Source organism: Mycobacterium palustre, assembly GCF_002101785.1.
Taxonomy (GTDB): Bacteria; Actinomycetota; Actinomycetes; order Mycobacteriales; family Mycobacteriaceae; genus Mycobacterium; species Mycobacterium palustre.
The window spans coordinates 56,812-97,873 of the sequence record NZ_LQPJ01000043.1; the positions used below are offsets into that span (position 1 = coordinate 56,812).

At 70.2% G+C, this 41,062-nt stretch carries 38 protein-coding genes, 1 tRNA gene, 1 other RNA gene and 1 pseudogene (1 of these 41 cut by a window edge); 18 read left to right on the forward strand and 23 right to left on the reverse strand.

Annotated features, from left to right (window positions below):
• Positions 1-1,452 (forward strand): annotated as a pseudogene (locus AWC19_RS03550) (glutamate-cysteine ligase family protein); its annotated part reaches 12 nt to the left of the window's first position; the annotation flags it as partial.
• A gap of 24 nt (positions 1,453-1,476) precedes the next feature.
• Positions 1,477-2,154: a class I SAM-dependent methyltransferase gene (locus AWC19_RS29815; protein ID WP_169718074.1), complete on the forward strand. Its 678-nt coding sequence runs from the start codon at positions 1,477-1,479 to the stop codon at positions 2,152-2,154.
• A 12-nt stretch (positions 2,155-2,166) separates the two neighbouring features.
• On the opposite strand, the gene AWC19_RS03555 is transcribed toward AWC19_RS29815, so the two are convergent.
• The 13 genes from AWC19_RS03555 to AWC19_RS03615 all read right to left on the reverse strand — a co-directional run bounded on the left by AWC19_RS03555 (position 2,167) and on the right by AWC19_RS03615 (position 15,518).
• A complete protein-coding gene (locus tag AWC19_RS03555; protein WP_142280949.1) occupies positions 2,167-3,567 on the reverse strand; it encodes a PE family protein in 1,401 nt (466 codons plus the stop codon).
• A gap of 253 nt (positions 3,568-3,820) precedes the next feature.
• A complete protein-coding gene (gene egtE, locus AWC19_RS03560) occupies positions 3,821-4,963 on the reverse strand; it encodes an ergothioneine biosynthesis PLP-dependent enzyme EgtE (RefSeq protein ID WP_085076710.1) in 1,143 nt (380 codons plus the stop codon).
• Positions 4,960-5,925: an L-histidine N(alpha)-methyltransferase gene (egtD, locus tag AWC19_RS03565; protein ID WP_085076711.1), complete on the reverse strand. Its 966-nt coding sequence runs from the start codon at positions 5,923-5,925 to the stop codon at positions 4,960-4,962. Before egtD ends, egtE begins: the two co-directional genes overlap by 4 nt.
• Positions 5,922-6,635 (reverse strand): ergothioneine biosynthesis protein EgtC, encoded by a 714-nt coding sequence (gene egtC, locus AWC19_RS03570; RefSeq protein ID WP_085076748.1) that lies wholly within the window; start codon positions 6,633-6,635, stop codon positions 5,922-5,924. Before egtC ends, egtD begins: the two co-directional genes overlap by 4 nt.
• Positions 6,635-7,915 (reverse strand): ergothioneine biosynthesis protein EgtB, encoded by a 1,281-nt coding sequence (gene egtB / locus AWC19_RS03575; protein ID WP_142280950.1) that lies wholly within the window; start codon positions 7,913-7,915, stop codon positions 6,635-6,637. Before egtB ends, egtC begins: the two co-directional genes overlap by 1 nt.
• Complete coding sequence (egtA, locus tag AWC19_RS03580; protein WP_085076713.1) at positions 7,912-9,183, reverse strand: ergothioneine biosynthesis glutamate--cysteine ligase EgtA; 1,272 nt, start codon at positions 9,181-9,183, stop codon at positions 7,912-7,914. The genes egtB and egtA overlap by 4 nt, the downstream gene beginning before the upstream one ends.
• Positions 9,184-9,327: 144 nt before the next feature.
• Positions 9,328-9,963, reverse strand: coding sequence for a sensor domain-containing protein (locus tag AWC19_RS03585; RefSeq protein WP_142280955.1), 636 nt, complete (start codon positions 9,961-9,963; stop codon positions 9,328-9,330).
• A 102-nt stretch (positions 9,964-10,065) separates the two neighbouring features.
• Positions 10,066-10,476, reverse strand: coding sequence for a hypothetical protein (locus AWC19_RS03590; protein WP_085076749.1), 411 nt, complete (start codon positions 10,474-10,476; stop codon positions 10,066-10,068).
• Between the two features lie 140 nt (positions 10,477-10,616).
• The gene (locus tag AWC19_RS03595) at positions 10,617-11,018 is read right to left on the reverse strand and encodes a hypothetical protein (RefSeq protein ID WP_085076715.1); all 402 of its coding nucleotides are present in this window, start codon (positions 11,016-11,018) and stop codon (positions 10,617-10,619) included.
• Between the two features lie 117 nt (positions 11,019-11,135).
• Complete coding sequence (locus AWC19_RS03600) at positions 11,136-12,278, reverse strand: DUF4185 domain-containing protein (protein WP_085076716.1); 1,143 nt, start codon at positions 12,276-12,278, stop codon at positions 11,136-11,138.
• Positions 12,275-13,321 (reverse strand): aspartate-semialdehyde dehydrogenase, encoded by a 1,047-nt coding sequence (locus AWC19_RS03605; protein WP_085076717.1) that lies wholly within the window; start codon positions 13,319-13,321, stop codon positions 12,275-12,277. Before AWC19_RS03605 ends, AWC19_RS03600 begins: the two co-directional genes overlap by 4 nt.
• Positions 13,322-14,587, reverse strand: coding sequence for an aspartate kinase (locus tag AWC19_RS03610; protein WP_085076718.1), 1,266 nt, complete (start codon positions 14,585-14,587; stop codon positions 13,322-13,324).
• An 88-nt stretch (positions 14,588-14,675) separates the two neighbouring features.
• Positions 14,676-15,518, reverse strand: a complete 843-nt coding sequence (locus tag AWC19_RS03615) for a C1 family peptidase (RefSeq protein WP_211284831.1) — start codon at positions 15,516-15,518, stop codon at positions 14,676-14,678.
• 193 nt (positions 15,519-15,711) lie between these two features.
• On the opposite strand from AWC19_RS03615, the gene AWC19_RS03620 reads away from it, so the two are divergent.
• Positions 15,712-16,872: a glycoside hydrolase family 183 protein gene (locus tag AWC19_RS03620; protein WP_085076719.1), complete on the forward strand. Its 1,161-nt coding sequence runs from the start codon at positions 15,712-15,714 to the stop codon at positions 16,870-16,872.
• Positions 16,873-17,035: 163 nt separating this feature from the next.
• Positions 17,036-18,904 (forward strand): 2-isopropylmalate synthase, encoded by a 1,869-nt coding sequence (leuA, locus tag AWC19_RS03625; RefSeq protein WP_085076720.1) that lies wholly within the window; start codon positions 17,036-17,038, stop codon positions 18,902-18,904.
• A 63-nt stretch (positions 18,905-18,967) separates the two neighbouring features.
• Here the strand turns inward: leuA and AWC19_RS03630 are convergent, their stop codons facing one another.
• On the reverse strand, positions 18,968-19,960 hold the full coding sequence (locus tag AWC19_RS03630) for a DEDDh family exonuclease (RefSeq protein WP_085076721.1): 993 nt from the start codon (positions 19,958-19,960) through the stop codon (positions 18,968-18,970).
• Positions 19,961-20,033: 73 nt separating this feature from the next.
• Here AWC19_RS03630 and AWC19_RS03635 point away from each other — a divergent pair, with 73 nt between their 5' ends.
• Both AWC19_RS03635 and AWC19_RS03640 read left to right on the forward strand, forming a co-directional pair.
• The gene (locus AWC19_RS03635; protein ID WP_085076722.1) at positions 20,034-21,263 is read left to right on the forward strand and encodes a Mur ligase family protein; all 1,230 of its coding nucleotides are present in this window, start codon (positions 20,034-20,036) and stop codon (positions 21,261-21,263) included.
• The gene (locus AWC19_RS03640; RefSeq protein ID WP_085076723.1) at positions 21,256-21,963 is read left to right on the forward strand and encodes a type 1 glutamine amidotransferase; all 708 of its coding nucleotides are present in this window, start codon (positions 21,256-21,258) and stop codon (positions 21,961-21,963) included. Before AWC19_RS03635 ends, AWC19_RS03640 begins: the two co-directional genes overlap by 8 nt.
• 185 nt (positions 21,964-22,148) lie before the next feature.
• On the opposite strand, the gene recR is transcribed toward AWC19_RS03640, so the two are convergent.
• Both recR and AWC19_RS03650 read right to left on the reverse strand, forming a co-directional pair.
• A complete protein-coding gene (recR, locus tag AWC19_RS03645) occupies positions 22,149-22,760 on the reverse strand; it encodes a recombination mediator RecR (RefSeq protein WP_085076724.1) in 612 nt (203 codons plus the stop codon).
• 13 nt (positions 22,761-22,773) lie between these two features.
• Positions 22,774-23,133, reverse strand: a complete 360-nt coding sequence (locus AWC19_RS03650) for a YbaB/EbfC family nucleoid-associated protein (protein ID WP_085076725.1) — start codon at positions 23,131-23,133, stop codon at positions 22,774-22,776.
• Positions 23,134-23,231: 98 nt separating this feature from the next.
• On the opposite strand from AWC19_RS03650, the gene AWC19_RS03655 reads away from it, so the two are divergent.
• Positions 23,232-24,005, forward strand: a complete 774-nt coding sequence (locus AWC19_RS03655) for an Rv3717 family N-acetylmuramoyl-L-alanine amidase (protein ID WP_085076726.1) — start codon at positions 23,232-23,234, stop codon at positions 24,003-24,005.
• On the opposite strand, the gene AWC19_RS03660 is transcribed toward AWC19_RS03655, so the two are convergent.
• Positions 24,002-24,439 carry an SRPBCC family protein gene (locus AWC19_RS03660; protein ID WP_085076727.1) on the reverse strand — a complete coding sequence of 146 codons (438 nt, stop codon included), beginning with the start codon at positions 24,437-24,439 and terminating at the stop codon, positions 24,002-24,004. The genes AWC19_RS03655 and AWC19_RS03660 overlap by 4 nt on opposite strands.
• Positions 24,440-24,528: 89 nt before the next feature.
• Between AWC19_RS03660 and AWC19_RS03665 the strand changes: the two genes are divergently transcribed.
• On the forward strand, positions 24,529-25,920 hold the full coding sequence (locus AWC19_RS03665; RefSeq protein ID WP_245848682.1) for an FAD-binding oxidoreductase: 1,392 nt from the start codon (positions 24,529-24,531) through the stop codon (positions 25,918-25,920).
• A complete protein-coding gene (locus tag AWC19_RS03670; RefSeq protein ID WP_211284832.1) occupies positions 25,917-27,236 on the forward strand; it encodes a class I SAM-dependent methyltransferase in 1,320 nt (439 codons plus the stop codon). Before AWC19_RS03665 ends, AWC19_RS03670 begins: the two co-directional genes overlap by 4 nt.
• 49 nt (positions 27,237-27,285) lie before the next feature.
• Here AWC19_RS03670 and AWC19_RS03675 read toward each other — a convergent pair whose 3' ends face one another.
• The 3 genes from AWC19_RS03675 to ffs form a co-directional block, all read right to left on the reverse strand.
• On the reverse strand, positions 27,286-29,085 hold the full coding sequence (locus tag AWC19_RS03675) for a DNA polymerase III subunits gamma/tau (protein ID WP_085076729.1): 1,800 nt from the start codon (positions 29,083-29,085) through the stop codon (positions 27,286-27,288).
• An 87-nt stretch (positions 29,086-29,172) separates the two neighbouring features.
• Entirely contained in the window at positions 29,173-30,465 is a 1,293-nt protein-coding gene (locus AWC19_RS03680) for an aspartate aminotransferase type Ic (protein ID WP_085076730.1), read from the reverse strand.
• 199 nt (positions 30,466-30,664) lie between these two features.
• Positions 30,665-30,761, reverse strand: an RNA gene (ffs, locus tag AWC19_RS03685) — signal recognition particle sRNA small type.
• Between the two features lie 65 nt (positions 30,762-30,826).
• On the opposite strand from ffs, the gene AWC19_RS03690 reads away from it, so the two are divergent.
• A tRNA-Ser gene (locus tag AWC19_RS03690) sits at positions 30,827-30,915 on the forward strand.
• Between the two features lie 114 nt (positions 30,916-31,029).
• Positions 31,030-31,902, forward strand: a complete 873-nt coding sequence (lucA, locus tag AWC19_RS03695; protein ID WP_085076731.1) for a lipid uptake coordinator LucA — start codon at positions 31,030-31,032, stop codon at positions 31,900-31,902.
• A gap of 7 nt (positions 31,903-31,909) precedes the next feature.
• On the opposite strand, the gene AWC19_RS03700 is transcribed toward lucA, so the two are convergent.
• Positions 31,910-32,650 carry an enoyl-CoA hydratase/isomerase family protein gene (locus tag AWC19_RS03700; protein WP_085076732.1) on the reverse strand — a complete coding sequence of 247 codons (741 nt, stop codon included), beginning with the start codon at positions 32,648-32,650 and terminating at the stop codon, positions 31,910-31,912.
• The gene (locus tag AWC19_RS03705) at positions 32,647-33,021 is read right to left on the reverse strand and encodes a hypothetical protein (RefSeq protein WP_085076733.1); all 375 of its coding nucleotides are present in this window, start codon (positions 33,019-33,021) and stop codon (positions 32,647-32,649) included. The genes AWC19_RS03700 and AWC19_RS03705 overlap by 4 nt, the downstream gene beginning before the upstream one ends.
• 119 nt (positions 33,022-33,140) lie before the next feature.
• Here AWC19_RS03705 and AWC19_RS03710 point away from each other — a divergent pair, with 119 nt between their 5' ends.
• From AWC19_RS03710 to AWC19_RS03720, 3 genes are all read left to right on the forward strand, one after another.
• Positions 33,141-33,629, forward strand: coding sequence for a lipoprotein LpqH (locus tag AWC19_RS03710; protein ID WP_276043065.1), 489 nt, complete (start codon positions 33,141-33,143; stop codon positions 33,627-33,629).
• Positions 33,630-33,730: 101 nt separating this feature from the next.
• Positions 33,731-35,473 (forward strand): hypothetical protein, encoded by a 1,743-nt coding sequence (locus AWC19_RS03715; protein WP_085076735.1) that lies wholly within the window; start codon positions 33,731-33,733, stop codon positions 35,471-35,473.
• A complete protein-coding gene (locus AWC19_RS03720) occupies positions 35,470-36,825 on the forward strand; it encodes a CHAT domain-containing protein (RefSeq protein ID WP_085076736.1) in 1,356 nt (451 codons plus the stop codon). The genes AWC19_RS03715 and AWC19_RS03720 overlap by 4 nt, the downstream gene beginning before the upstream one ends.
• Before the next feature lie 3 nt (positions 36,826-36,828).
• On the opposite strand, the gene AWC19_RS03725 is transcribed toward AWC19_RS03720, so the two are convergent.
• A complete protein-coding gene (locus AWC19_RS03725) occupies positions 36,829-37,179 on the reverse strand; it encodes a hypothetical protein (RefSeq protein WP_085076737.1) in 351 nt (116 codons plus the stop codon).
• A gap of 44 nt (positions 37,180-37,223) precedes the next feature.
• Between AWC19_RS03725 and AWC19_RS03730 the strand changes: the two genes are divergently transcribed.
• From AWC19_RS03730 to AWC19_RS29820, 4 genes are read left to right on the forward strand one after another with little or no spacing between them, the layout of a single operon-like run.
• On the forward strand, positions 37,224-38,543 hold the full coding sequence (locus AWC19_RS03730; protein ID WP_085076738.1) for a hypothetical protein: 1,320 nt from the start codon (positions 37,224-37,226) through the stop codon (positions 38,541-38,543).
• The gene (locus tag AWC19_RS03735; protein WP_085076739.1) at positions 38,540-39,682 is read left to right on the forward strand and encodes a hypothetical protein; all 1,143 of its coding nucleotides are present in this window, start codon (positions 38,540-38,542) and stop codon (positions 39,680-39,682) included. The genes AWC19_RS03730 and AWC19_RS03735 overlap by 4 nt, the downstream gene beginning before the upstream one ends.
• Before the next feature lie 58 nt (positions 39,683-39,740).
• Positions 39,741-40,796, forward strand: coding sequence for an NAD(P)H-dependent amine dehydrogenase family protein (locus AWC19_RS03740; RefSeq protein ID WP_085076740.1), 1,056 nt, complete (start codon positions 39,741-39,743; stop codon positions 40,794-40,796).
• A 41-nt stretch (positions 40,797-40,837) separates the two neighbouring features.
• The gene (locus tag AWC19_RS29820) at positions 40,838-40,984 is read left to right on the forward strand and encodes a CsbD family protein (protein WP_245848684.1); all 147 of its coding nucleotides are present in this window, start codon (positions 40,838-40,840) and stop codon (positions 40,982-40,984) included.
• The last annotated feature ends 78 nt before the right edge of the window (positions 40,985-41,062 follow it).

Genomic DNA, 41,062 nt, shown 5'->3' on the forward strand with positions numbered 1-41,062 from the left:
GTCAAGCGCGCCGCGTATGACCGCGCACATCGGTCGGAGTACCGGCGCAAGGTGCGCCTGTGTCTGGACGTCTTCGAAACCATGCTCGCCCAGTGCCGGTTCGAATCCGACCGCCAGCTCACCGGCATGGAGATCGAGTGCAACCTCGTCGATGCCGACTATCAGCCGGCCATGTCGAATCGGCACGTGCTCGACGCCATCGCCGACCCGGCCTACCAGACCGAATTGGGCGCCTACAACATCGAATTCAACGTGCCGCCGCGGCCGTTGCCCGGCCACACCGTGCTGGACCTGGAGGCCGACGTGCGAGGCAGCCTGAACGACGCGGAGGCCAAGGCGAAGTCCAGCGGGTCCCACATCGTGATGATCGGCATCCTGCCGACGTTGATGCCCGAACACCTCGACGACGGCTGGATGAGCGAGTCGACGCGGTATGCGGCCCTCAACGACTCGATCTTTTCCGCCCGTGGCGAGGACATCCCGATCAACATCGACGGCCCCGAGCCGCTGAGCTGGCAGGCCGCCTCGATCGCACCCGAATCCGCTTGCACCAGCATGCAATTGCATCTGCAGCTGTCACCCGCCGATTTCGCGGCCAACTGGAACGCGGCGCAGGTGCTCGCGGGCCCGCAGCTGGCGCTGGCCGCCAACTCGCCCTACTTCTTTGGCCACCGGCTGTGGGCCGAAACCCGCATCGAGGTGTTCGCCCAATCCACCGATACCCGGCCCGAGGAGCTCAAGGCGCAGGGCGTGCGGCCACGGGTGTGGTTCGGCGAGCGATGGATCGACTCCGTCCTGGATCTTTTCCAGGAGAACGTCCAATACTTCCCGTCGCTGTTGCCCGAGGTTTCCGACGAGGATCCGATGGCCGAGCTGGCGGCCGGGCGCACGCCGCAGCTTGCCGAGCTGCGATTGCACAACGGCACCGTGTACCGCTGGAACCGGCCGGTGTACGACGTGGTCGACGGGCGCCCACACCTGCGGCTGGAAAACCGGGTGTTGCCCGCCGGGCCGACCGTGGTCGACATGCTGGGCAACTCGGCGTTCTACTACGGCGTGCTGCGCAGCCTGTCCGAACAGGACGATCCGCTGTGGAACCGGATGGGTTTCGGTGTCGCACAGGAGAATTTCCTCGCAGCGGCGCGCACCGGGTTAGACACCCGGCTGCACTGGCCCGGCGTGGGTGAGGTGACGGCGCGGCGGCTGGTCCTCGACACGTTGCTGCCGCTGGCCCACGAGGGGCTGCGGCGTTGGGGCGTCGACGCCGAGGTGCGCGACCGGTTCCTCGGCGTCATCGAGGGCCGCGCCAAGACGGGTCGCAACGGGGCCAGCTGGCAGGTGGCCACGGTGCGCAGGCTGGAAACCGGCGGCCTGAGCCGGCCCGCGGCGCTGGCCGAGATGCTCCGGCGGTACTGCGAACACATGCACAGCAACGAACCGGTGCATACCTGGGCCGAGAGCGGCGAGGGGGGATCCGTGTCGTCCGAAATCATGGACTGGGACAGCGGCTACCGCGAGGAGAGCGAGTTCGGGGGCCCGCCGCCGTGGAACATCGGCGAGCCGCAGCCCGAGTTGGCGGCGCTGCTCGAGGCCGGCAAGTTCCGCAGCGACGTGCTCGACGCCGGCTGCGGGTTCGCCGAGCTGTCGCTGGCGCTGGCCGAGCGCGGCCACACCGTCGTCGGCGTCGACATCACGTCGACCGCCGTCGCGGCGGCCACCAAGGCCGCGGCCGAGCGGGGCCTGAGCACGGCCACCTTCGTGCAGGCCGACATCACGTCCTTCACCGGACATGACGGGCGCTTTTCGACCGTCGTCGACAGCACGTTGTTCCATTCGCTGCCGGTGGAGGGCCGCGACGGATACCTCCACTCGGTGCACCAAGCCGCGGCCCCGGGCGCCGGCTATTTCGTGCTGGTATTCGCCAAGGGCGCCTTCCCCGCCGAGATGGAGCCGAAGCCCAACGAGGTCGACGAGGACGAGCTTCGCGCGGCCGTGAGCAAGTACTGGGAGATCGACGAGATCCGGCCCGCCTATATCCACGCCAACATCCCACCGGTCTTGAACGCGCCGTTCGAGTTTCCGCCGCACGAACGCGACGAGAAGGGCCGGATGAAGTTGCCGGCCTACCTGCTGACGGCGCACAAATCCCGCTGAGCCCCGCGCTCGTCAGATGGTGCCCACGCCCGTGAGGGCGGTACCGACGAACGCCAACTCCGCAAGCAGGGCGTTCGTATTGGATTGCAGCGCACTGACGTAGCTGGTCGCCGGAGGGATCCGGAACTGCCCGATTTGTATGGGTTCGATTGTGGTGTTCGGGATGTGGATGTGGGGCAGGTCGAATGCGCCGACTCCCACGGGCGGGATGGTCAGCGGCGGCGTGGCAAACGCGGGCCAGCTGAGCTGCGGCAGCGCGAAGTCGCCTACTGCAATCGGCGGGATGGTCAGCGGCGCCGTCGCGAAGCCGGGCCAGCTGACTTGCGGCAGGGTGAAACCGCTGACGTCGATGGGCGGAATGGTGATGGACGAGATGCTGAAGCCCGAAAGGCCGATCGACGGGAACAGGTAATCGCCCGAGCCGCTGGGATTCCCGATGGTCAGGATCGGCAATTGGAACTGGCCGATCTGGATACCGGGGAAATTGATCGTGCTGATCGAGCCCAGCGTGTTGAAGCCGAAACTCGGCGCGAAATCGAAGCCGTGGAGAACGATGTCGTAATTGGGTGCGACGATGTTGCTCGTTTCCAGGCTGAGCACCGTCACATCCCCACTACCACCCGTGATGTTGATATCCGGAAGCTGTATCCGGGGGAAGTTGAACCCCGGAATAGTCACGGTGGGCAGGCTCCAGTCGCTGAGCGCGATCCTCGGTGTCTGGAACTGCGGAATATCGACAGCCGGCAGGTTGATCGACGGCACCGATATGGCCGGGGTGGTTATCTGCGGAAGGCTGAAGCCTCCGACAGTGACGCCGGGCGGCGTCGCCCCGGCCGGGATGTCGATCGCCGGTATCGTGATCTGCGGCAAGCTGAACGGACTGAGCGTCACGTTCGGGGGCGTGGTCCCGGCCGGAATGTTTATCGACGGAATGGTCAACCGGGGCAGATCGAATGCGGAAAGGCTTATCGGATTGATGTTCACTTCCGGCACGACGATCCCGGGCGTGCCGAGGGTGACGAGGATCCCGCTCTGGCTGATCTGAAAGTTGACGATGCCGCCGTACAAGGTGAACGTTTGTACGGCCGCCGCGGGCGCGGCCGCCGCGGGCGCGCCGCCGGCCAGAACCCCCGCATTAGCGGCCTCGGCGCTGACATATGCCGCCGCACCGGCACTCAACAATCTTTCGAACTCTGCGTGGAACGCCCGCGCCTGAGCGTTGAGGGCTTGAAATTGCTGGCCCGCGCCGCCGAACAGCGAAGCGATCGCAATCGATATCTCGTCTTCAGCGGCCGCGGCTATCCCCGTGAGGGGTTCGGCGTTCGCCGCCGCGTCGGCCAGCGAGGCCCGGACGCCGGCAAGGTCCTGAGCTGCAGCCTGCACCGCATCCGGCACGGTCGTCACGAACGACATCGCCATCTCCCTTCGCGCCGCGGCAACCGGCCGCGTTATCCACTAAGAAGCAATGGCGGCTGGCCGGCCGGCATCGGAGCCGACGGCGCCCCAGTTCAGCGGCACCGACCCGTGACCCGCCTCTGGCCATCGAGGCACAAGCTACCGCACACACGCCTAATAAGAACAGCTTTTCCATACTTTTGGTCAGCATTCCCCCCGAAATTGACGGACTCGGTCTTTAGCGGGGCGCCGCACGCGAGTCGTCCGCGCACTAGCCGCCCGTCGCAGCGGTGGCCGCGATCAGGGCCTCGGCGAAGATCTCCAGATCCTCCTCGGTGGCGTCGACGTGCGGCGAGATCCGCAGCCGCGGCGCGGTCAGCTCCAGCGGCGCGCGCTGCACGCCGACAAATGTCGTCAGGATCCGCCGCTGGGCCAGCAGCCACGACCGCACCGCCTGGGGATCGGCACCGTCGACCGGGGCCAGCGTGGTGATCGCGCTCGGCTCCTCGGCCTCTTCGACCACCGCCCACCCCGGCACGTCGGCCAGCGCCGCCCGGCTGATGCGGCCGACCTCGGCCAGCCGCGCCCGCACGGCCCGCGGACCGTAGGCCAGATGCTCGCCCAGGGCCAGCGAAAAGCCCACGCGCGCAGCGACATTGGCTTCACCGAACTCCAGCTGTTGGGCCACCGTCGATGCCGCCGCCCACTCGGGGGCGGCCAGCCGGGGACGCAACCGCTCCATCAGCTCGCGGCGCACCGCCAGGCAACCCACCCCGCGGGGCCCGGCGATCCACTTGCGCGACGACGCGTAGGTGACGTCGGCGCCCACCGCGCAGTCCACCTGCCCCAGGGCTTGGGCGGCGTCCACCACCAGCGGCAGCCCCAACTCGACGCAAAGCTGCGCGACCATCGAAAGCGGTTGCACCACACCGCTGTGGCTGGCCAACGCGGTCAGATGGACCAGATCGGGCCGGTCTTCGTCCAGCATCAAGGCGGCATCGTCGAGCGCGACCCGGCCGTCGTCGAGCGTCGGCAACAGCCGGCGATCGAACCCGTGGGCGGCCATCATCGCCAGGTTGGGTCCGTACTCGCCGGGTAGGCACGCGACCCGCCGGCGTTCGGCGGGCCAGCTGCCCAACAGCAGGTCGAGCGCGTTCAGCGAGCCGGTCGTGAACACGACCTCGGCGTCGGGGGTGCCGCACAGCGCCGCGATCGCCGCGCGCCCGGCGTCGAGCACCGGGGCGGCCGCCTCCGCCGCGACGTAGCCGCCGATCTCGGCCTCGTTGCGCGCGTGGCGGTCGGCGGCGTCGATGACCGCGAGGCTTTGTCGCGAGCAGGCGGCGTTGTCCAGGTGCAGGCCGGCCACCGGCGGGCGGGCCGCCCGCCACCGGTCGGCCAGGGTGCCTTCGGTCACTTGGCGGCCAGCGACAGCCCGAAGTCGCCGGCTTCGTCGGTCCACCACCGGATCTGGCGCAGCCCGGCATCGGACAGCTCGGCGCTGACGCCGTCGGGCCGGAACTTGCACGAGACCTCGGTGAGCATTTCCTCGCCGGCGTCGAACTCGACGGTCAGGTCCAGCGCCCCGATGCGCACCCGCTGGCGGCTGCCGGCCCGAAGCCACATCTCGATGCGTTCCGCCTCGCCGTTCCACCGGGCCACGTGTTGGAAGGCGTCGACGTCGAAGTCGGCGTCGAGCTGGCGATTGATCACCGCCAGCACGTTGCGGTTGAAGCGGGCCGTCACCCCGGCGGCGTCGTCGTAGGCGCGCACCAGCCGGTTGGAGTCCTTGACCAGGTCGGTGCCCAGCAGCAGGGTGTCGCCCGGCGACATCACCGCGGCCAGCGTCGAGAGGAACTCCGCGCGCGGCCCGGGCGTGAGATTGCCGATCGTCGACCCGAGGAACACGAACAACCGCCGTCCGCCGCCGGGTATCTCGGTCAGGTGCTCCTCGAAATCCCCGCAGACCGCGTTGATTTCGACCCCGGGGTATTCCCGCTGGACGGCCGCCGCGGTCGCCGACAACACGCCGGCGTCGACATCGAACGGCACGAACCCGCGCAACGATCCGCGTTCGCGCAGCGCGTCCAGCAGCCGCCGCGTCTTTTCCGACGTGCCGGCGCCGAGCTCGACCAGGGTGTCGGCCTGGCTGGCCGACGCGATGTCGCCGGACCGGGCGCGCAGTATCTCGGCTTCGGCGCGCGTCGGGTAGTACTCCGGCAGCCGGGTGATCTGGTCGAACAGGTCGCTCCCCACCGAGTCGTAAAACCACTTGGGCGGCAAGGACTTCGGCGTCTGGCGCAGGCCGTCGGACACGTCGCGACGCAGCGCGTGATACGCCGAGTCGGCGGCGAGGTGATTGGACAGCGTCAGCGTCATCGAGATCCCTTCGGGTGAGTGAGCGGCGTGATCGTGACCCCGTGCGGGGTGACCTCGACCAGGTGGCGGTCCGGCACGTCGTCCCAGTCCGGTGAGTCGTCGTAGGGCTCGCTGGCCAGCACCACCCCGTCGTCGCGGCGCAGGATGCACAACGTGTCGCCCCAGGCGGTGCCCAGCAGGCGGGAACCGTCGGCGGCCAGGATGTTCAGCCGCGCGAGGGGGTCGGCCATGCCGACCTCGGCGATGGTGTCGCCCAGCGCGTCGAGGCCCCGGTCGAAGATGGTGGCCGCGAGAATGGCGCTGTCGCATACGGATTCGGCCGACGAGGTGGGCGCCAGCACGGCGCGACCGACGACGCCGTTGTGCGACAGCAGCCATCGTCCGTCGGTGAACGGCGCGGCCGCGCTGGCTTCGATCGGCATGCCGACGGTCGCCGACCGCACGGCGGCCACGATGCAGTGGCTGCGCAGCGCCGGCGCGACGGAGTCGAAGGACGCGTCGCCCCACAGCGGCGCCGCACTGCGCCACCGCCGCGGCACCTCGCCCCCCGAGGTGCGGTCGAAGAATCCGACGCCCCAGCCGTCGGCGTTCATCAGGCCGTGCTTCTGCCGGCGCGGCGCGTAGGACTGCACCCGCAACCCGAAGGGCGGGTCGAGCATTAACGACGAGACCGTGACGTCGGCGCCTAGCCAGCCCAGGTGGCGGCACATCAGGCGGCGTCCCACGCCAGGCGCACGCCGGAGAAGATCTGGCGGCGGATCGGGTGGTCCCAGTTGCGGAAGCTGGGCCGCAGTATGGCGGGCTCGACCGCCCAGGATCCGCCGCGCAGCACCCGGTAGTCGCCGTCGAAGAACGGCTGCGAATAGCGCTCGTAGATCATCGGGACGAAGCCCGGCCACGGTCGCAGCGGCGAGCTGGTCCACTCCCAGACGTCACCGAGCATCTGCTCTACCCCGTAGGCCGACGCGCCGGCCGGGTAGGCGCCGACGGGCGCCGGGCGCAGCGCGGCGCCGCCCAGGTTCGCGAGCGCCTCCGACGGCTCCTGGGACCCCCATGGGTAGCGGCGTCGCGTGCCGGCCGCCGGGTCCCAGGCGCACACCTTCTCCCATTCGACCTCGGTGGGCAGCCGGGCCCCGGCCCACGCGGCGTAGGCCTCGGCCTCGAAGTAGGTGACGTGCTGCACCGGCTCGTCGGCCGGAATGTCCTCGATGTAGCCGAACCGGGTACGGGTTTGACCGTCAGAGCTCCAAAACTGCGGTCCCGTCAGTCCCGCGGCCTGGCGGTGTTCCCAGCCGCGCGCGGACCACCACCGCGGGTCGCGGTAGCCGCCGTCGTCGACGAACGCCCGCCATTCGCCGTTGGTGACCGGGACCCGCCCGATCCGGAACGGCGGGACGTCGACGACGTGCGCGGGGCGTTCGTTGTCCAGCGAGTGCGGTTCGCTCGCGGCGTCCACGCCCAGCACGAATGGTCCGCCGGGGACCAGCACCGACGTTCCGGCCACGCCGGGCCGGCCGGGCGGCAGGGCGGCGGCGTCGCGCAGCAGCGGCGCGCCGGTGCGCAGGTTGAGGGCCTGCAGCATGGTTTCGTCGTGCTGGTTTTCGTGGCTGATCACCAGGCCGTAGGCGAAAGTGTCGCCGTCGTCGGGCAACGCGTCCAGGGCGTCCAGCGCCGCGTTCCGCACGGTCCGGCAGTACGACCGCGCCTGGTCGGGCGAGAGCAGCGGCAGGTCGACGCGGCTGGCGCGGGGGTGTTCGAAGGCGTCGTAAAGGCCCTCGACGGCCGGTGGCAGCAGGCCGGGCCGGGCCGGATCGCCGCCGCGCAGCAGCCAGAACTCCTCCTGCTGGCCGATGTGCGCCAGGTCCCAGACCAGCGGGCTCATCAAAGGGTCGTACTGCCGGCACAGTTCGGCGTCGTCGACTTCGACCAGGCGCAGCGTCCGCGTGCGCGCCCGCGCCAGCTCGTCGGCAATCCTGGCCCGTGAAGTCACGACCCCCCTTGCGAGTCGCGCGCCGCCTTCGCGACCGTGGCCGCGATCCCATGCTCGATCACCTGGTCGGCGAAGTCGTCGCCGGGGCATCGGCCCCGCTCGACGGTGTGGATCAGCCGCCGCATCGAGTCGGTGAGCTCGGCCGGCGCCCTGTCGGCGGCGACGGCGACGCAGACGTTGGCCGCCTCGTAGAGCCGCCGGTCGCGCAGGCCGACGCGCGCGGCGACGTCCCACGCGGTGGCCACCGGTTCGACGGCGCGGGCCGCGATGTCGGCGGCCGCCGGGTCGTCGAGCAGCGTCACCAGCGTGAACACCACCGCGGGCCAGAAGGCGTCCGGCAGGGCGTCGAGGTAGCGGATCTCCAGCCACCCCCGGGGGCGCACCGGGGGGAACAGCGTGGTCAGGTGGTATTCCAGGTCGGCGGTGGTGGGCCGTCGATCGCCGAGCAACACCCGGCCGTCCACCCAGTCGGCGAACGGCACCCATCGCGTGACCGCCACCGCGTCGTCGGGGTTGTGCACCATCATCACCGGAGCCTTGAGCGCGTAGCGCGCCCAGTCGGTGCCGGGGTCGTCGCCGCTGGCGCCCAGGATCGGGCCGCAGCGCGCCGAGTCCATCCGGCCCCACACCCGCTGCCGGCTGGACACCCAACCGGTGAACTCGCCGCCCAGCATCGGGGAGTTGGCGGCGATGGCGATCATCGTGGGACCCAGCGCGTGCGCCAGCCGCACCCGCGCCGCCCATCCGTCCTGCGGGCCGGCGTCCACGTTGACCTGGATCGACGCGGTCGACGTCATCATCGCCGCGCCCGCCTCCCCGGAGCGGCTGGCGCTGAAGAACTCCTCCATGGCGCGGTAGCGCGCGCCCGGGTTGATGCGCCTGGGCGGCCGCAGCGGGTCCGCCCCGAGGAAGACCAGGCCCAGCCCGGCGTCGGCGAACGCCGACCGCAGCACCGCCTGGTCGCGGCGCATGGCGTCGATGGCGGCGGGCACACCGTCGAGGGGCGGGCCGGACAGTTCGACCGCGCCGCCGGGTTCCACGGTGACGGCGCTGCCGCCGGGCAGCGCCGTGAGCCGCTCGAGGACGTCGGCGATTTCACCCCAGGACGGCCTGCGGTGCGGGTCGGCCGGGTCGTGGCAGTGCCCCTCGAGCTCCAGGCCGACGCAGCGCAGCGGGCCGTCGACCAGGCAGCCGTCGGCGATGTATTGGGCGGCGGCGGCGGAGTCGGCCATCTCCGCCCGGGCGGCGGTCATCGCGGCGAAGGCCATGTCACGATCCCTTCGGGCCCGGGCCGAAGTCGCGGGCCGCTCGTTGCGCAGCTGACGGAGAGGTGGCCACTACTTCATCTTGCAGATGGCACCGACATATTCCCGTCCCGCCGGACCTTCAAAGCGACGGCCGACCGGTCCACGCTACTGACCCAGCGCGTTCTGCATAGCCCCGGCCAGCACGTTGACCGCGGGACCCGCGTTGCCAGATTGGCAGACTTTTGCCTGCAACAACACGTTTTCGCGCAGCCTGGTTTGATCGAAGCAGCGCCGATCGCTGCCCGCCTCCTGCTTCGTCCAGTTCGCGTCGGTGCCGCTTGGCGGCCCGCCGTCGAACGACCACACCTGAGTGATCCCGTTGTCGAGGTGCATCGCGGTCGTCTGCCCCGCGCATCCGACGGTCCGGTCCACCACGCGATGGAAGGCCCGGCCCGCGGCGTCGTCGGTCGCGAACACCCCGACCGCCTGCTTGACGTAGTGCGTCTGGTCGCTGGCCGACGTCTGGGTGGTCGCCCCGTTGAACGACGCCAGGTCCGGGTCGTCATACACCTCGGGCAGCCCGATGTCGGCCCAGTTGTTGCACACCGGCACGTCGACCGAATAGCCCTGGAACGGCTGGGTGAACGTCGACTCCCACCCCATCGGTCCCCCGACGATGTTGCCGACCGATCCCTTGCCCAGGACCGCGTAGTTGACCACGCCCGGCTCCGACGGGTGAGCGTGCGCGGCCGGGATCGCCGACGCTCCCCCGACGGCCACCAGCGCGGCGCAGATGCACAACGCGAGCGGGTCAGACCGCCTTGAAGTCATGAACCTCGATCATGCCAAAGCGGCTGCCCGTCAGCGAACCTCGAGTGGCGCGTTGCCCACGCGGTCCAAGCGCTACGGTCGCGGGGTGCCCGGCGTGTTGGGGGCCGGCGCCGGGGCGCTGGTGGTCGGCAGCTGGCCGGCGCCACCCGGGCCGCCCGGGAGGTAGCCCGGCGGCGGCGGACCGAAGGGGCCCATCCCGGGTCCGCCGTACTGCCAGGGGCCGCCGCCCGGTCCCCACGGGCCGCCGGGCGCGTACATCATGCCGTGGTGGTGGCGGTGATAGCAGTGATGGCTGATCCCGAACACCATGGCGCCGGCGAAGAAGATCGTCGAGAGGATGAAGACGATTCCCGCGACGATCACGACCCACGCCGCGGCCAGGTAGATCCTCGGGAGCCGCAGCGCCTCCCGCGCTAGCGGGGCCGCCGGTGGGGCGGCGGCAGCGGAGGTCGGCTGGGTTGACGGTTGGGGCGTTTCGGTCATGCCTTGAATACTGCCCTCGCGGCCGACCGCGCGAACAGGTTCGCGCAGCATTTGTTGCTGTGAATTGCCCTTTCGGTTGTCAAACGACGCGCAGCCCGGCGCTCCCTGAGCGCCGGGCTGCTGGTTGTGGGTTCGGGCGCCTACGGCGTGCGCGACGGCGCGACCGACGACGGGACCTGGCCGGGTCCGGGAACACCCGGGGTCGCCGAGGCGGGACCGCCGCCCTGGACCGCCGCGGGACCGCCACCGGGGCCGCCCGGGCCGCCGAAGCCACCGCCGGGGCCGCCGAAGCGGTGCGGGTGGATGAAGGCCGCGTGGTGCTTGTGGTGGTGCATGCCGCCGTGATGGCCGGCGTGCCTGCCCAGGATGAAGCCGCTGAAGAAGATGACCGCGACGATGAACACGATCCCGGCGACGGCCGCGACCCAGGCCGCGAATTTGAAGACCCAGAGGGTCCGGATAGGCGCTGCCTCCGCGGCGGCGGCCGCCGGCGCAGCTGCGGACGAGGTCCGCACGGTTGGGGTGTCAGATGTTTCACTCATGAGACAAATGATGCGTGGGTAAACAGTGGATCCCGCTATGCGCTACATAAGTGATTGCTGTGAGCCGAATCCGGCGCTCACCTGCGCCGACATCGCTCGGCGCCGGCCGCGCGATCGCTAATCCGGCTTGAACGGGTTGACCGCGAACTGGATCACCCGGTACGGCTCGCTGGCCCGCGGGCGGGTGTTCCATTGGCTGACGAATATCCGCAGCTCGTCGAGGGTGGACCCGGGCGAGATGTAGCCGCCGTACGGTTGCGCCAGCCGGTTGTCGTACGGGGGCGGCAGGCTTTCGGCCGGGTCGGGCCACTCGTCGTGCTGCACCACCGTGGTCACCGGCGCGGTGCCCAGCGATGTCGGGTCGTCGGCGACGCGGACCTCCATGTTGCCGGTGCGGGCGTTGAAGTACGACAGCACCGTCTTGCCGTCGATCTGGCGGATGCTCATCTCACCCACCTCGTCGGGCCACAGCGGCGTCGGCGGCGTGTTCCACCCGCCCGCGGCGGACCAGCCCTGCCACCGGGACCGGTCGGTGAACGTCTGCGGCGTGGCGCGGTACAGGAGCACCGGGGCCCGTCGGGTGAAGCTGTTGGCCACGACGTAGACCCAGCCGGTCGGGGACTCGGGGGTGGGGACCGGGTCGTAGTACCCGCTGATCTGGGTCTGCGAGCCGCCCTGATACGCGGCGTCGCGCCGGGACCCCGCGACGGTCTGCCAACCGCCGCGCGCCGGCTCGGCGGTCACCAGCCGGGAGTTCTGCGGCTCCAGGTTTTTCGTGGTGGTGACCATCAGGTAGTTGCGCCGGTTGATTCGGACCACCCCGGCGGGCAACTGCGACTCCCCGGGCGGCGTGGGGTCGGCCAGCAACGGCTTTCCGACGCCGGTGACGCCGGTGTAGCGAACCCCGCCGGGGTCGTCGACCGAGGCGGTGTCGACGTGCAGCGCGACCGGCGAATACCAGCCGCCGAAGCCCACGCCCTGGCCCGCGAAGCTGTCCCCGCACACCTGCAGCAGCTCGGCGGGGAACTCGACGAACTCGCACAGGTCGGTGGCCCCGATGCCGTAGTCGCCGGTGGGGGTGCCCGTTCCGGCCGTCGGGCCGATCCGCAGCACCTGACCCGGCGCCAGCGGCTGCAGGATCGGTTCGGGGGCCGGCGCGGGCGGATCGGCGTGACCGTTCGCGGCCCAAATCTCTTGCGGCACAAGCAAAGCCAGTATGAGCAGCGAGCACCGCGTCGCGGAGCTCACCCGCGGATTCACAACTGAGCGGCCAGCAGCTCGGCGATCTGGATGGTATTCAGCGCCGCCCCCTTGCGCAGGTTGTCCCCCGAGACGAACAGCGCCAGGCCCCGCCCGTCGGGCACGCCGGGGTCCTGCCGGATCCGGCCCACCAGCGACTCGTCGACGCCGGCGGCGGCCAGCGGCGTCGGCACGTCGACCACCTTGACGCCCGGCGCGCCGTCGAGCAGCTCTCGGGCCCGCTCGGGCGAGAGCGGACGGGCGAATTCGGCGTTGATCGACAGCGAGTGCCCGGTGAACACCGGGACCCGCACGCAGGTGCCGCTGACCAGCAGGTCGGGGATGCCCAGGATCTTGCGGCTCTCGTGGCGCAGCTTCTGGTCCTCGTCGGTCTCGCCCGACCCGTCGTCGGCCAGCGACCCGGCCAGCGGCACCACGTTGAAGGCGATCGGCGCCGCGTAGGTCTTGGGCGGCGGGAAGTCGAGCGCGCTCCCGTCGTACACCAACCGCTCGGCGTCGCCGACGACCGCGCGGGCCTGCTCGGCCAGCTCGGCCACCCCGGCGAGCCCGCTGCCGGACACCGCCTGGTAGGTCGAGACCACCAGCCGCACCAGCTGAGCCTCGTCGTGCAGCACCTTGAGCACCGGCATCGCGGCCATGGTCGTGCAGTTGGGGTTGGCGATGATGCCCTTGGGCCGGCGGTGCGCGTCGCGCTCGAAGTTCACCTCGGACACCACCAGCGGCACGTCGGGGTCCTTGCGCCACGCCGACGAGTTGTCGATCACGGTCACGCCGGCGGCGGCGAACCGCGGCGCCTGCACCAGCGACATCGTCTTGCCCGCCGAGAACAGCGCGATGTCCAGGCCGGTCGGGTCGGCCGTCTCGGCGTCCTCGACTTCGATCTCCTGGCCGCGGAACTCCAGCTTGCGCCCCTGCGAGCGCGCCGACGCGAAGAACCGCACGGAGGTGGCCGGGAAGTCCCGCTCGTCGAGCAGCGCCCGCATCACCTGGCCCACCTGACCGGTGGCCCCCACTACGCCTATCGACACCCGATTAGCAGCCATCTACCGCCCCGTCCCCGCATACACCGTCGCCGTCTCCTCGCCGCCGAGCCCGAATGCCTCGTGCAACGCCACGACCGCCTTATCCAATTCGGTGTCGCGGCACAGCACCGAGATGCGGATCTCGGAGGTGGAGATCAGCTCGATGTTGACGCCCACCGCGGCCAGCGCCTCACAGAAGGTCGCGGTGACCCCGGGATGGCTGCGCATGCCCGCCCCGATCAGCGACACCTTGCCGATGTGGTCGTCGTAGAGCAGCTGGGTGAACCCGATCTCGCCCTTGAGCGAGCCGAGTTTTTCCACCGCGGTGGGCCCGCTGTCGCGCGAGCAGGTGAAGGTGATGTCGGTCTTGCCGTCCTCGACCTTGGAGACGTTCTGCAGCACCATGTCGATGTTGACGTCGGCGTCGGCGACGGCCCGGAAGACCTTGGCCGCATAACCCGGGATGTCGGGGATCCCGACGATGGTCACCTTGGCCTCGCTGCGATCGTGCGCGACTCCGGTCAGGATGGGGTCTTCCATGGGTGTGTCCTTGATCGATCCCTTGACGACGGTGCCGGTTTTGTCCGAATACGACGATCGGACGTGCACCGGAATGTTGTAGCGGCGAGCGTATTCCACGCAGCGCAGCATCAGCACCTTCGCGCCGCAGGCCGCCATCTCGAGCATCTCCTCGAACGTGACGGTGTCGAGCTTGCGGGCGTTGTGCACGATCCGCGGGTCCGCGCTGAAGATGCCGTCGACGTCGGTGTAGATCTCGCAGACGTCGGCGCCCAGCGCGGCCGCCAGCGCGACCGCGGTGGTGTCCGACCCCCCGCGGCCCAGGGTGGTGACGTCGCGGGTGTCCTGGCTGACCCCCTGGAAGCCGGCGACCAACACGACGAAGCCCTCGTCGAGCGCGGTCTGCAGCCGCCCCGGCGTGACGTTGATGATCTTCGCGTTGCCGTGGGTGCCGGTGGTGATCACGCCGGCCTGCGATCCCGTGAACGAGCGGGCCTGCGCCCCCAGCGATTCGATCGCCATGGCCACCAACGCATTGGAGATGCGTTCGCCGGCCGTCAGCAACATGTCGAGTTCGCGCGGCGGCGGGGCCGGGCACACCTGCTGGGCCAGATCCAACAGGTCGTCGGTGGTGTCGCCCATCGCCGACACCACCACGACGACGTCGTTGCCCTGCTTCTTGGTCGCGACGATGCGCTCGGCGACGCGGCGGATCCGCTCGGCGTCGGACACCGAGGATCCGCCGTATTTCTGCACGACGAGCGCCATTGTTGTTCTTCCGGTCGGGGTGTGGGTCCACAACAGAATACGTGTGACCGTGTGCCCCGCTTTCGCCGCCGACCCGTCCGCGGTGGTGCTACGACGACACCATCTGGATGGCCCAGAAGTCGCTGGCCAAATACGCGCCGTTGATCGGCGAGCGGTCCGGGCTGTCCTTGGATCCCGTCAGGTACTGGTACGGCATGTAGAAGTAGCCGTGGTCACCCCACGACGGACCCCACGAGTTGCGGACGATCAAGTGGCCCTTGGGGTTCGAGTAGCCGACGGCGAGGACGGCGTGGCCGCCGACGGTGGCCTCACCCTGCTTGGGCATCGGCAACACGCCCGTTTCGGCGACGGCCTGCGATTCGAAGCTTTCGTAGACGGTGAACCCGAACACGACCGCAAAGTTCGAGGCGATCGCGTCCTTGAGGTCCCCCAGCGTCCGGATCGCCTCGTACTGCACCGCGCGGTCCTTCTTCGCGGCCACGTAACAGCGCTTCGGCGGCTTCACCGTGAACACACCGATGTCGTAGGGCCACAACGCCTCCGCGCACACCCCCTGCTTGTTGACCACCTTGATGCCGTCCCGGATGACGGCGCCGGCGTCGCTGGACACGGTGCCTTCGAGCGCGCGTTCGTTGTAGTAGATGAACAGCCGGGAGGGAACGAAGTCGGACAGCCCCTGCCGATCGCGCTCGTACTCCATCGCCCCGGCGATCGCGTTGCCGGTGCACGACCCGAGCTGGCCCTGGTCGTAGACGGCCGGCATCGACGGGCGCAGGTCGTACTCGGCGGGCGGCAAACCCTTGAACCTGGGCATGTACATCAGGTCGCGGGCGTCGGGCAGCTGTGGGCGCCAGCCGAAGCCGCGAACGTGGTTCCAGTCCTGGGTGTGCTCGTCGCCGGTGACGCGGCTGGACTCTTGCATGACGGTCATCGCAACCTCCCGGTGTTCGCTGGTGTGCGTCGACCGTAGGGTCGCCACCCGCGGAGTGGGATGAGTAGCGGACCACCCCATTTCCGGCCGCAGGGCCCTGCGTACAGGTAGCGCACTACTCACGCCCCTTGCCGCGTCGTCGGGCATTGTTGTCGGTGAGGCGATCCGATCCCCGGCCCTAGAGGAAGCAACCATGACGAAGGCCGATCCGGCGGCGTCCCGTACCCGGGCGCGCCGCAGCAGGCGCGGAAGTCCTTGTGCGGCAACGGCTACCGCGCCCGCGGACGGCTACGTCGGCGACATCACCGGCCCCGGACTCAGCGACCGATGGGGCGTCACCGCCACCGACCTGGGCGTGTGCGCCGTGGCGCCCAACGGCAAGCTGGTGTCGGTGTTCGGCGACACCTTCTCCGGCCCGGCCGTCGGGCAGGGCGACTGGCGCGCCCCGGTCGCCCTGATCGGCAGCGGCGACGCCGGCAACCCGATCCGATACGAGAGCGCCGGGGGCGCGGATCCCGGCTACGCGCGCCAGCTGTGGCGCTACGTCCACGACTGCCCGCCCTGGGACCGGGGCGGCATCAGCACCGTGATCCCCTCCGACCTGCTGGTGATCGGCCAGACGATGTATCTGCACGCCATCGTCAACCGCGGCTTCGGGAACGTCATCTGGACCGGAATCTGGGCCTCGACAGACAGCGGCGTCCGCTGGCGCCGAATGCGTTCTGGGGCAAGGATTCCCGCGTCGTTGCACGACGGTCACGCGCAGCTGTGGTCCTGGGACTACAACCCCGACGACGGCTGGGTGTACGTCGTGTCCACCGGCTTCCAGCGCGACAAGGGCATCATCCTGCGACGCGTGCGCCCGGACGACGTCGGCCACCCGGCCAAGTACTCGGGCTGGGGCTGGGCCGACGATCGATGGGCGTGGGGCAACGCGCCGACACCGATCACCCCGCCCGGCGAGACGTGGGGTGAGCTGACGCTGCGCCGGCTGGACAGCGGCACGTGGATCCTGGGCGGCTTCCTGTCCTCGCGCTACGCGCTGGGGTATCGCACGATCGACTCACCCACCGCCAACCTCTACGACACCGAGGTCCAGACGCCGGTGGTCGGCGCCAGCTGGGAGGACCAGGACCTGGCCAACAACCGGGTCGCCCAGCTCTACGGCGGGTACGTCCTGCCGGGCTCGCGGCTGGACACCCCGGGCGGCGTCGGGCTCGTGGTGTCGCAGTGGAACACGGCGACGGGCTGGCCGTACCGGGCCATGCAGTTCCGGGTGACCCTCACGGACACGACGAAGACGTGCCGGACGTCCGAGCCCCGCCGGCCCCCCGGAACCCGGCGGCGAAAGTGAACCGGTTTTGGCGCCCGGCGCGGGCGCGGTAGAGTGCATGACGTGCAGCGGGTGCTCCTCCTCGGACGCCGCGACGGGGTCTGATCCAGACCGGCTTCCCGTCGCGGGGGTTCGCGATGCGCCGGTCTGAGGTTCCTTACTTCACAACCCCGGAGCAAATACCGTGACCAAGCCTTCCACTCCCGACGCCTACGTCTCCGCTAGGACCATCGTCAAACCCGCCGGCCCGCCCGGGCCCGAGCAGCCCCCCTGGAATCCGCAGCGCGGATCGTCGATGCCGGTCAATCGGTACCGACCGTTCGCCGAGGAGGTCGAGCCGATCCGCCTGGCCGACCGCACCTGGCCCGACCGCGTCATCGATCGCGCCCCGCTGTGGTGCGCGGTGGACCTGCGCGACGGCAACCAGGCGCTGATCGACCCGATGAGCCCGGCCCGCAAGCGCCGCATGTTCGACCTGCTGGTGCGCATGGGCTACAAGGAGATCGAGGTCGGCTTCCCGTCGGCCAGCCAGACCGACTTCGACTTCGTCCGCGAGATCATCACCGACGGCGCCATCCCCGACGACGTCACCATCCAGGTGCTCACCCAGTGCCGGCCGGAGCTGATCGAGCGCACGTTTTTGGCGTGCGAAGGCGCGCCGCGGGCCATCGTGCACTTCTACAACTCCACGTCCATCCTGCAGCGGCGGGTGGTGTTTCGCGCCGACCGGGCCGCGGTCCAGGCCATCGCCACCGACGGCGCCCGCAAGTGCGTCGAGGAGGCCGCCAAGTACCCGGGCACGCAGTGGCGCTTCGAGTACTCCCCGGAGTCCTACACGGGCACCGAGCTCGAGTACGCCAAGCAGGTGTGCGACGCCGTCGGCGAGATCATCGCGCCGACGCCGGACAACCCGATCATCTTCAACCTGCCGGCCACCGTGGAGATGGCCACGCCCAACGTCTACGCCGACTCGATCGAGTGGATGAGCCGCAACCTGGCTCGTCGCGACTCCGTCATCCTGAGCCTGCATCCGCACAACGACCGCGGAACCGCCGTCGCCGCAGCCGAATTGGGTTACCAGGCCGGCGCCGACCGCATCGAGGGCTGCCTGTTCGGCAACGGCGAGCGCACCGGCAACGTCTGCCTGGTGACGCTGGGGCTCAACCTGTTCTCCCGCGGCGTCGACCCGCAGATCGACTTCTCCAACATCGACGAGATCCGCCGCACCGTCGAATACTGCAACCAGCTGCCCGTGCACGAACGCCACCCCTACGGCGGCGACCTGGTCTACACGGCGTTCTCCGGCAGCCATCAGGACGCCATCAACAAGGGCCTCGACCAGATGAAGGTCGACGCCGACGCCGCCGACACCGACGTCGAGGACATGCTCTGGCAGGTGCCCTACCTGCCGATCGACCCCAAGGACGTCGGGCGCACCTACGAGGCGGTGATCCGGGTCAACTCGCAGTCGGGCAAGGGCGGCGTGGCCTACATCATGAAGGCCGACCACGGCCTGGCACTGCCGCGGCGGCTGCAGATCGAGTTCTCCCAGGTGATCCAGAAGATCGCGGAGGGCACCGGGGGCGAGGGCGGCGAGGTTTCCCCCAAGGAGATGTGGGACGCGTTCTCCGAGGAGTACCTGGCGCCGGTGCGGCCGCTGGAGCGCATCAGGCAGCGGGTCGAGGCGTCGGAGGAAGACGGCGGAACGACCACCATCGTCGCGACGGTCAAGATCAACGGGGTCGAAACCGAGATCAAGGGTTCCGGCAACGGCCCCCTCGCCGCCTTCGTGCACGCGCTGGGGACCGTCGGCTTCGACGTGGCCGTGCTGGACTACTCCGAGCACGCCATGAGCGCGGGTGACGACGCTCAGGCGGCGGCGTACGTGGAGGCTTCGGTGTCGATCGCGAGCGCGGCGCAGCCGGGCGAAGCGGGTCGGCACCCATCGGGGCCCGTCGGCGGGCGGACGGTGTGGGGTGTGGGCATCGCGCCGTCGATCACCACCGCCTCGCTGCGCGCCGTGGTGTCGGCGGTCAACCGCGCGTCTCGCTAGTGCCGATCGCAAGCGCGGCGCCGCGCGCCGGGCGCCGCGGGTCGGCACCATCGGCGCTCGGCCTTAGAACAGCGCGAGCTGCTGGTCGACCATGGTGGCGTCGGTGAACTCCTCCATGCTGGTGCCGCCGGCGACGGCGCGCACGCCGTCCATGAACTGGGCGTCGGACACCACCGGCACCCCCAGCTGCCGGGCCAGGTAGCCCTTGCCCTGTTCGGGGGCGGCGTCGTTGCAGACCACCAGCGAGGTCTCCCGGTCAACGGCGTCGCTGTAAGCCAGCCCGGCGTGCAGGATCCGCTCGACGAGTTCCTCGTGGGTGCGTGCCACCTCGGCCGCCAGCGCCACGCGCATGCCCTGGACGAGCGGCCGGCCCCGAACGTAGGGGCCGGGGTTCAGGTAGGGACACGGCATCCGCGATGCCAGCGCCTTCAGCGGCCGCAGCTCCTCGTGGGTGACCCGCCCGTTCGGCCACCGGCGCCGGGTCACCGGATGCACCGGCAGCCAGATGTCGCGTTGCCGCGCCCGCTCCAGCGCCGAGGCCAGCACGCCGGTCAACACCAGGGCGTCGTCGAAGGCGTCGTGCGGCCGCTCCTGGACGACGCCCCAGTGCGCCGCTAGCGTCTCGAGGCGCAGATTGTCCAGTCCCAAGTCCAGCCGGCGCGCCAGCTCGACCGTGCACATGACGTCATCGATGGGAAGCTCGGCCTCGGCTAACTCGGCCTCCGCGGCCAAAAACGCGTAGTCGAAGGCGACGTTGTGGGCCACCAGCGTGCGCCCGCGGAGCACCTCGATCAGGTCGCCGACGATGTCGGCGAACTGTGGCTGGTCTTCGAGCATGGCGGCGGTCAGGCCGTGCACATGCGTGGGGCCCGGGTCAACCCCGGGGTTGAGCAGGCTGACCACGGATTGCTCGATCCGCCCGTCGGCGTCCAGGCCCAGGGCAGCGACGCTGATGATCCGCGCCTGGCCGGGCCGGAAGCCCGAGGTCTCGACGTCGATGACGGCCCAGCCCCCGCCCGGCTCGCTGGCCGGCCGCCCCCAGGACACCCGGTTCATGCACTGAGGATGGCACGCCCGACCGACATCGCCTGGTCACCGCGCACCGTGTCGCGGCCTTTAAACTGCGCGGGTGATCACGACCCGCGCCCGCCTGGCCCTGGCCGCGGGCGCGAGCGCGCGCTGGGCCTCGCGGGTCACCGGGCGCGGGGCCGGGGCGATGATCGGCGGGCTGGTCGCGATGACGCTGGACCGCTCGGTGCTGCGCCAGCTCGGGGCCGGCCGGCGCACCGTCGTCGTCACCGGCACCAACGGCAAGTCGACGACCACCCGGATGACGGCCGCGGCGCTGGGGACGCTCGGAGCCGTCGCCACGAACGCCGAGGGCGCCAACATGGACGCCGGCCTGGTGGCCGCGCTGGCCGTCAACCGCGGCGCTCGATTGGCGGCACTCGAGGTCGACGAGATGCACGTGCCGCACGTGTCCGACGCCGTCGAGCCCGCCGTCATCGTGCTGCTCAACCTGTCGCGCGACCAGCTGGACCGGGTCGGCGAGATCAACGTGATCGAACGCACGCTGCGGGCGGGGCTGGCCCGCCATCCCGAGGCCGTCGTCGTCGCCAACTGCGACGACGTGCTGATGACCTCGGCGGCCTATGACAGCCCCCACGTCGTCTGGGTGGCCGCCGGCGGCTCCTGGGCCAACGACTCGGTCAGCTGCCCGCGCAGCGGCGAGGTCATCGTCCGCGACAACGGCCACTGGTATTCGACCGGCGCCGACTTCAAGCGGCCCAGCCCGCAGTGGTGGTTTGACGAGCACACCCTGTACGGGCCCGACGGGCTGGCCCTGCCGATGCGGCTGGCCCTGCCGGGCGCGGTGAACCGGGGCAACGCCGCGCAGGCCGTCGCCGCCGCCGTCGCGCTGGGCGCCGACCCCGCTCGGGCCGTCGCCGCCGCCTCGGCCGTCGATGAGGTCGCCGGTCGCTATCGCACCTTCCGCGTCGGCGACCACGAGGCGCGGGTCCTGCTGGCCAAGAACCCGGCCGGCTGGCAGGAGGCGCTGTCGATGGTCGACAAGCACGCCGCCGGGGTGGTCATCTCGGTCAACGGGCAGGTGCCCGACGGCGAGGACCTGTCGTGGCTGTGGGACGTGCGATTCGAGCACTTCGAGAACGCGGCGGTCGTCGCCGCCGGCGAACGCGGCACCGACCTGGCCGTGCGCCTCGGGTATGCCGGCGTCGGGCACACCCTGGTGCACGACACCGTGGCGGCCATCAAGTCCTGCCCGCCGGGGCGCGTCGAGGTTGTCGCCAACTACACCGCGTTCCTCCAGCTGCAGCGAGCGTTGGCGCGCCATGGCTGACTCGACCGTGCGGATCGGGCTGGTGTTGCCCGACGTGATGGGCACCTACGGCGACGGCGGCAACGCGCTGGTGCTGCGCCAACGGCTGCGGCTGCGCGGCATCGCCGCCGAGATCGTCGAGATCACGCTGGCCGACCCGGTGCCCGAGTCGTTGGACCTGTACACGCTGGGCGGCGCCGAGGACTACGCGCAGCGGCTGGCCACCCGCCACCTGATCCGCCACCCCGGCCTGCAGCGCGCGGCGGACCGCGGTGCGCCCGTGCTGGCGATCTGCGCGGCGGTCCAGGTCCTCGGGCACTGGTACGAGACGTCGGCGGGGGAACGCGTCGACGGCGTCGGCCTGCTGGACGCGACGACGTCCCCGCAGGAGGCGCGGTCCATCGGCGAGCTCGTCGGCAGGCCGGTGCTGGCCGGGCTGACCCAGCGGCTGACCGGCTTTGAAAACCACCGCGGCGGCACCGTCCTGGGGCCCGCGGCGTCGCCGTTGGCCACGGTCGTCAAGGGGGCGGGCAACCGGGCGGGCGACGGCTTCGACGGCGCGGTGCAGGGCAGCGTCATCGCGACCTACATGCACGGCCCCTGCCTGGCCCGCAATCCGGAGCTCGCCGACCTGCTGCTGAGCAGGGTGGTGGGCGAGCTGGCGCCCCTGGAGCTACCTGAGGTGGAGTTGCTGCGCCGGGAGCGCCTGGCGGCCAGCTGAGCTGCCGCGCCGCGCTCCAAGATCCTCCGAGGATCCGTGGCGGGCCGGCGGCGTCCACGCCAATCTTCACGCGCTGGAGCGAGAGCTCGATACTTCGTCGCCGAGACTTGCACCAGGTCCCGGTCCGCGGCGTGTCGTGTGTGCGTGGGGTCAGTGTCGCGGGGGCAGAGGCGCAGCGGGCGCCGTCACACCATCGCGCGGCGGCCGGTGAGCGCGCGGCCCAGCGTCAGCTCGTCGGCGAACTCGAGGTCGCCGCCCATCGGCAGCCCGGACGCGATCCGGGTCACGGTCAGGCCGGGGATGTCGCGCAGCATCCGGACCAGGTAGGTGGCGGTCGCCTCGCCCTCGGTGTTGGGGTCGGTCGCGATGATCACCTCGGTGATGTCGACGTCGTCGGCGCGCTCCCCGATGCGGGTCAGCAGCTCGCGGATCCGCAGCTGATCGGGCCCGACCCCGGACAGCGGATCGAGCGCGCCGCCCAGGACGTGGTAGCGGCCCCGAAACTCGCGGGTGCGCTCGACGGCCTGGACGTCCTTGGGCTCCTCGACCACGCACACCACGGACGCGTCTCGGCGGGTGTCGGCACAAATCCTGCATCGCTCGTCGTCGGAGACGTTGCCGCACACCGCGCAAAACCGCACGCCGTCGCGGACCTTCGCCAGCACCGCGGTCAGCCGGTCGATCTCCGGCGGTTCCACCGACAACAGGTGGAAGGCGATCCGCTGCGCGCTCTTGGGCCCGATGCCCGGCAGCTTGCCGAGCTCGTCGATCAGATCCTGGACCGGTCCCTCAAACATGTCGATACAGCGTTTAGAGCCCCATCTGGGGCGGCGGCGCGGCCGGCGGCGCCGGCGGTTTCGGCGGCGCGCCCATGCCGCCGGCCAGCGCGCCCAGCCGTTCCTGGGCCATCTTGGTGACCTGGCTGGAAGCGTCGCCCATGGCGCCGACGATCAGGTCCTGCAGGGTCTCGACGTCGCCGGGGTCGACGACCTTGGGGTCGATCTTGACCGCGACCACCTCGCCGCTGCCTTTGACGGTGACCTCGACCAAACCCCCGCCGGCTTGCCCGAGCACCTCAGTGTTGGCGAGCTGGTGTTGGGCTTCCAGCAGCTTTTGCTGCATCTGCTGCGCCTGGGCGAGCAGCTGGGACATGTCGCCTCCGGGTTGCATGACAATCCCCTCGAATCTTGGTCTCGAGTTGGTTTCGCCTGTGGATGTCGGGCGATTCGAAACACCCAGCGTAGACCGCGCGACGCTACCTTTGCGCCGTGGACCTACGAGTGAGCAGGCGTGTCGGAATCAAACTTCTGGTGGGGACGCTGGTCGCCGCGTCGACGGCGATCATGCCGACCGCGGCTCCGGCGGCGTGGGGGGTGCCGTCCAACATCGCCGGCATGGTCGTGTTCATCGACCCCGGCCACAACGGCTCCAACGACGCATCCATCAACCGTCAGGTGCCCACCGGGCGCGGCGGGACGAAGGACTGCCAGACCAGCGGGACCTCCACCAACAGCGGCTACATGGAACACACGTTCACCTGGGACACCGCGCTGCGGGTGCGCGCCGCGCTCAACGCGCTGGGGGTGCGGACGGCCATGTCGCGCGGCAACGACACCGCGCTGGGGCCGTGCGTCGACGCCCGCGCCGCCGCGGCCAACGCCCTGCGCCCCAACGCGATCCTGAGCATCCACGCCGACGGCGGTCCGCCGTCGGGCCGCGGTTTCCACGTCAACTACTCCGCCCCACCGCTCAACCAGGCTCAGGCCGGGCCGTCGGTGCAATACGCGCGGATCATGCGCGACCAGATGCAGGCGTCGGGCATTCCGCCGGCCAACTACATCGGCCAGGACGGCTTGTACGGGCGTTCGGACCTCGCCGGGCTGAACCTGGCGCAGTATCCGTCGGTCCTGGTCGAGTGCGGCAACATGAAGAACCCCGTGGACTCGGCGCTCATGGAGTCGGCCGAGGGCCGGCAAAAGTACGCCGACGCGATGGTGCGTGGCGTCGCGGGCTTCCTGGCCACCCAGGGCCAGGCGCGCTAGCCTTCCAGCTCCTTCTTCAGGTTCTTTAGCACCTCGCCCTGAATCCTCTTCAGCCCCAAGGGCGCAAAGGTCTTTTCGAAGAAGCCCTTGACACCGCCCGCGCCGTCCCAGGTGGTCTTGACGGTGACGCTCGAGCCCGGTCCGGCCGGGGCCACGGTCCAGTTGATGATCATCGACGAGTTCGCGTCCTTTTCGATGACGGCGTGCCCGGCGACGTCGACGTTGACCTGCACGTCGCGCACCCGGGACTTGGTCGCCTGCAGCTTCCACCTGGCGACGGTGCCCGCCCCCTGACCGCCCTGCAGCACCTGGTACTCGCTGTATTGCGGGGAGAGGATCTTCGGGCGCACGTTCTGGTAGTCGGCGACGGCGGCAAGGGTGGCCCCCGGTTCGGCGTTGATCAGGATCGTGCTGGCTGCGCTCACCTGTCCCATCAGGCGCGACCCCCTCTTGGTGTGTCGTGATGTCCTGCGCTGACGCCCGCGCGCGGGTGCACGGGGTGTGGTCGAAGACTAGGGTATATGTGGTGCCTGTCCCTGGATCTGCACTCTCGGCTCACGCAGCGGGCGTCGACCGGTTGATGGCGAGTTATCGATCCATCCCGGTTACGTCCGCCGTCCGGCTGGCCAAGCCGACTTCAAACCTGTTCCGCGCCCGCAGCAAACGCGGTGTGCGCGGGCTGGATACCTCCGGGCTGACCGGTGTGCTCGGTGTCGATCCCGACGCCCGCACCGCCGACGTGGCGGGCATGTGCACGTACGAGGATTTGGTCGCCGCCACGCTGCCGTATGGCCTCTCGCCGCTGGTGGTCCCGCAATTGAAGACCATCACGCTCGGCGGCGCGGTCAGTGGCCTGGGCATCGAGTCGGCATCGTTTCGCAACGGGCTGCCCCACGAATCGGTGCTGGAGATGGATATCCTCACCGGCGCCGGCGAATTGCTCACCGCATCCCGCAGCCAGCACCCTGACCTGTTCCGCGCCTTCCCGAATTCCTATGGGACGCTGGGATATTCGACGCGCCTGCGGATCGAGCTGGAGCCCGTCGCGCCGTTCGTGGCCTTGCGGCACATCCGGTTCCGCTCGCTGCCCGACCTGGTCGCGGCGATGGAACGCATCATCGACACCGGCGGGCAGGGCGGCACCCCGGTGGATTATTTGGACGGGGTGGTGTTCAGCGGCGACGAAAGCTACCTGTGCGTCGGCCGGCGCACCGGCACACCCGGACCGGTCAGCGATTACACCGGCAAAGACATTTACTACCAATCGATTCGGCACGATTCCACCGGCCCGGAAGCCGCCAAGGACGACCGGCTGACGATCCACGACTACTTCTGGCGCTGGGACACCGACTGGTTCTGGTGCTCACGCGCGTTCGGCGTGCAAAACCCCAAGGTCCGGCGCTGGTGGCCGCGCCGCTACCGGCGCAGCAGCTTCTACTGGAAGCTGGTGGCCCTCGACCGGCGCTTCGGCATCGCCGATCGGATCGAGAAACACAATGGCCGTCCCCCGCGGGAGCGGGTGGTGCAGGACGTCGAGGTGCCCGTCGAACGGACCGTCGAATTCCTGCAGTGGTTTTTAGAAAACGTGCCCATCACGCCGATCTGGCTGTGCCCGCTGCGGCTGCGCGACCCCAACGGCTGGCCGCTGTATCCGATGCGCCCGGACCACACTTACGTCAACGTCGGGTTCTGGTCATCGGTGCCGGCCGGCCCCACCGAAGGGGCGACCAACCGGGCCATCGAGGCGAAGGTCAGCGAGCTTGACGGGCACAAGTCGCTGTATTCCGACTCCTTCTACACCCGCGACGAGTTCGACGAGCTCTACGGCGGCGAGGCCTACAAGACGGTCAAGAAAACCTACGATCCCGATTCACGTCTCCTCGACCTTTATGCGAAGGCGGTGCAACGGCGATGACGACCACCAAAGAGCCCAACCACGCCACCCACCCTGTCGGGGGCAAGTTCACGATGGCGCAGGTCCTGGAGATCTTCGCCGCGACGGGGCGGCACCCGCTGAAGTTCACCGCGTACGACGGCAGCACCGCCGGCAGCGAGGACGCCCGGCTGGGCCTGGACCTCCGTACCCCCCGGGGCGCCACCTACCTGGCCACGGCGCCGGGCGAACTGGGCCTGGCCCGGGCCTATGTCTCCGGTGACCTGGCGACCTACGGGGTGCACCCCGGCGACCCCTACGAGCTGCTCAAGACGCTGACCGACCGGGTTCAATTCAAGCGGCCGTCGGCGCGGGTGCTGGCCAACGTAGTCCGCTCCATCGGGGTCGAATGCCTGGTACCCGTCGCGCCGCCGCCGCAGGAAGCTCCGCCGCGGTGGCGCCGGGTGGCCGCCGGCGTGGTGCACAGCAAGACCCGCGACGCGGAGGCCATTCACCACCACTACGACGTCTCCAACACCTTCTACGAATGGGTGCTGGGCCCGTCGATGACCTACACCTGCGCGGTCTACCCCCACGCCGACGCGACGCTGGAAGAGGCGCAGGACAACAAGTACCGGCTGATCTTCGAGAAGCTGCGCCTGCAGCCCGGCGACCGGCTGCTCGACGTGGGATGCGGATGGGGCGGCATGGTGCGCTACGCCGCCCGGCGCGGCGTGCACGCGATCGGCGCCACCCTGTCGGCCGAGCAGGCCAAGTGGGCGCGAAAGGCGATCGAGGACGAGGGGCTGGCGGAGCTGGCCGAGGTACGCCACTCCGACTACCGCGACGTCGGCGAGGCCGGGTTCGACGCGGTGTCGTCGATCGGGCTGACCGAGCACATCGGCGTCAAGAACTACCCCGCGTACTTCGGCTTCTTGAAGTCCAAGCTGCGCACCGGCGGGCTGCTGCTCAACCACTGCATCACCCGCCACGACAACAAGTCCACCTCCTTCGCCGGCGGCTTCACCGACCGCTACGTCTTCCCGGACGGGGAGCTGACGGGCTCGGGGCGCATCGTCACCGACATCCAGGACGTCGGTTTCGAGGTGCTGCACGAGGAGAACTTCCGGCATCACTACGCGATGACGCTGCGCGACTGGTGCCGCAACCTGGTGGCGCACTGGGACGAGGCGGTCAAAGAGGTGGGCCTGGCGACCGCGAAGGTGTGGGGCCTGTACATGGCGGCCTCGCGGGTTGCCTTCGAGCAGAACAACCTTCAGCTGCATCACGTGCTCGCGGCCAACGTCGACGCCCGCGGCGACGACGAATTGCCGCTGCGGCCGTGGTGGACGCCCTAGCCAGGGTGGCGACCCGTGGCGCCCGGCTACGCCGCGCTTACGGTCGCCACTAGCCGCCGTCGATCCGACGCGCGCCCAGCTCGTTCTGCAGCAATTCGAGCGCGGCCTCTTCGGGATCGCGCCGCGGCGCCGACGGCTCGCTGCGGCCCGCCTCGGCGAGCATGTGTTCCTCGTCGTCGTCCCGCCCGGCGGGTTCCACCGGCTCTGCGGCGGGGGCGCGGTCTTGCGCCTTGGGGGGCACGGGGTTCGCCGCGGGCGCATCGCCGACCTCACAGCGCACCCGCCAGCTCACGCCCAGCGCGTCCTTAAGGGCCTCGGCGATGACGTCGGCGTTGCGCTGTTCGCACAACCGCTTGGCCAGCGGCGCCGACGCATGCGTCAGCACCAGCGTGTCGCCCTCGATCGCGCGAACGGTCGCGCCGGCCAGCATCACCTCGGTGGTACGGCTGCGCTGGCGCACCTTGTCGCGCACCGTCGGCCACATGGTGCGCACCGCCGCGGCGTTGAGTTCCCCTGGGGCGGAGGCAGATTCGGATTCCGGTGGCGGCGGCGCCGAGGCGGGCTCGCGGGACGGCGCCGGCATCGGCTCGGCCTTGGCGGCGGGCTCTTCGGCGGTGCGGGGGGCCGCCCTTCGGGGCCGGGCGGGCGCGGCCGGGGGCTGAGGCGACGGCGCGGTCTCGGCGGCCGGGATGGACATGCCCATGCGGGTCTCGATCCGTTCGACGCGCTGCAGCAGCGCCGACTCGGCGTCGCTGGCCGAGGGCAAAAGCAGTCGCGCGCAGACCACTTCGAGCAGCAGGCGCGGCGCCGTGGCGCCGCGCATCTCACCCAGCCCGGCCTGCACCACCTCGGCGTAACGGGTCAGCGTCGCCGGGCCGATGCGGGCCGCCTGGTCGCGCATCCGGTCCAGCACGTCCTCCGGCCCGTCCACCACGCCGCGGCTCACCGCGTCCGGAACCGCCTGCAGCACAATGAGATCCCGGAACCGTTCCAGTAGGTCGGTGGCGAAGCGGCGCGGGTCGTGGCCGGCGTCGATCACCGATTCGACGGCGCCGAACAACGCGGCCGCGTCCCCGGCCGCGAGCGCGTCGACGGCATCGTCGATCAGCGCGACGTCGGTGGCGCCCAACAGCCCCAGCGCCCGCTGGTAGGTGACGTGGTTGTCCTCGGCCCCGGCCACCAGCTGATCGAGCACCGACAGGGTGTCGCGCGGCGATCCGCCGCCGGCCCGGATCACCAGCGGGTACACCGCGTCGTCGACGACGACCCCCTCCTGCTCGCAGATCCGTCCGATCAACGCCCGCATGATCTTGGGCGGCAACAGCCGGAACGGGTAGTGATGGGTGCGCGACCGGATCGTCGGCAGCACCTTCTCCGGCTCGGTGGTGGCGAAGACGAAGATCAGGTGCTCGGGCGGCTCCTCAACGATCTTGAGCAGCGCATTGAAGCCCGCGGTGGTCACCATGTGCGCCTCGTCGACGATGAACACCCGGTAGCGCGACTGCGCGGGGGCGTAGAACGCGCGGTCGCGCAGCTCGCGTGTGTCGTCGACGCCGCCGTGGCTGGCCGCGTCGAGCTCGACCACGTCGATGCTGCCCGGCGCGTTGGGTGCCAGCGCCACGCACGACTCGCAAACCCCGCACGGTGTGGCCGTCGGCCCCTGGGCGCAGTTCAGCGAGCGCGCCAAAATGCGCGCCGACGAGGTCTTGCCGCAGCCGCGCGGCCCGGAGAACAGGTACGCGTGGTTGATCCGGCCGGCTTCCAGGGCAATCGACAGCGGCTCGGTGACGTGCTCCTGCCCCACCACCTCGGCGAAGGTTGCCGGTCGGTACTTGCGGTAGAGGGCCACGGTCAGCAGGCTACCGGCGCGCGGTGACGACGGCCCGACGGGCGTCGAACGTGACCGTACGGCGCGCTTTGCGCGATTTTTCCGGCCTCAGCGCACGCTCGGCGCCGAGGAGACCAGACGCTCCGACGCCGCCAGCAGCGCGCAGGTCGCCAGGCCGTCGACCGCGTCGCGCAGGTCCGGCAGCGACGGGAACGTCGGCGCGATGCGGATGTTCTTGTCGTCCGGGTCTTTGCGGTACGGGAACGACGCGCCGGCCTCGGTCACGGCGATTCCCGCGTCCTTGGCCAGCGCGACGGTCCGCCGCGCCGTGCCGGGCAGCACGTCGAGGCTGATGAAGTAGCCGCCCTTGGGGTCGGTCCACGAGGCGATCTTGGAATCGCTGAGCCGCTTGTCCAGGATCTCGAGGGCGAGCGCGAACTTGGGCGCCAGGATCTGCTGGTGGCGCAGCATCTGCAGGCGCACCCCGTCGGCGTCGCCGAAGAACCGCAGGTGGCGCAGCTGGTTGACCTTGTCCGGACCGATCGACTTCTTGGCCGCGTACTGCAGATACCAGGCGATGTTGCCCAGCGATCCGCCCAGGAAGCTGACCCCGGCGCCGGCGAAGGTGATCTTGGAGGTGGAGGCGAAAACGTAGGGACGGTTGGGGTTGCCTGCCTTGGCCGCGAGCCCCAGCACGTCGACCTGGCGGACGAACTCGTGGGTCAGGGTGTGCACCGCGTAGGCGTTGTCCCAGAACAGCCGGAAATCCGGCGCCGCGGTCCGCATCTGGACGAGCCGGCGAACCGTCTCCCAGGAGTAGGTGATGCCGGTGGGGTTGCCGAACACCGGCACCGACCACATCCCCTTGATCGCGGGGTCGACGGCGACGAGCTCCTCGATCAGGTCGACGTCGGGGCCGTCGTCCAGCATCGGGACCGGGATCATCTCGATGCCCATCGTCTCGGTGATCGCGAAGTGGCGGTCGTAGCCGGGGACGGGGCACAGGAACTTCACGACCGGCTCGTCCTTCCAGGCCCGCGGCGAGTCCACCCCGCCGTACAGCATCGAGAAGGCGACGAGGTCGTGCATCAGCTCCAGGCTGGAGTTGTTTCCCGCGATCAGGTTTTGCACCGGGATCCCCAGCAACTCGCCGAAGATGGCCCGCAGTTCCGGCAGGCCGTGCAGGCCGCCGTAGTTGCGGGTGTCGGTGCCCTCGGCGTCGCGGTAGTCGTCTCCAGGCAGGCTGAGCAGCTGGTTGGACAGGTCGAGCTGCTCCGGTGCCGGTTTGCCGCGGGTCAGGTCCAGCGCGAGCTTCTTGGACTGCAGCTCGGCGTAATCGGCCTGGTTGCGGGCGTGCACGGCGGCGAGCTCGTCAGGGCTGAGGGAATCGAACGAAACCATAGCTATTGCGGGACCTTTCGGCGTCCAACCCGGGTGGGGAAACCTAGCGCGGCGGAGCCGGGCGCAGCGGGTCGCCACTCATCGAACCTAGTGGCGATCGCAAGCGCGGCGGAGCCGGGCGATGCGGGTCGCCACTCATCCAACCTAGTGGCGATCGCAAGCGCGGCGGAGCCGGGCGATGCGGGTCGCCACTCATCGAACCTAGGGGACCCCGCGCACCCGACAGAGCCCATTGACCCTTGCTGCCTTCCGGCCCTGGGGGAGTTCACAGGATAGACGCCGCGCGGGGTCCTCCGCCGAGTCTAACGCCTGGGCGGAAGGGATTGGCGGCGGCCGTGACGCGCTCGGTTACCATGGCCACGGAGGATTCGCCTAGTGGCCTATGGCGCTCGCCTGGAACGCGGGTTGGGTTAATAGCCCTCGCGGGTTCAAATCCCGCATCCTCCGCCACCGGTCGTGCTCCGTCGAGACGCGGCCCAAGCACCGACGTTGTTTGGAATCGGTTTAACCGGCCTTTAGGCTGGCTTACCGGCCGATAGGGCTCACGCCAGCATGAGGAGATTTATGGGGCGGCGCACGAGCGCAATCGTGTGGCACGGACTGTTCTCGTGGTTATGCGTGTTGTCGCATGCCCTCTTGTCGATCGCGGGCGGCGTCCTCTACTTCTTCTTCGTTCTCCCCCGCTGGCCCGAGCTGATGGGCGACACCGCCCACTCGTTGGGGACGACGCTGCGCATCGTGGCCGGCGCCCTGATCGGGCTCGCGGCGGTGCCCGTGGCGCTTCAGCTGGTGCGCAGCCGCAAGCCGGAGTTGGGCGCGCCGCAGCTGGCCCTGACCATCAGGGTCTGGTCGATCGTGGCCCACGTGCTGGCCGGCGTGCTGATCATCGGCACCGCGATCAGCGAGATTTGGCTCAGCCTGGATACCGCCGGCCGCTGGTTGTTCGCGATTTACGGCGCCGCCGCCGCGATCGCCGTGCTCGGTTTCTTCGCGTTCTATCTGTCGTTCGTCGCCGAATTGCCCCCGCCGCCGCCGAAACCGATCAAGGCCAAGAAGCCCAAGGGGCGCCGCCTGCGCCGCAAGAAGGCCGAAGAGGCGGACGCTGAAGGCACCGATGACGCCGAAGCCACCGAAGCCGCGCCCGAAGACACCGAGACCCAAGAGACCCAAGAGACCCAAGAGACCCAAGAGACCGAAGAAGCCGACGGAGTCGGCGAACCACAGACCGAAGAGGCCGAAGAGACGGAAGAGCCCGCCGAAACGGCCGTCGAGCCCGTCGCCGAAGCCGAACCGGCTAGCGAAGAAGCACCCGAGGAGCCGGACACCAAGGCCGCCGAAGCAGCTCCGGGCGGACTGCGCAACCGCCGCCCGACGGGCAAGGGCTCGCACCGGATGCGGCGCAGGCGCACCCGCGGCGGCGTCGCGCTCGACGAATAAGCCGGCCTCAGCGTCGCCGCAGGTTTTCCACGTACGCCGCGAGGCGCTGCCGGGTCTCCTCGGCGCCCCACAGCCGGCGCACCTCGGCGTCGATCGGGCCGGCCTCACGCATCCGCGCCAGGCTGGGTGCGCGCAGCTGGGCCTTGGTGTGGCGGTAGGCGTCGACGGCGACGTCGCCGAGATCGGACGCCTCCTTTACCGCCGCCTGCATCAGATCGTCGTCGACGACGCGGTGGGCCAGCCCGTTTGCGACGGCGTCGGCGCCGCGGTAGACGCGGCCGCCGAGCAGCGCGTCCTCGGCGCGGTCCCCGCACGCGTACCGCATCACCTCGAGCGCCGCGACCGGGAACGGCACGCCGACGCGGACCTCGGAGGCCCCGATCTGCGCCTCGGGTGCGATCAGCCGGCGGTCGCAGGCGCAGGCCATCACGCACCCGCCGGCGATGGCGGCGCCGTTGACGGCGGCCACCGTCGGGCCCGGGTAGCTAAACATCGCCTCGAACGCCTCGGAGAGCGCCGGAATCAGGCGATCGGTGTAGTTTGCGCCGCCGTCCACCACCCGGTTGAGGTCGACGCCGGCGCTGAACACCTTGCCGGCGCCGGTGATCACGAGCGGGTCCGCGCCGGAGTTCCGCAGCTCGCCCAGCGCCCCCGCGAGCTCCTCGAGCAGCTCGACGTCGAGGGCGTTGACGCGCCCCGACGACAGGGTCAGCACCCGTACCGGGGCGACGGACCGGATCTCGATCACGGTGACACGATAACGACAGGGATGTCGGTGTTCTCGTCGGTGTGATAGCTCGCGCACACCCGGTGATAGCCGTCGGCGATCTGCAGCGGGACACCGGTGGTGAAGTCGCCGCGCACCAGCAGGATTGGCGACAACGGTTGACCCTTCTCGATCTTGGCCAGGTCCGCCGCGACGTGCGGGTTGTCCACCGGCAACAGGCTCAGCCGCGCCGCCCGCAGAATGTCCTTGGCCTTCTTGTACTTGATCGCCCCGGCCTTCAGCTTCTTGGTCAACTTGGTGACCGACTTCGCGTTCGCGAGCAGGGCGAGGTAGTCGGCGGCCGCCGGAAAGTCATGGGCCTCAGGCCTTTCCAACCACTTCACGCCCGCCACCGCTTGTCTCCCTTCCTGGGCCGATGTCGACGCAGCCTACCGGGTCGACGCGGAAATTGGGATCGGTAGCGGCCGGCGGCGCCTGTACTTGCGCCATGGCGACGCCAATGGGGCGGCGCATGAAGGAGGGAACTGCAGTGAAACGTCTTCTCGCGGCAGCCATTGGAAGCCTGGGCGCCGCGTCGGCGCTGGTGGCCTGCTCCAGCGGCGGCCACACGGCCAGCCCGGCGGCCAGCGTCGCCAACGGCGGCGGGGCGCAGGTGAAGGTGGCCGGCGCCGACCTGGCGGGCCTGGACCCTGCCTCGGTGACCTGCGTCCGGACCGCCGGCAAGATCGACATCGGCAGCGGGTCGACAAACGGCGGCCGGCAGGCGCTCGCCGTCGTGATGACCGACGAGCCCACCCCGAAGGTCGAGTCGCTGATGATGGTCGTCGACGGCAACGCCTTGTCGGTGGCCAACGGCATGGGCGGAAAGAACGGCTCGGCCAACGTGGCGGTCGACGGCAAGACCTACACCATCACCGGTCAGGCGCAGGGCGCCGACCTGAAAAACCCGATGGCCGGAGTGATCACCAAGGACTTCAACATCAAGGTGACGTGCGGCTGATCGACGAAGACTCCGGGCGGCGGACGTCCCCCCACTCACGCGTCCGCCGCTCCGGGCTCGGCCGCTCGCCGCGTGCACGATGGCGGACTTATGATGCAGCCGTGTCGATCCCCGGCGAATTGCAGAACGCCCGCGGGCTGGCGTTCGCCGCCGACGAAACGCGGGCCCGGGACCTGCTGCTGTCCCTGGTGCCGCAGATCGAGCGGGAAGACAGGGACGACCTGATGCTGGAAGTGCTTGCGCAGCTGGGCGAAATCTACCTCGCCCGCGGCGCGAACGACGGGGTGCGCGAATCCATTCGGCGCATCCGGGACTGCCTGGCGATCTACTCGGCGATCGCCGCCGGGACGATGCCGGACGCCGCGCGCCAGGTGCGCATGTCCGACGCCGAGGTGGCGCACATGATCCGCCGCTACACGCGGCGGGCGCAATTCCTGGAAACCGGGCTGGCCGCGGCCCTGGGCGAGCACGACGACGCCGCCGCGAAGCTGGCCGCGCTGTGCGACGGATCCGCCGACGACGGGGATGCCGCCGACCTCGCCGACGAATGCTCGTATCTGCGCACCTACGCCCAAACACTTTGCGCCACAGCGCTTTGCGATGACGACCTGCATGTGCAGTCCGTCCCGCTGTGGGACCGGGCGCTCGACGGGCTGGACTCTCACGGCAACGGCGGACCGGTCGCCGACCACCTGATGGTGGAAACCGCCACCGCGTACGGCAGATTCTGCGTCGAGACCGGCCGGTTGTCCGAGGCCGAGCCCTGGTTGCGGCGCGCGGAGGCCCGCGCGCGCGCGAACGGATGGGAGCTTGCCTGCGCCCGAACGCAACTGGAGCGCGCGGCGGCCGCGTGGCTGGTGGGGGATCACGCGACGACCGAGCGGCTGGTCTCGGAGGCATATCCCGTCATCGCCCGATATGACCGCGCGCACGACGCCGCCCGCTGCTGGCTGTACATGGGCCTCACGCGGCTGGGATCCGGTGCGTTGGAGGCCGCCGACGAGTGCTGGGAGCACGCCGAGCGCCACTGGCGACAACTCGGCAAACCCTTGCACTTGCATCGAATTCTGTTGCAGCGCAGCTGGATAGCGATCTTCTGGAGCCGCTTCGCCGATGCCGTCGAGCTGATCGCCCAGGCCCGCGAACTGCTCGACTCCTCGCCACGCAGCAGCTGGTTGCAGTACGCCAAGCTTGACAATCACCTCGGCACCGTCTGGCGTGCCGACGCCTTGGCGGATCTGGGCTTTGACAGTTCGGGCGATCCCTACGAGACGCTGCAGGAAACCGAGGCGCGCCAAGCCGAGGGAATCGGCGTCCTGCTCGGCGAGGTCGGCACTCCGCAGTACCGGCGCGGGCTCGCCAAACTCGAACAGGCCGCCGAGCTCAAGGTGCCGGCCGCGCTGGCGGTCGACTCCGTACGGTATTCGATCGCCGACGCCGACGCGAGAGCGCGCTGGGCGGCGGGCGTTTCGGCGCCCATGCTGGCCGGCGCCTTCGCCGTCGCCTGGGAATGGGAAAACACCCAACTGGTCAGCGAGTTGGTCGAATACCACAGCGCGCGTGGTACTTTCGACAAGGACCCGCGGCGGCCGGCGATCGGCGAATGGGCGTCGACGGCGACCTCGACCGCGCTCATCGACGCCAACGCGGAACCCGCCGCGGCGCTGGCGGCGGCGGGGCCGGCGGCGGGTGCTGGCGCGTCGCTGACGCGGCTCGGGCCATTGCCTCCGTTGCAGATGCAGCCCGACAGCCCACCGATCCTGGATCGCTATCGCGCACTGGCATTCCAGCGCTACGGCCGCGACGTCACCGCCGCCGGGCCCGCCTGGTCGACCTGGCCATGAGCGAGCCGGCCCGGCTCACCCTGGTTTTGCGGTTCGCCGACGTCGGCATCGCCACCTACGCCAGCTTGCGGATCGTGGGTCAGCCGTCGCGGACCGTCGCCTGGGTGGTGGAGGAACCGATCCTGCTCGCGGCCGTGCAAGAGCTCACCGGTGCCTTGCCCGAGCCGCACGGCACCGAGAGCCGAGATGGCGCCATCGAGCGCGCGCTGACCGCCGGAGCCTTCGCGGCGGTCGACACCGAACTCACGCTCGCCTACATCCTGGGTGTGCTGCTGATCGGCCCGGCCGGGTGGCAGCTGCTGCTGGAGTGCGTAACCTCGCCGCGCGCAACGCTGTTCGTGTCCCCCAGCGCTCGGCTCGCGCGCGTCCCATGGGGGCTGTTGGCGGTGCCCAAATCGGGACCGAGCAAAGAGGAGCTGGTGCGCGCCCGCCAGGAGGCCATCACGGCCAGCGGCAGGGTCGCCGCCCGGATCCCATGGCAGCTGACGAACATCGGCGACCACACCGACGGCCATCGGCTGATGGAATTGGTCGACGTGCTGATGGCGGTGCCACAAAACATCGTCCACGCGCCTCGGGCGCCGGCCGGCTGGGACTCCCGCAGCGACGGCCCGCCGGTGCTGGTCCTCGATCCGCGGGTGCCGGGACAGCGGCCCGACTCCGCGCTCGGGTCGGTGCTCGGCCGCCCGTCACCGGAAACCCCACTGGCGCAACACTTCACCGCGCTGATGCGCGAGCGCACCGTGTTGCCGAACGTCGGCGCGGCGGTCGAGTTGTTCCGTCGCCAAGACGCCGACCGCGTATGGCTGGCCGATCTCCTGGCGCAGCGGCCCAGCAGGCTGATGTACGTCGGACACGCCAGCTCCGCCGACGGCCAGTCGGCCGACCGTGCGGCGCTGCACCTGGCCTGCCCGGCCACGATCCCGGGCGACGCCGACCTGATCGGAGACCACCGCCCACTGACCGCGTCGGACCTGATGTCGCTGCGACTGCCGTTGCCGCCACGGGTGGCCCTGCTGGCGTGCGGCTCGGGCGGGGACTACCGGTTCGACGAGGCGACCGGCTTGGTGGCGGCGATGATCCTGGGTGGCGCGCAGCTGGTGACCGCGACCCTGTGGTCGCTGCCGACGACCGCGGCCTACCGGCAGTTTTCGGCGACGACCGGCGCAGAGCCCGACCCGATGGCCGATCTGGTGATCGCCGTGGATCACGCGCACCAAGGCGCCGAGGCCGGCGGCGCGGTCAATCGGTGGCAGCGGGCGCAGATGCGACGCTGGCGCGGCGGCGACACCACCGCCAGCCCGCTCTATTGGGGTGCCCTGGCGACGTTCGCCGTCGACGGCGCCCGGTAGCGCTCACCCCGAGGTCGCGTGGGCGGCGAGCACAGCCTCGGCGTCCGTGGGCAGCGAAAGCTTTTCGGGCACAGCGGGATCGAACGCCACCAAGACGACCAGCCCCGGGCGCAGCGTCGCCACGTCCGCGCCGGCGTCACAAGGCACCAACTTGCCGACGAACGTCTCGCCCGACACGGCAACCACCTCGATGAAAACCTGGCGCTCACCGGCGGTGCGGACGGTACCGACCCCGACCGCGCGACCCACCACCTCCCGGCGCCGGGCCCGCGCGCACCGGCCGGCCCGCGACAGCAGCGTCACTAGCTTCTCCATGCCACCAGGCTCTTCGACCCGGCCGGCTACCGAACCCAACTTTTCGGCTGCCGATAATTTTCGTGAACCCCTATCCTGTCCAGGTGAGCGCGGATTCGCAGGTCGCGACTGTCGTCACCGTCGGCCAGCCGCGGCGGTCGGTGATCGAGGCGGCGTGGCGGGCGATCGGTCCCGGGGTGGAGGTGCTCAGCAGCGACGACGGCGGCCCGCTGAGCCGCACCGTCAAACGCATCATCGACCCGCTGGTGCTGCGGCTGCGGTCCAACCCGCAATACTCGGCCCCCGTCGTCGCGCCCGAGACGGCGGCCGCGATGCACGAGCTGATCGTCGCCAACGCGAACGAATTGCGTTCGGCCGCCGCGTGGTTCGAGACGCTGAAGCTCGAGCGCCGCAGGCAGCGGATACGCAGCGGCAACGCCCAGGAACTGTACTTTCCGGTGTGCTTCGAGCTGGCGGTGACGAAAGGCCCACCGGCGCCGCAGGATCGCGAGTCCGCGGCGGCGGTGCTCGCCGACATTCACCAGGGACGCGACCGCACCGGGATCGAGGTGCTGCACCAGTACGTGGCCGACCCCGACGTCGTGGCCAAGCTGGCCGATCAGCTCGACCGGAGCTGGCGCGACGTGCGGCCGGGCGAGACCGTCATCGGCCCCTTCATGGCCGAGCTCGAGACCGTGCTCGGGCCGGCCGGCACCCATCGCGCCGAGGCCGCGCGGCAGCGGGTCTGGTCGGCCGTGATCGTCGACGCCACCCCGTACAACCTCGGCGCCCTGGCCCGCGTGGGCGACGCCGAGCTGCCCTGGTCGATCGTCGAGCTCGGCCTGAGTTCGGTTGAGCCGCAACGACCCCCGGGGATCTCCGGCGGCTCGGACAGCGATCGTCCGCTCGATCGCAGCGTGGTGGACCGGGTGCGCGCGACGCTGCGGCGCGCCCTGGACCGCGACGCGTTGCCCGACATCCCGCTGCTATGCGAGGAGGAGGTCGACCGGGCCTGCGCACCATGGGGACTGCTGTCGGAGGACAAGCAGGCCGCGCTCGTGGCCGGCATCGAGGTGGCGGTGGAGCTGTCTCCGCTGGACCCGTCCGTCGCCGGCCGCTACGCGCTGGCCGCGCAGATTCAGGCCCGGCTGCGCAAGGAGGCCTACGTGCTGCACGCCCGGCGCTACCTGGCCGAGGGCGGCCCGATCCATCCGCGCCAACAGCAAGTGGTCGACGACCTCGCCGCCTACGCACAGCCCTACCTCAGCCGGCTGTGGGCCCGCCTGCACGGGCGCGACGTCTGGCAAGAGCCCTGCGACGACGTCGACGAGGTGCGGTCGCTGCTGGAGGGGGTGGCGCGGTCGGTGAGCCTGGACCACCGGCAACGAATCAAGGCGATGCTCGAATTGCAGGTGGCCGGATGAAATTGGTTGCCGACGCCGGACTTTGGAGCACCGGTCCCAGCACCGTGGAGCCCCCGCTCGTCGCCGTGCTCGAGGTCACCGGCGCGGTGCTGTCCTGGACCGTCGACGACCCGGCAGCCGACGCGGCCACCCGGATCACCTTCACCGATCCGTCCCGCGCCGACTGGCTCTGGCGCGTCCTGGGCGAATCCGGGCACGTCGCCGTCACCGGCGCCCTGGCGTCGGAACGGGACGCGGACGACGCGCACACCATCGAGCTCGCCGGCGTCGACATCGTTCCCGGATCGGTCGGACCGCTGCGCAGGCTGGCCGTCGGCCACTGGCTGCGGCGGTGGTGGCCCGCCAGCCGGCGCGACGGCATAGTCGGCCTGGACCGTGCGCTGCTCGACGCCGAGGTCGCCCTGCTGACGTCCGGCGCGCAGGCTTATTTTTTCGACGACACGTTGGATTCCGACGTGGTCGAGCTGCTGGCACCGCACGCCCCGGCCCTGCTGACCCACCTGCGCGAGGGCGATCCCCGGGTGCTCGATTTGGTCCGTGCCGCCGCCGGGCTCGCGGACGAAGTAGGCATCGAAGACGCGGGGTGGCCGGAACTGTATGCGGCCCTTGACGATTCGGGTTCGCTCGTCGCGATGCCGAGCGGGCGCCGCGACGACTACGCGCTGGCCGCCGGCGCCGGAGGTGGCGCGCGCGGTGGGGTGTCGATCGCCCAAGGCGCCGCCGCGATCAACTGGAGCGCGGTGCCGCCCGGCATTTTCGATGCCGCCGAAGACACCGTCGAGTGGCGCGTCGAGGCGGCCGGGGCGTCGGTGGTCGCCGTGGTGCACGCCGCTGTCATCGGACCGGCTCCGGCCACGGGCATCGCGGTGCGGCTGCGATCCGGGGCGATCAGCGGCAGCGGCGCCATGGACGCCGGCGGCGGCGCGACCCTGCCCCTGGCCGACGACCGTCGGGGGCCCCTCACGGAATCGGCGGCCTGGGACCACGACTGGTCGGCCACCTCGGTCGTTGTCGGCGCCGACGTATCGGAGTCCGGCGAGGCGCGCGACCGGGCTCGCCGGTGGGCGCGGTCCCGCTTGGACCGGCCACCCGCCGACGCGTTCCTCGCCGAGATTTTGGCCGCCGAATCGGATTACTGACCCCGCTCCGGAAATTGCACTCTCGCTAATGAGAGCGTCATTACCCTATGCTGAGCGGGTGCCAAGTACCTATCGGGTCGTCCAATGGAACACCGGAAACGTCGGCAAGAGCTCGTTGCAGTCCATCGCCGACCACCCCGGCCTGGAGCTGGTGGGCTGCTATGCCTGGTCGCCGGAGAAGGTCGGCCGCGACGCCGGCGAGCTGGTCGGCATAGCCCCGGTGGGCGTAGCGGCCACCAACGACGTCGACGCGCTGCTCGCCCTCAAGCCGGACTGCGTGGTCTACAACCCCATGTGGATCGACGTCGACGAGCTGGTCCGCATCCTGTCGGCGGGCGTCAACGTGGTCACGACGGCGTCGTTTGTCACCGGAACCAACCTCGGGCAGGGCCGCGACCGGATCGTCGAAGCCTGCCAGAAGGGCGGCGCGACAATCTTCGGGTCCGGCGTCAGCCCCGGGTTCGCCGAGCTTTTGGCCATCGTGTCGGCGATGGTGTGCAACCGCGTCGACAAGGTCAGCGTCATCGAAGCCGCCGACACCACGTTCTACGACTCGCCGGCGACCGAGAAACCCGTCGGCTTCGGCCAGCCGATCGACCACCCGGACCTGCAGGCGATGACCGAGCACGGCACGGCCATCTTCGGCGAGGCGGTCCGCCTGGTGGCCGACGCGCTGGGCGTCGAGCTCGACGAGGTGCGCTGCGTGGCCGAATACGCCCAAACCACGGCCGATCTCGACCTCGGGTCCTGGACCATACCTGCGGGATGCGTGGCGGGCGTCTACGCGAGTTGGCAGGGCATCGTCGGCGGCAAGACCCTGATCGACCTCAACGTCCGGTGGCGCAAGGGGCAGACGCTCGAGCCCGACTGGAAGATCGACCAGGACGGCTGGGTCATCCAGATCGACGGGCAGCCCACGGTCACCACCAAGGTTGGCTTCCTCCCCCCGCCGTATTTCCAGGCCGAGACCATCGCCGATTTCATGACGCTCGGACACATCATGACGGCGATGCCGGTGATCAACGCGATCCCGGCCGTGGTGGCCGCCCCACCGGGCATCGTCACCTACACCGACCTGCCGCTCACGCTGCCGCGCGGCCAGGCCAAGGTGTAGGCCAGTTTGGCCGCCGCACGGCCTCGGGTATGCACCGAAACATGACTGCTACGAAGGAGACCGTGGGCAGGCTCACCGGCAACCGGCGCACACAGCGCGAGGGCGTGCTGGATCAGGTCAAGGCCAACGCGAAAGACCAAGGCGAGCGGATGCGGGACGCCTTCCGGGCTAGGGGTCGCCGGCCCTAGGTGTACCCGGCCATAACGTTGGTTACAGGCGGCTGATGGGTGGTAGGCCGCTGAGTGCGCTGTGGCGGCGTTGAGTGT

Coding starts and splice junctions, on each gene's coding strand:
- egtD (WP_085076711.1), bottom strand. CDS start 5,925: ATGACGCTGACGCTGTCCAATCACCTCGCCGCCGACTCGGCGTATCAC.
- AWC19_RS03610 (WP_085076718.1), bottom strand. CDS start 14,587: ATGGCGCTCGTCGTGCAGAAATACGGCGGATCCTCGGTGTCCGACGCC.
- AWC19_RS03605 (WP_085076717.1), bottom strand. CDS start 13,321: ATGGCTGCTAATCGGGTGTCGATAGGCGTAGTGGGGGCCACCGGTCAG.
- AWC19_RS03670 (WP_211284832.1), top strand. CDS start 25,917: ATGACGACCACCAAAGAGCCCAACCACGCCACCCACCCTGTCGGGGGC.
- egtA (WP_085076713.1), bottom strand. CDS start 9,183: ATGGCCTTCGCCGCGATGACCGCCGCCCGGGCGGAGATGGCCGACTCC.
- recR (WP_085076724.1), bottom strand. CDS start 22,760: ATGTTTGAGGGACCGGTCCAGGATCTGATCGACGAGCTCGGCAAGCTG.
- AWC19_RS03650 (WP_085076725.1), bottom strand. CDS start 23,133: ATGCAACCCGGAGGCGACATGTCCCAGCTGCTCGCCCAGGCGCAGCAG.
- AWC19_RS03640 (WP_085076723.1), top strand. CDS start 21,256: ATGGCTGACTCGACCGTGCGGATCGGGCTGGTGTTGCCCGACGTGATG.
- AWC19_RS03660 (WP_085076727.1), bottom strand. CDS start 24,439: ATGGGACAGGTGAGCGCAGCCAGCACGATCCTGATCAACGCCGAACCG.
- AWC19_RS03615 (WP_211284831.1), bottom strand. CDS start 15,518: ATGACCGTCATGCAAGAGTCCAGCCGCGTCACCGGCGACGAGCACACC.
- AWC19_RS03710 (WP_276043065.1), top strand. CDS start 33,141: ATGAAGGAGGGAACTGCAGTGAAACGTCTTCTCGCGGCAGCCATTGGA.
- AWC19_RS03590 (WP_085076749.1), bottom strand. CDS start 10,476: ATGACCGAAACGCCCCAACCGTCAACCCAGCCGACCTCCGCTGCCGCC.
- AWC19_RS29820 (WP_245848684.1), top strand. CDS start 40,838: ATGACTGCTACGAAGGAGACCGTGGGCAGGCTCACCGGCAACCGGCGC.
- AWC19_RS03680 (WP_085076730.1), bottom strand. CDS start 30,465: ATGGTTTCGTTCGATTCCCTCAGCCCTGACGAGCTCGCCGCCGTGCAC.
- AWC19_RS03630 (WP_085076721.1), bottom strand. CDS start 19,960: ATGAACCGGGTGTCCTGGGGGCGGCCGGCCAGCGAGCCGGGCGGGGGC.
- AWC19_RS03595 (WP_085076715.1), bottom strand. CDS start 11,018: ATGAGTGAAACATCTGACACCCCAACCGTGCGGACCTCGTCCGCAGCT.
- AWC19_RS03720 (WP_085076736.1), top strand. CDS start 35,470: ATGAGCGAGCCGGCCCGGCTCACCCTGGTTTTGCGGTTCGCCGACGTC.
- egtC (WP_085076748.1), bottom strand. CDS start 6,635: ATGTGCCGCCACCTGGGCTGGCTAGGCGCCGACGTCACGGTCTCGTCG.
- AWC19_RS03555 (WP_142280949.1), bottom strand. CDS start 3,567: ATGTCGTTCGTGACGACCGTGCCGGATGCGGTGCAGGCTGCAGCTCAG.
- AWC19_RS03735 (WP_085076739.1), top strand. CDS start 38,540: ATGAAATTGGTTGCCGACGCCGGACTTTGGAGCACCGGTCCCAGCACC.
- AWC19_RS03620 (WP_085076719.1), top strand. CDS start 15,712: ATGACGAAGGCCGATCCGGCGGCGTCCCGTACCCGGGCGCGCCGCAGC.
- lucA (WP_085076731.1), top strand. CDS start 31,030: ATGGGGCGGCGCACGAGCGCAATCGTGTGGCACGGACTGTTCTCGTGG.